Genomic DNA, 57671 nt, shown 5'->3' with positions numbered 1-57671 from the left:
TTTCTTTCTGTGATTGATACAGATGATACATAAACTGAAACGGGAAACAGTACTCTATCTGATTATCGCGATTTTTATCGGGGCGATTGCTGGTGTGGGGACATTCACTTTCGGCTATGCCAAAGGCGCCTCTTATCTCAGATCCGATTCTCAGTCCTGCGCCAATTGTCATGTGATGCAGGGGCACTTCGATGCGTGGGTGAAATCATCGCATGGAAAGTTTGCTGCCTGTAACGACTGTCACTCCCCTCACGACAGTGCTGCTTCTGCCTACTACTGTAAAGCCAGGAATGGTTTCTTTCACTCACTGGCTTTCACCACGGGTTCTTTTGAAGAGAACCTGCGGATTACTGATTACAACCGGCGTGTTACCGAACAGGCCTGCCGGAACTGTCACGCGGATCTGGTTCACCAGATCGATATCCGGGCTGTTGGTGAATTAAAGCAGTCAGGAGCGGAAAACCTGGAGTCCAACTCCTGTATTCGCTGTCACTCAACAGTCGGCCATGATACCTGAGACTCAACGTTCTCAAGTCTGCTCACACAATCTGGAATGAAGAATGAATCAGAAAAAACATTCGATCTCGTTTTCGACACTCTTGCTGGTGGCGATTTTATCAGCAGCGATCTGTTTTGGAGTGGTATTCCTGCTGACGAATATATTTGAACGTCAGCAGGAGGCCCGGACCACTGTTTTGAAAGTGGTCGAAATCGATGATAACACGGCAGATCCTGCGGTCTGGGGGCGGAATTTTCCGTTGCAGTACGATGATTATCTGAAAACCGCTGACATGATCCAGACCACCTATGGTGGAAGTGAAGCGATTCCCCGGACCCCTACTGATGAAGATCCACGGGATCTGGTTTCCCGTAGCAAACTGGAAAGTATTCCGCAACTGAAGCGTTTATGGGCAGGCTATGCCTTTTCCAAAGACTACCGGGAAAAACGGGGGCACGCTTTTATGCTGGACGACCAGATCTACACGGAACGCCAGAAAGTCGGGCAGCCGGGAACCTGTATTCACTGTCATGCATCCACTTATGTTCCCATGAAAGAGTTGGGTGAAGGAGACATTCATGCCGGCTTTGAAAAGTTAAATTCGATGCCTTATATGGAAGCCAAAGAGCATGTGAAGCATCCGGTGGCCTGTATTGATTGTCATGAGCCGGAAACAATGGCGCTGCGGATAACACGTCCCGCATTCATGGAAGGAATCGCTGCCTTTAAGGAATCCCAGGGGGTCGCCGACTATGATGTGAATCGTGATGCAACGCGTCAGGAAATGCGGTCATTCGTATGTGGGCAGTGCCATGTTGAATATTATTTCCAGGGTGATAAGAAACGCCTGACGTATCCCTGGACGGAAGGCCTGACCGTCGATGCAGCGTATGCTCATTTTGAAAAAACAGGTTTCAAGGACTGGACGCATGCGGAAACCGGTGCTCCGATGCTGAAGGCGCAACACCCGGAGTTTGAACTCTGGTCGCAGGGGATTCACTCCCGGGCCGGTGTCGCGTGTGCTGACTGTCATATGGCCTATAAACGAGTGGGAGCGATGAAGATCAGCGATCATCACATCCGCAGCCCTTTATTAAATGTGAATGCAGCCTGTGGAACCTGCCATAAAACCGGGGATCAGGAGTTGATTGCCCGCACGGAAAATATACAGTCTCGGCATCAGAAACTGGTGAAAATTGCCCTCGATGCGGTAATCGATCTTATCGATGATATTAAAGTTGCAAAAACGAATGGTGTCACGGAAGAAAAAATTAATGCCGCTCAACAATGGCAGCGGAAAGCGACGTTTTATGTAGACTATGTCGAAGCCGAAAATTCGTCAGGTTTTCATGCCGGTCAGGAAGCAGCGCGTATTCTTGCCGAGTCAATTGATTGCTCTCGTCAAGGGCAGAACGCGCTGCGCGAATAATGTGAGATTTGCAGTAAGAGGACAGATGCTCCTCTCCGATTTCACTTATTTTCTTGATCCGCAAGTACGGGCAGGTTAGGATCAAAAACATGCTTCATTCCGCGTCCGAGCCATCTTGGATTGCATCACGACTCACCTGAAAATCGGAAAGCCCTCAGCATGCATCGTTTTTTACTCAGTCTGACCTTTGTTTTCAGTCACTGTTTCATCTCACTGGCGGCGGAACCTGCGAAGCCGGAACCGACCGAATGGAAGGCGGGGGCTGCGTCTGCCAAAATCACGCCGGAAAAACCATTACGAATGGCTGGTTATGCAGGGCGTAAGGAACCGGCGGAAGGGACCGAGCAGGATTTGTATGCCAAAGCCCTGGCGGTAGAAGATGCAGCAGGAAATCGAGCTGTCTTTCTGACCCTTGATCTGATCGGAGTGATAGAACAGCTGCGGGCGGATGTGACCAGTCAGGTTCAGGAACAATATGACTTGCCGCCGCAGGCATTGTTGATGAACGCTTCTCATACGCATTGTGGCCCCGCCTATGGTCGAGAGGATGCGAAAGAATATTACGACGTTCTCGTTCCTACCCTCGTTAAAACAATCGGCGCAGCGTTGGAGAAAATGCAACCGGCTCAATTGAGCTGGTCAGCAGCCCGGTGTTCCGTCGCAATGAACCGTCGCACACCAACGGCAACCGGATATCGGAATCATCCGAATCCTGACGGACGTGTGGATCACCAGGTTCCCGTATTAAGAGTGGATGATGCCAACGGCGAATTGAAAGCGGTGATGTTCGGTTATGCCTGTCATAATACGACGATGGGTTTTCGCAAGTGGCTGGGGGATTACGCCGGATTTGCGCAGGAATATTTTGAAAAGGATCACCCGGGAGTGACGGCGCTGTTTATGATGGGCTGTGGCGGAGATCAGAATCCGTATCCCCGTAGCGAATTGCATTATGCCCACAAGCATGGTCGTTCGCTGGCAACTTCGATTGAAGCGGCTCTGGAAGTGAATCAGCGGACTCGACTGCATCAGCGCGTGTTACATGGCCCGTTGAAAACCGCTTATGACACGGTCGAACTGGAATATCTCCCTGAGAAGAAACGCGATCCCTGGGACTACCCGGTTCAGGTGATTCAATTTGGAAATGACCTGACGCTGATAGCATTGGGGACTGAAGTGGTCGTCGATTATGCATTGCGGATCAAGCAGGAACTGTTTGAATCAGAGGGTCCTGCTATCTGGGTCGCCGGTTATTCAAACGTGTACTCGGGATACATTCCCAGTAAACGGGTTCTGCTGGAAGGAGGCTATGAAGCGAGCCGTCCCTATAAGCCTGATGTCGAAGAGAGGATTATTGGCAAGGTACTGGAACTGGACCAGGGGCTGAAAACTCAGGAGGGGAAATAGAGCGTTCTCACCCCAAAGACAGCTCTCTAGTTGAGTTTCCTCCAGCTGTTTCATAAGATGGCAACTAATAAACGTACTTTGATGTGATTTTGCTGGGTTTCTATTTCAGATAAACAGCCAGTCAATATTTTCTTCCGGAGAGATCAGATGCTTCGGGCTTGTCGATGTGATCTGCTGTGTCTCGTTGCCGCTTGCATGGCGTCGCTGATGTTCTTTCCAGGGGAAGGTGCAGCCGCAGAAAAACCGATTCCTGGTCTGGAGCTGTTCGAGACGAAAATTCGACCGGTGCTGATTGAGCATTGTTACGAATGTCATTCAGCAGCGACCTCGGTTCTCAAAGGGGGATTACGTGTTGATAGTCGCGATGCAATTCGTTCTGGTGGAGAATCTGGTGCCGCGGTCGTACCTCACAAAGTAAATGAGAGTCTACTGCTGGGAGCACTCAAACATGAATCCTTTGAGATGCCACCTGGTAAACGGTTGGCAGATGAAGTCATTGCGGATTTTGTCAAGTGGGTGGAACTGGGAGCGCCTGACTCGCGTGATCGGGCACCTACAGTGGAAGAGGCGGCATCTCTCTCCTGGAACACGATTTTCGAAAAGCGTCGTATGTGGTGGAGTCTGCAACCTCTGCAAGCGGTGAAACCTCCCAATTTGAAAGATAACAGCTGGTCATCTCAACCCGTCGATCGGTTTTTGCTGGACAAGTTGCGTGATGAAAAGTTGCAACCCGCGCCTGCTGCAGAGTCAGATGTTCTTGTTCGTCGTCTGTCATTCGTATTGACGGGATTACCTCCCACCCCGCAACTGGTAAAGCAGTTTGCAGCGGATTCAATACAGAATCCTGATACTGCGTATGAGAGGCTCGTTGATCATCTGTTGGCTTCACCTCATTTTGGCGAGAGGTTTGCCCGTCACTGGATGGACGTGGTGCGGTATACCGATACCTATGGCTATGAATGGGATAATCCTGCGAAAGGCTCATGGGAGTATCGTGATTATCTGATTCGGGCGTTTAATCAGGATGTCGGTTTTGATCAACTGGTACGAGAGCAGATTGCAGGTGACCTGCTACAGCAGCCTCGCATTGACGAAAACAGCGGTTTTCAGGAAAGTTTGATCGGGCCCATGTTTTATCATATGGGAGAACATCGGCACGGCGACAGTATGGATTTTAATGGCATTCATCAGGAGATGATCAATAACAAGATTGATACCTTCTCCAAAGCTTTTTTGGCCAGCACTGTTGCTTGTGCACGATGTCACGACCACAAACTGGATGCGATTTCACAGCGTGATTACTATGCGCTTGCAGCAGTCTTCATGACACCCCGCTGGACGTCCCGCGTGATTGATGCACCGGGTAAGCATGACAAAATAATAGAAAAACTCAAACAGTTGCGAAATAAGATTCATCATGAACTGAAATCTCACTGGAATGTGCAGGCCAAACAGTTTAGTTCTGAGCTTCGTCAGCTTGTCTCTGAGAAATTGGACAAACCGCGGGCTACTGTCTGGCGCGAAGCATTCAAACTGAATACAGATCAGGCGAAAAAGAAAGAGAAAGGGAAGCCCGGTGATATTGCCTACCCTGCACAACGGCTGCTGAGGAACTCGCAGCCCGCGGAACTGAAGAAGTTATGGCATGTCTTGTCGGAGGAGTGGCAAACCGCCAGTGAGACACATCGGCGGGAAAATCAGAAACGCTTTCAATATGTTACTCGCTTTGAGAACCCCGGTTTTCCAGAAGGGTGGCAGACGGAAGGCGACGGAATAAGACATGGATATGTCGCTGATGGCGTCCCTTTGATTTCTCTGGATGGACCCCAGGTTGTGCAGCGTCTTTTGACTCGTGGTTATCATACACATGCCCTGTCATCAAAATTACCGGGCGCGATCAGGCCTCCCACAGAACGGGATATTCCAGGGAAAATAATCAGTCTGAATCTGGCAGGGGGAGAATGGAGCGGCTTTCTTCGTGTTCCTGATAATGCATTCCAAACCGAGAATGTGATCTTTTTTGATCGGGACCAGCCTCAGTGGCAGGCTTTTGCAGATCGTCCGCTGGTGAATGGAATACAGCGACTGATGTTCGAGATTTCTACCAGCGATCTGAATCCGGATTTCCCGCCTCGTACTGGAAAAACCCGCGCGGGAGGCAATCTGTTGCCTGCAGACGATTATGGTTTTGAGAAGCGCAGCTGGTTCAGCGTGACGGGCATTGTCTCGCATGACTCAACGGGAACACCAGCGGATGAACTGGCCCGCTTTGCACCTCTATATGGCATGACTGTTCCCGGGGATCGAAAGGAAGCCTGTGATCGAATCGGAGACTGGTTATCTTCCGCTGTCCGGCGATGGGTTGACGATCAGGCGACTGCGGCTGACGTGGAACTCATCAACTGGTTACTGGAAAAGAAGCTGTTAAGAAATACACCAGAATCAGCCGTACGTCTGGCAGAGCTGCTTTCAGAATATCGCAAAGTGGAAGATCAGATCACGTTTGCTCATACCGCAAACAGTATGGATGAACGTGGAATGATCTCTGCAAGATACCCACTCAATATCCGCGGGAATGTTGATGAACTCGGATCGCTGATCGAGCCCGACTTTCTGGAAGTGTTTGCAGGGAGGCATGCAGTTCAGCAGAGTACGGGAAGTGGCAGACTAGAGCTGGCCGAATTTCTGGTCAGCCCGGATCATCCATTGACAGCGCGGGTCTATGTGAATCGGGTCTGGCAGTGGGTTTATGGGGCCGGGCTGGTGAGAACGCCGAACGATTTTGGACATCTGGGAGTAAAGCCCAGCCATCCCCAACTTCTGGATTACCTGGCGCGAGAATTTATGAACGATGGCTGGTCGACAAAACGCCTGATTCGCAGACTGGTGATGACACGGGCCTTTCGTCAGTCCGGAAAGGTGACTGAAGCAGCGCGTAACCGGGATCCGGATAATCGATTGTGGCAGCACTATCCCACCCGGCGGTTGGAGGCAGAAGCGATTCGCGATTCGATACTCGCAGTCTCAGGGCGTCTGGATCGTCGGATGTATGGTCGTCCGATTGATGTGCCCCGTTCAAAAGAAGATGCATCCAAGCGGCTGTTTAGCGGTCCACTGGATGGACAAGGGCGACGTTCCATATATTTAAGAATGTCGATCATGGATCCGCCCCGGTTTCTGGTGGGCTTCAATTTACCTGACTTAAAACTGCCAACCGGGAAACGGGATGTCACGAATGTGCCCAATCAGGCATTGATTCTGATGAATGATCCCTTCGTAATGTCGCAGGCGGAGGAGTGGTCAACACGCTTGCGCAAACATCCTGCTGATTCCGTCGAAGCGCGTATCCGTCAGATGTTCAGAAAAGCATATGGACGAGAACCGGATCAACAGGAATTACATCGCTGGTCTGAATTTGTAGAAGAGCTGGGGGGAAGCGAAGACGAACAGTACCTGTTGGTAGCTCCACGTGTCTGGCAACAGATTGCGCATACCTTGTTTAATTCAAAAGAATTCATTTATTACAGGTAAAACCATGGGACGACAAAACAAATCGAATTGCTGTCCAGGCCATCTGCCCATGATAAACCGGCGTGGTTTTTTACATAATAGCAGTGCGGGTTTTGGCTGGCTGGCATTCGCAGGGTTACTGGGAGAACAAGCTCAGGCAGCGACAAAAAAGCCTCTCCCACAGTTTGTTGCACCTGTGAAGAATGTGATCTTCTGTTTTATGGATGGTGGGCCGAGTCATGTTGATACGTTCGATCCCAAGCCGGCACTAAAGACTCATGAAGGGAAAGCAATCGGAAAAGAGGCTGTTTCAAAACGGTCACAGTCGAATGCCAGCCGCGTCTGGCTGGGAAGTCCCTGGGAATTTCGAAAGCGGGGAGAGAGCGGATTGTGGGTCAGTGATCTGTTTCCCCATCTGGCTTCGATTGCGGATGAGTTATGTGTCGTACGATCAATGGTGGGGGAACTGCCTCTGCATGGTCAGCAGAATCTGTTATTACACACGGGACGAATCATCGGGCAGGCTCCAAGTATGGGGGCCTGGGTTTCGTATGGACTGGGAACCGAAAATAAAAACCTGCCGGCTTATGTCGTTTTGAATAACGACTGGGTCCCCAATGGGGGGCTGGAAAATTTTGGGAGTTCGTTTCTACCAGCAACGCACCAGGCGACTCAAGTGCGGGCCAAAGGAAGTCCCGTTGATAATATTCAACCGGCAGACACATTATCGTTGCAGCAACGCAAACTGGCGTTACTGGCTAAACAGGATCTTGCTTTTGCGACCCGGGCTTCAGAGGCGTCACCGATTGAGAGTGCCATTGCAAATTATGAAACCGCGTTTCGGATGCAGACCCTGATTCCGGAAGTCGCAGATATCTCGCAGGAATCCCTTCATGTGCAACGGGAATATGGCATTGATTCGAAGGATAAGCATCAGCATTATTATGCAACCCAGGCATTGCGGGCAAGGCGACTGGTAGAAGCGGGGGTGCGCTTTGTCGAAATTACCTGCCCCAGTTTTGACAGTAATAATTCGCCTTGGGACCAGCATGGTTTACTAAAACAGAACCATGAAAAAAATGCGAGGATTACAGAACAGTCAGTCGCAGCGTTAATCACAGATTTAAAACGCCGGGGTTTACTGAATGAGACATTGGTGGTCTGGGCGGGAGAAATGGGCCGGACACCACATACTCCCAAAGTGAGCCCGACTTGTGGCCGTGATCATCATGTAAATGGTTACAGCCTGTTTATGGCCGGTGGCGGATTGAAGGGGGGCATGACCTTCGGAGAGACTGACGAGTTCGGCAACAGCGTGGTTGAACATCCGCTGTCGATTCATGACATCCATGCGACGATTCTGCATCAACTGGGAATCAATCATGAGGATCTCACATTCCGACATGGAGGGAGAGATCATCGACTGACTGATGTGCACGGGCATGTGATTCAAGAGATTATAAGCTGATTAGATGGGATCGTTAAGTTCACGTTAATAGCTTGCGAAGCTCTTGTTTTTGTCTGGTATAACAGTTGTCTGCGGTCTGGGGCGTTTTTAGAATTCATTGAGCAGTGAAGTATCATCCCGCCATTTCAGATCGTTTACAAACCGTTAGAGATTTCATTCCTCGCTATTCCTTCCCCGCACTTTTGCTCAACACAGGTAGTTTCAAATATGTTCGATTACAAACGTCTCCAGGAAGCAGTCAGATCTGAAAATGGCGTCAGTCGACGTTTATTTCTCTCTTATGGGGCAGCACTTTCTACCCTTCCTCTCATGGGGCGTGCGAGCTGGGCAGATCCTTCTCCCGTGTTTCAGAAAGACCCTTTCAGTCTGGGAGTTGCTTCTGGAGATCCCGATTCCAGCAGTGTGATATTATGGACGCGTCTGGCGCCAGAACCCTTGGCCCCCCATGCAGGCATGGGACCACAGGCGGTTGCAGTTCGCTGGGAAGTTGCAAATGACGAAGGGTTTACACAACGAGTTGCATCTGGAACAACTCAGGCGACTCCTCAACTGGGGCATACAGTGCATGTGGAAGTTAAGGGACTGCAACCAGATCGCTGGTACTGGTATCGCTTTCAAGCCGGGGATGCAAAAAGCCCTGCCGGTCGAACACGAACGATGCCTCTCGAAACTGAATTACCAGATCAGTTGAAGTTCGCGTTCGCATCGTGCCAGAATTATGAGTCGGGACTGTTCACCGCTTATGAACAGATGGCTCAGGACGATGTGGATCTGGTATTTCATCTGGGAGACTATATTTACGAAAGAGAGAACCGGAAAAAAAATACGGTACGTGCCCATTTCGGCCCCGAGATCGAAACTCTGGAGCACTACCGTACCCGACATTCCCAGTATCGTTCTGATCCACTTTTGCATGGTATGCATGCGAAATGCCCATGGATTGTGACATGGGATGATCATGAATTTGATAATAACTGTGCTGGAGATATTTCCGAAGAATCACAGGTCGATCCTGTGGAATTTTTGTTGCGACGGGCCAATGCCTATCAGGCCTATTATGAAATGATGCCGCTCAGGGCTGGTTCTCTCCCGCAGGGACCTCATATGCAGCTCTACCGTCAGGCTTCGTTTGGGCGTCTGGCCGATTTCTTTGTGTTGGATACACGGCAATATCGTTCAGATCAGCCGAACGGAGACAAGAAGTCACCGATCAATGATGCGGCGCTGATGCGGAAAAATACGTTACTGGGAAGTCGTCAGCGGCACTGGCTGCAGTCTGGTCTGATTTCATCAGATGGGATCTGGAATGTGCTGGCACAGCAAGTGATGATGGGAATGGTCGGATTTCCACAGAAAGCAGGTGCGCTGGCCTATTCGATGGATCAATGGCCCGGTTGTTCTTATGAACGGATGGGGCTGATGCAGTTCCTGGCAGATCGTCAGGTTCCGAACCCGGTCGTCCTGACAGGAGATATTCATTCTAACTGGGTGAACAATTTACGCGTTGATGACCGTCAGTCAGAGACTCCGGTGATTGCGACGGAATTTGTGGGTACATCCATCAGCAGTGGTGGTAACGGCGTTGAGAAGCGAAAAGGTCATGCGGAACTATTATCGAACAATCCTTGTATCCAGTTCCAGAATTCTGAGCGCGGATATGTGCGTTGTACTGTAACACCTGAGAAATGGACGAGCGAGTATATGGTTGTAGATAATGTCACCCGACCTGGGGGAAAAGTCAGCCCACGCGCAGCTTTTGTTGTGGAAGCCGGTCAGCCGGGAGCGCATCCTGCATAATCTGCAACTGATGTGAAGGGCTGGCATTACGAAGGAGAAGGAGGTTCGATTTTTTTCTCTGCCTTGAGTGCCAGCCAGTGCAGGATGGTCTGGCTCAGAGTTTTGCTGTTAATCGGTTTACTGAGGTAATCATCACAGCCTGCATCCAGACATTTCTGACGATCATCTGACATGGCATGTGCAGTTAAGGCTATAATGGGCATGGTCACACCGGACTCTCGGGATTTTCGGGCAAGTGTATAACCATCCATTTCAGGCATTTGCATATCGGTCAGCAGCAGGTCGTAGGGTTCGTTTGCAGTTTCCGCTTCCAGGAGTCTCTGACAAGCGATAATTCCGTTGTCGGCAACATCTACGTCTGCTCCCATTTTTGTCAACAGAAAAGAAATGAGGCGTTGATTATCCGGACCGTCTTCAGCAAGCAGAATGCGTGTATGGGCAGGAAGTTTAACAGTGGAAGCGGGAGCTTTTTTATCTGCATGCTCATGACCATTCTGCAAGCGGCTTGTTGTGTATCGGGTTTCGGGCAGAGCCTGGACAGGTAGGATCACTCGAAAACAGGTTCCTTTTCCCGATTCCGTCCAGGCCAGATTAACGTCGCCTTTCATGAGTCGTGCGAGTTTGCGGGAGATCACCAGCCCCAGCCCGGTTCCGCCATGTTGACGTGTCACCGAAGTGTCTGCCTGGGAAAATGCCCTGAACATTTTGGCGGCCTGTCCGGCTGACATCCCCGGTCCGGAGTCTTCAATATCGAATTGCAGAAGCCTGGAATCGTTCTCTTCCAGAATTTTGACATTGATCTGAATGCGTCCCTCGTTTGTGAACTTGACCGCATTACCGACAAGATTCATCAGGATCTGCCTCAGTCGCGTCGGATCTGTTTCGATTAAATCCGGAAGAGGTGTTTCGATGCGGGTGATCAGTTCTACGCCTTTTTCAATCGCCGGTGGTCTTAGCAGACTTTCAATATGATCCAGGATATTGAAGAGTTGCGTGGGAGTTTGTTCCAGTTCAATTTTCTCTGCTTCAATTTTGGAAAGGTCCAGGATGTCGTTGATGACTGTCAACAAATGGTTACCTGCTTCCTGAATGGTTTTGACGGCCTGTTCTTTTTTACCGACGGAGTTGGCAAACTCAAGATCATTCCTGAGGAGATCTGCATAACCAAGAATCGCAGTCAGAGGTGTCCGAATTTCATGGCTCATGTTAGCGAGAAATTCACTTTTACTATTTGAAGCGGCCAAGGCGGCTTCCTGCGCCAGCCTGAGTTCGGTGATATCATTCCGAATAGCCAGGTACCCGGTGGCTTTTCCATCACCATCCTGCATCGAAGCAATTGTGGTATCCAACCAGTAAAGCTCTCCATTTTTGCGTCTGTTACAGATCTCTCCCTGCCACATGCCGTCAGTCGAAATGGTTTTGAATACGTTTTGCCAGAATTCTTTTGGATGAAATCCAGAATTCACGATTCGATGGGTCTGGCCAATCGTTTCTTCCCGATCAAAGCCACTGACTTTACAGAACATATCATTAACATGACGTATCACACCATTGAGTTCTGTCTCAGCAACAATCGCATGCTGATCGAGAATTTTGAGACATGTTTCCAGGCGAGCCGTCGTTTCTCTTAAGGAATTTTCGAGAGTAATCCGATCTGAAATGTCAACAACCACGTTGACTGCTCCGATCACGTCCCCATCAGAATTCCTGATGGGACTGACGTGTGCCAGCGCCGTTTTACGGTTGCCATCATCGCATTCTATAACGATTTCTTTGCAGTGATAAACTTCACGATTCTGTAATGCAACTGCCATCCAGCGATCTTCATGAGCGACAGGAGTCCCATCGGAATCGAACATCTGGAAAGATTCACAGAAGCGGTCTGCTGGACTGTTGAGTTCTGGTTCCCGTCCCCAGAAATCAGCAGCAGCCTGGTTGTAATAGGTGATTAATCCTGCATTGTCACAGGTATAAGCCGCGGCTGGAAGAGCGTCGATCAGGTGTTTGATTCTTTCATGGCTTTCGAAAAGCTGCTGTTCCTGTATCTTCTTCTGGGTGACATCAATGCCAATTCCCAAGTATCCGTCGATCTGGTTTTGTTTTCCCCGGATGACGGTGACAGTCAGCTCTACGGTCCGTTCCGTACCATCTTTTCGAACATAAGTCCATTCGTGTTTGTCGCAGGTACCACATCTGGCAGGTTTGAAAAAGACCTCAAACCCATCTACTTTTTGTCCGAGGCTCTCAGTTAATTCCTGACTTCGTTGCTTGAGTTCGGAAGCAATGTGGAAGTGCTGAAGCGTGTTAATTCCAATCATTTCATCGGCAGTATATCCCAGTAATCGTTCAGCACCAGGACTGAACAGCGTGATTAACCCCTCGGGATCAGTGGCAATGATAGAGATTTCTGTTGCAGCCCGGATCACGCTTTCTAATTGTGCCCGCGTTGTGAATTGATCATCCTGCAGGAGAGTAAATTCTGCCTCTAGTTGCTTCTCTCTGGTGATATCCTGAAAGGCGCCTACGAGTCGGGCGGGTCTGTTATTCTGGTATTCCAGTTCTCCCTTGGCACGAACCCAGATATGGCGTCCCTTGGCTGTAATAAAGGGGAGTTTCAAATCCCAGGGTTGACCGGTATTGATCGCGAGTTTAATGGCATTCTGGATCTGGGGAAGTGCGTCAGGGGCATAAAATTCAACTGCATTTTCGAGAGTTGGCTTAAAATCAGGTTCGACTTCATGAATAGCGTAGGTTTCTGCAGTCCAGAACAGTTCCTGTGTTTTCAGGTTCAGATGCCAGCCTCCGATTTTGCCAACTTCGCCAACTTTGGACAGCAGTAATTCTCTTTCAGCGCTGGATTCGAGTTCAGCCTGGAGATCAGAAGAAACGGTTCCGCATAGTGCTGGATGCATATTTTGCGTGGTTTTTCGAGTATACCACCAGACGAGCAGAATCAGTGATCCCATGCCGAGCCAGATCAGAATGAGAATCATCGCCTGGCGTTCCTGATCGCGACGAGACAGGAACTCATGCTCCGATTTCAATTCGGACTGATAGTGTTCCAGGGCGGGCATGAGACGTTTTTCCCCTGTAAGAACTAAACTGAGCATCGCAGCAGCGGGCCGTTTTCCTGACAGGACCAGGAAAATATTCTGGGAAATCTGTGAAGTCAAAGGAGAAATTTGAAGTTTAAGAAGTTTCGTTGAATGCTGTTCAGGTAAGGAGGAGTTCAATAGAAACTGCTGTTGTTGAGTGAATCTTTCCAGATCTGCATCAAGTTGAGTATAGCTTGATTGATAATCAGAGTCTTTTGCCAGCAGAATCACATCTTTGACCATGCGGTGCAGCAGGAGTTGTTGTGCCTCTGCTGTCTGGATCTGGTCAAATCGGGAATTTTCCAGATGCTTCATGTTCGTTGTGGAAAAGTAGCAGAGTCCTGCTCCCACCAACAGCAGAATAATACTGAAGACAGCAGCCTGAGCAATTCGCACCGAAAGAGCTTGTCTGATCCGGGAAACAATGTACATGGATAAAGTGAAATCTATATGTTTTGAAATTCAGGAAGATTTAATCCATGCAGTGAGTCAAACAACACGGAGATAGAAAAATGTCCTGAGATTGCTGTATCGTTAAATGTAATGATGAATCAGACATAAGTGCCTGTATTGAGCATTTCGACAACAGACACAACAGATAAACAGGAAATCCCTCAACAGTAAACGAATACCGGTTTTTTCAATTGTTCGGAAAAGGAGTCGTTTAAGAACCGTGAGTGTTCATAAGAAACGGACCTGGGGGATCTCCCTGCATCGGGGATTCATCACAAAAAATGGTTCAAGAAGTGAAGCCAGACTGTGTCCCGTTTTACTGTAATGTCTCCAAGGCTGTTTGGCCCGAGTCTATTAGATTGAGAGACGCGATTCTTAAATGTGATGCGCTCTAGAGGGGATCGTACCAGGTCTGATGACGGAGTGAGTAGGCATATGGCATGCCATTGGTCATCCAGTTCGCCGGAGCGCGTCAAAAAAACCGCTGGAAACTCAGATATGAAGAGTCTCCAGCGGCTGAAATTTGAAAACGGAGAGAACGGGATTCGAACCCGTGGAACCGTTTGCACGGCTCACCGGTTTAGCAAACCGGCGCATTCGGCCTCTCTGCCATCTCTCCTGAATGCTTTAATTGCCACGTAATGGTGGCAAGCAGCACTCTTTATGCTGTTTTTCGTGGTGAAAGTCAACGATTGAAGACTTGAATATGCAGAGACTTCGGTAAATTGACTACACAACGGACAGGGAGTGTATCAAACCAAAAACCCAGCTGCAATAGTTTCAGCTTACTGAAGTCTGAAAGCAGGGAACATGCAGCGCCCCGTGCTGCGATCACAGTGAAAATCGATAGATTCCTTACTCTTTCATTTCTGTTGTGAAACGTCTAAGCCATTTTGATCATTTCACTTAGAGCAGATTTCTTCCTGGGATTCCAGATAGAATCTGAGCGACGTTTTCCAGTCGGGCATCGAATCCCCGATTGTAGCAGTAAGTCGGGAACAGTCCAGGACACTGAAGCGGGGGCGGTCAGCTGGTGCTTTATACTGCTCGGTTGTGATGGGGTGTGTTTTTACAGAGATGCCTGTCATTTCGAAGATAGAACAGGCAAATTCATACCAGGTGGTCTGGCCTTGGCAGGTGGCATGATACAGGCCAAACTGATCCGTATCAATCAGTCGGGTCAAAGCGGCAGCCAGATCCCGCGTGGCTGTCGGTGTGCAGTGCTGATCGTTGATGATGGAGAGCTCGTCTCGTTCTTTTCCCAGGCGGAGCATGGTTTCCACAAAGTTACCATTTCCCGTTTTTCCGGCAACTCCGTACAGACCACAGGTGCGAATTACGTAATGCTGCGGGCAGAGAGCGCGGACGAAATATTCACCAGCCAGTTTACTGAGCCCATACGCGCTGACAGGCCCGGGGGCTTCATGTTCTTGAAAAGGAATCCGTCTCGATGTCTCCAGGCCATAGACAAAGTCAGAACTGATATGCATTAAGCTGATATTCTTTTCAGAACAATAGAGTGCGAGATTACGTGGCCCTAATGCATTGACCGCGTACGCGAGTTCCGGTTCTTTTTCCGCCAGATCAACTTTATTATAGGCCGCGGTATTGATAATCAGGTCAGGCGGCGCTGGAGCGAATGCACTGGAAATACTATCAGGGTCTTCAATGGAAATCTGTTGATGTGTCAATCCGGTTACCTGGTGACCGGCTTTAGACAGACTTTCAGTAAAATCGTGTCCCAGTTGTCCTCGAGTCCCGATAACAGAGATATGCCGCATGAATAACACCTTTAGTTAAATTACAAAGGGATACTTACTTGTCAAACCGCAGCCGCAGTCTGGTAACGTCATTTTACGTATTGTTTAAGGTTGACTTCAGTGGGGCAACGAAATGAACCTGTTTTACGATCTCCCGGAACCCGAGTGAAGTATAAAGGTGGTTGCCGACGTCATTCTGTTCGAGCGTCTCGATTTTTGCCAGAGGCAGATTGAGATCCCGGAAATGCTGTAGCGCATGTTCAAGCAGTTTTCGCCCCATTCCCAGACCACGGTACTCAGGGGCAAATGCCATATTGGGAATATAACCGATGCCCGCTTCCGGATCATGCCAGGTCGAAATATAACCTGCAATTATCCCGTCTACTTCTGCGATGAAGATGCCCTCGGGTTCTCGACGGGCATCCGCATCCACATGTCCCGCTTTTCGCCATTTCCAGTCGTGTCCATTGATCAGGCCGTATTCTCGCTCAATTCCTTCATCAATAGAAACACCCTGAAAGGCTTCTACTGTGATTGATTTAAGGGTTTCCAGGTCTGCAGGTTGATAAGAACGTATTTTCATGACTGTGATTCAAACAGGATTACGAAATGGAACTTCTGAAAAGAGTGACGGGAGCGACTGATGTATGCTATGATGTTGCTATCAAAAATTAAAGGAGCCCGAGGGAATCCTTTAATAGAGTTTTTACTCTTAACATCGATATCATTTGATGGGACCAGGGGATGGATGATTCAGCAACATATACGGCAGACGAGTTTCTGGACATCCGGGCGGAATTGCCTGATGCCGGACGCTGGACGGAATTGAACCAGGGAAAAATCATTAATCTGGATCCACCCGATCTTGAGCACGGAACGATCGTGCTTAACATATCCAAAGTGCTTTCAGTCTATCTGCACAAAGTCAACCAGGGTTATGCCTGCTTTGAATTAGGTCTGCTGGTCAGGCGGAATCCGGACACGGTCCGGTTTCCCGCGGTCAGTCTGTTTAACAGTGGCAAACGCTTTGAAGAGACCGACAAAACCATTTCAGAACGGAAACCTGACGCAGTGATCGAGATTGCCTCTACCAATCCTCGACGAAAATCCATGACGGGGCACGTCGAGGATTATGTCAGCTGGGGAATTGATCTGATCTGGGTGATTGATCCCGATTCCCGGGAAGTCCTGGAGTATCAGCCGGGATCGGGGAGTGAAGTCATTGATGTGCAGGGCAAACTGACAGGTAAAAATATACTGCCGGGATTCGTGATGCCAGTCAAAGGCTTGTTTGCAGAGCCGGATTGGTGGTAAGGTAATCGTATTCGTTCTCAATCGGAGAAAAGCAGATCTAAGAACACTACTGCAGGCAGGTCGCTCGTTTCAGTAGTATCAACGCGTAAAGATGCAAGGAATATTTTGGGATGCCAGATGCACACTATGATGTGGCAATAATCGGTACCGGACCCGGGGGTGAAGGGGCTGCGATGCAGGCCATCAAACAGGGCAAGTCTGTGATTTCGATTGAGAAATTTTACGAAATCGGCGGTAACTGTACGCATAAGGGAACGATTCCCAGTAAGGCTCTGCGTTATTCGATTCTGCAGATGTCAGAGATTAATAACTACATGCGGCAGATGGGCCGGTTGGGAATGGTGTTGGATCTGGAGTTTCCTGATCTGCGGAAGACGGCGGCATCGGTGATCCAGAAGCAGGTGGGTATGCGACGCACGTTTTATGAACGGAACGGTGTTGATTTGGTCGAAGGCCACGCACGCTTTCTGGATCCACATCGCATACATATTGATACTCCCAGCGGGCTGACCGAGGAGATCACTTTTGATTATGCGATTATCGCGACCGGTTCCCGGCCGTATCGACCAAGTGACGTTGACTTCAGCCATCCGCGAATTTTCTGCAGTGATACGATTCTCGATTTGAATTTCACACCGCGTTCGATCAGTGTGTATGGTGCCGGTGTGATTGGTTGTGAATATGCCTCCATGCTGCGCACGATGGGAATGAAGGTCAATCTGGTCAATACCCGCAATTCTCTGCTGGACTTTCTAGATGATGAAATCAGTGATGCACTCAGTTATCACATGCGTGAGAGTGGTGTTCTGTTAAGGCATTGTGAGCATTACGAATCAATCCAGGGAACCGATGATGGTGTCATACTCTCACTGCAGTCGGGCAAGAAGCTCAAAACGGATATTTTTCTGTTCGCTGCCGGTCGGGCGGGAAATTCAGAAAATCTGGGGCTGGAAACGGTGGAGATTACTCCTGATTCACGCGGTCAGATTGAAGTCAATGATGATTTCCAGACATCACAACCGCATATTTATGCTGTAGGTGATATCATCGGATACCCTTCACTGGCGAGTGCCGCCTATGTGCAGGGGCGCTATGCTGCCAGCCACCTGGATAATGGAGAATGCGAACGGGCGTTGATTCGAGATATTCCGACGGGAATTTATACCAGTCCGGAAATCAGTTCGCTGGGAAAAACCGAGAGGGAACTGACTGAAGCGAAAATCCCATACGAAGTCGGTCATTCAATGTTTAAACATCTGGCACGTGCCCAGATCATGAACCGTCCGATCGGGATGTTGAAACTGCTCTTTCACCGGGATACTCTGGAAATTCTGGGGATCCACTGTTTTGGTCCAAACGCTTCGGAAATTATCCACATTGGACAGGCCATCATGTCGCAGCCTGGAGAAGCGAATACGCTTCTGTATTTCATTAACACGACCTTCAACTATCCTACGATGGCCGAGGCCTATCGTGTGGCTGCTTTGAACGGATATAATCGTTTGTTCTGATTAATCAAAGTTCAACATGTTGACAGGGGAATGAAATGAGACGCTCGATTTTTGGAACACTTTTTCTGATAAGTATGGCGTTTTCCTGGGGACATGATATAGATGCAGCGGAAGCGAAGCAGCCGAATGTGCTGTTTATTGCCGTTGATGACCTGAATGACTGGATCAGCTGTCTGGGAGGGCATCCGGACTGTAAAACGCCGAATATTGATCGCCTGGCATCACGAGGGGTGCTGTTTACTAACGCTCACTGTGCGGCTCCGGCTTGCAACCCATCCCGGGCTGCGTTAATGACGGGGGTTCGGCCTTCCAGTTCGGGCGTATATCTGAACTCTCAGCCCTGGCGTCCGGTCATGCCTGATGCCGTCACACTGCCTCAACATTTTCGAAATAATGGTTATGAGGCGATTGGTTCCGGTAAAATCTTTCATGGCGGTTATAACGATCTGGGTTCGTGGGATGATTATTTAAAGCAGACGGGAGATCCTAAACCGGTTCCCGCAGTATTAAATGATCCGCACAGCCGTGCCGGAACGATTATCTGGGGCGTGCTGGATGTCGAAGACAGGGAGATGAGTGACTACAAGATGGCGAATTATGCCATCAATTATCTGGGCAAAAAGCATGATAAACCGTTCTTTCTTGCCTGTGGTATTTATCGTCCTCATATGCCCTGGCAGGTGCCTCGCAAATATTATGAGATGTATCCCCTTGATAAAATTCAACTTCCTGAAGTGCCTGATGACGATCTGGATGATGTCCCTGCCGCCGCAGTCAAGATGGCGAGGCCGACCGGTGATCATGCCAAAATGTTGAAAACGAATAACTGGCGTTATTCGGTCCAGGCATACCTGGCCAGCATTGCTTTTGCGGATGTCCAGGTCGGTCGCGTGCTGGATGCCCTCGACGCCAGTTCGTATGCAGAGAATACGATCGTAGTATTATGGGGCGACCATGGCTGGCATCTGGGTGAGAAACACCACTGGCGAAAGTTTTCGCTCTGGGAAGAGGCGACAAGGGCACCATTGATGATGGTGGTGCCTGGTGTGACAAAGCCGGATTTAAAATGCGCGCAAGCAGTGGACTTTATGAATATTTATCCGACGCTCTGTGATTTGTGTGAGCTGCCGATTGGCGGCTATCTGGACGGTGTCAGCATGGTCTCCCTTTTAAAAGACCCCGACATCATCTGGGATCGACCGGCATTAACAACACACGGCCGGATGAATCATGCGTTGCGCGATAACCAATATCGACTCATTCGCTATCGGGATGGAAGTGAAGAACTCTATGATCACAAAACGGATCCCATGGAATGGAAAAACCTGGCTGATAATCCCCAGTATGTAGAAGTTAAACAGCGCCTGGCAAAATCCTTTCCCAGCAAGAATGCATTAGATGCCCCGCATGATTCTAAAAGAAGCAGGAAGCAGAACAAGAAAAAGCAGGGGCAGGGAAAAAAGAAAAAACAGCCTGTGAAAAAGTAGAGATGTTGCTCGGTCAATTTTTATATCGATCAACATCTCTTTTGTGTTCAGTGACTCAGCAGATGAGAATCACTCTTTTTTCTGGCCCCGTGTTTTTTCGATCATTGCCGCCAGTTCGTCGACGGTCACAATTGAGTCTTTGTCCTGGTCTGCCTGGAAGAACAGGGGGAGTTCACGTAGCGGCACTTCGTCACGTTCAAGCTTGCCGTTGGAATTTTTATCGCGCCGCCGTACCAGTTTAAATGCAATGGTTTTGAACTGGTTTTCAGCTTCTGCTGTCTCTTTGGGAATGGCCACGTTGAAATAACCAATCATCATTTCATTCCATGTCTGATCCCCCCAGGATACGTTTTTGTTCGGATCCGGATTAGATAAATTAGTGTCGGAATTGTTATAGTGCGCGACACAGTGAATGTATTCCCCGGTCTTGATGGGAATCGGTTTTTCAACACTGTAAGCAGTCTGCCAGTTGAAATCGAAAGCGGGAACATCAATTAGCGTTTCGCCTGGTTGATCGGGAGTTTTGCGAAGTTCATAGCGGAACGCTTTTCCTCGGAGATGCATGTGTGGCATAAAGCTCAGGATCACTGCATCACGATCACTGGGGGGAGAAGTCGCTTCAATTTTGAAATTATCATCATTGGCATCAATTGAGAAGCGACGACGAACGAAATCTTCGTTGATCACTTGAGCGGTTACCACCTGGTGTGTCACCTTGGATTCGTCAGTAAATACCAGTCCGACTTTGCTGCGGTCCTGTTGTTCGATACCGATGGGTGTGTAATGCATCTGAAATACCAGCTTGGAACCCGCGGGTACTTTTTTAGCCATGCCTTCCGGCAGCATGACTTCGCGTGAACCGGGAACATAGCCGACCAGGAACTGATCTCCTTCGCCGAATACACGAACCCGTTTTCCCTGCGGGGGACGGGCAAAGACCAGAATATGATGCACGACAGCCCGATTGCCTGGCAGAGCTTCGGCTCCTCTCAGCCATTTATCTTCTGTAAAACCAGGATCGACAGTGAAATACTGATATTTAACACCCCGTTTCCCAGCCTGCGCTGGAACATTGAATGCTTTATCATCCATGTAAAATACAGCATCCGGTTTTTGAGGCAACTTCCAGCCCGTGACGAAAGTCTGTTGTTTCGGTAGATCTTCAGGATCGCCTTGGGGCGCCCCATTTTCGACCCAGGTATAGATAAGTTCTTTTTCTTCTTTACTTAAGCTGCGATCATTGGCGAATTTTCCATGTTTCGGATCTGCGTGCCAGGGTGGCATACGCTGATCGCGAACCACTTCCGCTATGGTTTCTGCCCAGCCGGCCACTTCTTCATATTCATTTAATGCAAAGGGGGCGATTTCTCCTACACGATGACATTCCACACAATGTTTCTGAAACAGGCGAGATATCTGGTTGGAGTAGGTCACTTTGCTGTCGAGATCTGGCTCCCGGATGCGGCCGATAAAACAGCCCACCGGTTTTGTTGAGGGCTGACTGACCGGTTTTCCGGCGATTAATTCTGTCAGGGCCACTTTCAGATCTTCCCGCTGGGGTTCATCACGGAGATAGCCCACCCCATACTGATCATCAACGCGACCGTGATAGCGGATCTTTCGCTCCTGATCGAGGACAATGATTTCCGGAGTGCGCTGGGCACCGATCTGATCGGCGACATGGTTGCCGACATCTTTCAGTACGGGAAAATTGATTTCATGTTTCCGTGCATAAGCAGCGATTTCAGTCAGGGAATCCTGCTGATTGGACATGATAGCAAAAAATGCGACTCCCTGGCTGGAGAACTCATCGGCCAGTTTCTGTAGACGCCCCCCATACAGCTTAGCCAGGGGACATTCCGTTCCCAGAAAAGCGATCACAACCAGTTTTGGCTCTCGTTGATCGTCCAGTTGAATGGATTTGCCACGAAAATCCTGAAGTGTGAAGTTCTTAACCTGTTTACCAAGCAGAACATCTTTTGATTCAGCCGAGGCTGTTGCTGCAAACAGGCAGCAGGCCAGCATTCCTGTGATTAGATAATAGAAGCTTCGCATTCGACCTTGAACTCCCCTCTCAACTCATATTTAATGATGGGCGCAACTTGAGTTTCGAAAACTGTGACTATCATCTAACCCAAACGGGAATTGATAGTAACGTGAATTAACGCTGTTTCATCCAATTTTCATAGAGCCGATGAGCAATCTGTTTTTGAATGGCTCTGTTGGTAATTACCCTGCCTGAGGTGAATCTGTTTCAGAATTCAGGGAAAGATTTGATTTTAATTATTATACAAGTGACCAGAAGCAAGGTAAATATCAGTGATCGTAGGATTGGGAACAGACATTGTCGAGATCTCGCGAATTGGTCAGATGATCGAACGTCATGGCGAAACGTTTCTCAATCGTGTTTATACGGAGAACGAAAACACGTATTGTGGCTCAAAAAAAAATAAAGAGCAGCATTATGCGGGTCGCTGGGCCGCCAAAGAAGCTGTTATGAAGACATTGGGAACCGGCTTCATCAAAGGGATCGGCTGGAAAGAAATTGAAGTCGTTAATTTACAGAGCGGTAAGCCGACAATCGTCATTTCCGGGGGAGTGGAGCGCCACGCTGGCGAAATGGGCATCAGTGAGATTCTGATTACGATCTCCCACAGCCGGGAATTTGCCACAGCCACTGCAATTGCGTTAGGTCAGTCAAAGTAATTCGCAACTTGCTGGGCTCTGCGAATCAGGTCTCTTTCAGGTCCAGAATCTTTTCAATGACGGGCAGTTGGTGATGAGTCAAATGATCTACCAGTGTGGTCGGCGTGGGATCGGCAATGATCAGATCGCGGTATTTTGGTTTGATAAATTCTGTTTCAATACAGTGGTCGACCAAATTCAGCAGGGGATCATAAAAACCGGACGTATTCAGCAGTCCTACCGGTTTTCTATAAATTCCAAGTTGTAACCAGGAGACAACTTCGAAAAGTTCTTCAAGCGTGCCGAACCCGCCAGGCATCGCAATGAATGCATCACACAGTTCTGACATCATCGCTTTACGCGTATGCATATTATCTACAATGTGCATACGCTCAACGCGGGGATGGATCAGTTCTTTCATTGCCAGTTGTTGTGGTATGACACCGATCACCTCGCCACCAGCATCCAGAACAGCGTCCGCGATGATCCCCATCAAGCCAACGCTGCCACCGCCATAAACCAGTGAAATTTTGCGTTCGGCCATCAGGCGTCCGAGTTCAATTGCAGATTGCTGGTACTGCGTATCATTTCCCGATTTGGAACCACAGAAGACGCAGATACTTTTGAGTGTGCTCATGCTCCCGTTCCGTCGGCTGCCTGATCATTCTCTGAAGTATTTTCATCTGATTCCTGATCGTCGGTTTTTCCTTCCGGTGCATACCCTTTATAGGTACCCGGTTTGATCTGTGGGCCACGCTGATGCTCTTTGAGAATGGCCTGTAACTGTTCCATATCCATGACTTCTACTTCCAGCAGGTCTCTCGTCAGGTGCTCCAGCAGTTCGCGTCTTTCGTCGAGGACCTCATAGGCAATCTTAGAGCATTGATCGATAATTCTCCTGATTTCCAAGTCAATTTCACGCAGAGTATTTTCACTGTGCACGCTTTCCACGCCTGCCTGAGAATCGCCAAGGAACGGAGACCGCCTGGTTTCGCTGTAATGGACACGGCCCAGTTTGGGGCTCATCCCGAACTCGGTGACCATGCGACGGGCCAGGTCGGTAGCACGCTGCAGGTCATTCTGGGCGCCGGTAGAGGTTTCCTGATATATGATTTCTTCAGCGGCGATCCCTCCGAGCAGGACGCAGATACGGTTTTCCAGTTCACTTTGCGTGACCAGTTGTTTTTCTTCTTCCGGACGCTGCAGCGTGTAACCAAGTGCACCAAGTCCGCGGGGAACGATGGAAATTTTATGAACCGGGTCGACATTCGGGAGTGAGCACGCCACCAGTGCGTGACCACATTCGTGATATGCGACGCGGCTTTTTTCGTCTTCATGGATCAGTCGCGTTGATTTTTCCAGTCCAGCCACGACGCGTTCGACGCCTTCTTCGCATTCGTGCATGGTGACCGCATTTTTGTTATTTCGCGCTGCGAGCAGGGCGGCTTCGTTGATCAGATTGGCCAGGTCGGCACCGACGAAACCGGGAGTAATTTTCGCAATGTGCTGCAAATTGACAGAGTCATCCATTTTGATTTTTGCGCTGTGAACTTTGAGAATCGCTTCCCGTCCCCGTACATCGGGGCGGTCCACGAGCACATGCCTGTCAAACCGGCCGGGACGCATCAGCGCGGGGTCGAGCGTTTCCGGGCGGTTGGTGGCACCCATGACGATGACGCTCTGATCAGAGCCAAAACCATCCATTTCAACCAGCAATGCGTTCAGGGTCTGTTCGCGCTCATCGTGTCCACCAGGCATCCCGCTGCCACGTGTTTTTCCAAGTGCATCCAACTCATCAATGAAAATGATTGCCGGTGACCGTTGTGCTGCCTGTTGGAACATATCCCTGACACGCGCGGCTCCCACGCCGACAAACATTTCGACGAAATCAGATCCTGAGAGTCCATAAAAGGGTACTCCCGCTTCGCCGGCGACCGCTTTGGCAAGCATCGTTTTCCCTGTACCGGGAGGGCCGACTAGTAGAACACCTTTGGGGATGCGTCCGCCCAATGCCTGGTATTTTGCCGGTGTTCTGAGGAATTCGACGACTTCGCGGAGTTCTTCGACGGCTTCATCAATCCCGGCGACATCATTGAATGTGACCTCAATATCTTCCTGGGCATACATGCGACCGCGACTGCGACCGAATGACATCGGGGAACCGGCGCCACCCATACGACGGAAGAGGTAGATCACAAAAATCAACAAGACAATGGGAAAGAACAGGACGGCAATTAACGATTCCCATTCGGAAGGGCGGCTTTCAGAATCGACGACGATATCTTTGCTTTCCAGCTTGGATTGCAATTGGGCTCGTTTTTCCGACGCAATACCCCAGACCGGGATGTAATAATTCTTGGTGGTGTCGGCCAGAGTCCCTTTTTCAGATCCTTCCTGTTTGGGCTGATCCTGGAATACGATGTAATCTGTGCCGAACTTAAGTTCGTGGACGTTGGTTTTGGTGTATTTACCATCATCCAGTCCTTTGACAAATTCACCAAATTTGAGTTTCTCTCCCCGTTTATTGTTCGAGACAATTGAGAGTGTGATGACCAGGATCAATCCACCGACGACGAGATACCAGAGTGCATTACTTTTGGGGCCTTTGGGGTCGGGACGTTTGCCATCCCCTTTGGGAGAACGTTCAGGAGGGGAGGGAAGATCTTTGCGGTTTGGATCCGGGTTAGCCATGGAGATTTATCTTTTTTACAAGCGTGCGTATTACTGAAGTCCGGTCATTGAAACGCACGGAACATAAGGTCAGTTGGTTAAGCCCTCAGTGAGAGATCATTTCAGAGCAGAAGGGATCTTAACACAGAATGCATCTTATCTTTAAGGCTAATGTATGCCGTTTCAGCAGAGGGGTCAATCAAACGTATTCCGAGAAATACGGGTTCTTGGTTGAAACGCTGGTGAAAAGGCTCTTTTGCGGAGTGAATGCCCCTTGCCATGTTTAATTATTACGCCTAAAATGCGGATTCGTTGGTGGTTAGGACAAAAAAACAGTACTAGGGAATGTCTTTTTTCCGCTCTCCTCAAGAATCAATACAACAGTCAATTATACCGACTGCGGATGAAAAAACAGGGTCGAATGAAGCGAATAGCCGTTCTCGGGTCTACGGGTTCGATTGGTACCAGTACTCTCGATGTGATCGCCGCCCATCCACAGGAAATGGAGTTGACTGCGATTACAGCACATAACAGCTGGAAACAGCTGGCTGAACAGACACAGCAGTTTCAACCTCGCTGGGCTGTGTTGAGCAATTCACAGCTGGAGTCAACCGTTTCTCGCAGCAGCTTTGCTGCGGATACTGAAGTTCTGTTTGGCCACGATCAAATTGAACGTGTGGCTTCATCTGTGGACGTCGATATCGTCATTTGTGGGATTGTGGGAGCAGCGGGCCTGAAAGGGGCCTGGGCGGCGGTTGAAGCAGGAAAAACCGTTGGAATTGCCAATAAAGAGACATTGGTCGTAGCCGGGCCACTAATTATGGATCTCGCTGCGCAAAATAACGCGACACTGCTCCCGGTGGACAGTGAACATAATGCAATTTTCCAGGCATTGCAGGCGGGAAGAGATCAGGAAGTCAAAAAGATTATTCTCACTGCGAGTGGCGGTCCTTTTCGTGGTTTCAGTCAGTCTGAGCTGAAAAACGTGACACCAGAAAAGGCATTGGCTCACCCTACCTGGGATATGGGGCCCAAAATCACGATCGATTCAGCGACGATGATGAATAAGGCTTTGGAGATTATCGAAGCAAAATGGTTATTCAACCTGACTTCCGATCAGATCTCTGTCGTCGTACACCCCCAGTCCATTGTGCATTCGATGGTGGAATTTGTGGATGGTTCGGTCATCGCGCAGCTCTCGCCACCCGATATGAGGCTTCCCATTCAGTACGCACTTACGTATCCTGATAGGAAAACGGGCCTGAATACTCCGATGGACTGGAGCCGGTCATTTGAGCTAACCTTTGAACCACCCGATCTGGAAGCGTTCCCCGCGTTAAGACTTGGATACGAAGTCGCAGAGCAGGGGGGGACATGCGGAGCGGTATTAAACGCAGCCAATGAAGCTGCTGTAGAACGATTTTTGTCGGGTGAATTGCGTTTCTGCGATATCGCGACTTCCTGTCAACAAGTATTAGAATCACATCAATTCGATCCCAATCCGAGTCTGGAAGAACTGTTTCTACTGGATGACTGGGCTCGCAAGGAGATAAAAAAGTGGAAGTAGTGCTGACCAGTTTATTGTTAGGGACTCTTACCGGAAAAATCGCCAATATTGCCATGGTGGCCCTCGGGCTGGGTCTGGTAATTTTTTTCCACGAGCTGGGGCATTTCGCTGTCGCCAAATGGTGTAATGTGAAAGTGGAGCGATTCAGTATCGGCTTTGGCCCGATCATCTACAGTTTCAAATATGGTGAGACGGAGTACGCGCTGTCAATCATTCCGTTCGGTGGTTATGTGAAAATGCTGGGGCAGGACGATGTCGATCCCAGCCAGCTGAGCAGTGAAGAAATTGCCCTCGATCCCCGCTCCTATTCGGCCAAACCCGTTTATCAGAGAATGGGAATTATTTCTGCGGGTGTGATCATGAATATCATTACCGGCATGCTGTTCTTTGCTTTTGCCTTTCGACTGGGAGTTGCATCGACGCCTTGTATTGTTGGGACGGCAGTGCCGGGAATGCCTGCATGGGAGTCGGGTATTCAGCCTGGTGATGTGATTCACAAAATCAATGGTAACGAGACGACATCCTTTATGGACATCATTCGCAGTTCTGCCTTCAGTGATGGAGATATCACGATGGAAGGAACGCATCTGAACGGCGAAAAATTCGAAGTCAAAGTCACACCAGATCAGACAGGTACCCGGCCACAAATTGGCCTGCTGCCGGCACAGAGTCTACAGATTCCCGTTTATCAGGATTCCAATGAGCGGATCACCAGTAAAGGGACTGCAGCAGCCAAAGCTGACCCTCCTTTTTTGCAGGGTGATACGATCAAAACGATCGATGGTGAAACAATTGAGAATTACGCACAACTGCAGCGGACCTATGCAGCAAAAAGCAGTGAGACTTTAAAAACAGGCGTTGTCCGCGAAGGGACACCCGACACTGAGATTGTAGAAATCGAAGTGCTGAACAATCCATTTCGAACTTTGGGACTCTGGATGGAGATTGGTCCGATTGAATCCATTCAGAAAGGGTCTCCTGCAGATCGAGCAGGATTAAAAGTTGGTGATAAGATTACTCATATTGATGGTCAGGATGTAGGAAAGGCTTTGAATCCTCTGCGACTGCCCAACTATTTTTCAGGTCGTGCCGGCGAAACCATTCCGATTGTCGTTAACCGCGAGCAGGATGGTGCACAGCCGACTGAGGTCAATCTGAATGTTGTTCCACTCGACAATCCTGCCTGGCTGGAACATCCCGTTTTTTCCAATACTCCACTGGCAGTTGGTTCATTGGGAGTTGCCTTTCATCTGATTCCGACGGTACTCAAGGTGGAAGAAGGGAGCCCGGCAGAAAAAGCAGGGATTAAACCGAACGCTTTGGTCAAGAAGATTAAAATTCTCTATCCGGAAAATGAGACTGCGGCCGACTGGGCTCCGATTCCAGAGGTCACCTATGAATTCGATGATAAAAACAAGAACTGGGCAAATGCGTTCTGGGAGATGCAGGTTCGCCCCGGCTGGCCTGTGGAGCTGACATTCAGTCAGAATGGTAAAATTGTCGAGAAAAAAATCAATCCCTGGGTCAACCCGAAACAGAAACCAGGCGAGCAATGGTCTCTGCCAGTTCGCGGCATCCGCTTGCAGTCACTGCGGGAGATTCAGAAGGCTGACAGTATGGGCCAGGCTTTGGAAATGGGAGTGCAGTACACAACGAATTCTGCGAAAGACATCTATCTGACTCTGAGGAGTCTGGTTACCGGTCGTGTCTCCCCTATGGAATTGAGCGGACCCGTCACGATTGCCAAAGTTGCCTACGAAGTGGCCCATGATGGATATGCCCAACTGCTGTTGTTTCTGGGGTTTCTGAGTGTGAACCTCGCTGTTTTGAACTTCCTGCCGATTCCCGTTCTGGATGGTGGGCATATGGTGTTCCTCTGCTGGGAAGGCATCACCCGCAAGCGACCCAACGAAAAAGTTCTGACAGCTGCTACTTATGTCGGGATGATCTTTGTACTGGGGCTGATGATCTTTGTGCTGTATCTGGATATTTTCCTGCGGGCACTATCTTAATTTCATTTCCTGAGTGACTTCCAAAAATGATTGGGATCGTACTATAGATCTGTTAAACTGAGGACAGCTCCTGATGTTAACGAGATGTCTGGAGTTAAAGATCCCTGTCGCATTTTGGGAGCACATCGGAGAACCATTATATGACTGCAGGTCAATCCCCTCGTGGTTCAGGAGATCAGGCAGCGGCCTGGCTGGCGACGGTATTTACGCTCACCGGCGGATTATTTGCGTGCATCTTCGTCGTCGTTACCAGTGGCGAACCACCGGGCAGGCCCATGATGGTCGCCATTGGTGTCATAACTGTATTGCTGTTAACTCTCTGGCTGCTGCGTGATAAACCCCCGGAATTCCAGCAGGAGAAACTCAAGCTATGGCACTTCTGGAAGAAGCAGGAAGCAGATCCCTACGAGTATAAGCCCCGTCCCCGAAAAAAATCGAGCAACACCAATTATGGTACAAATCAGCCACCTACTCTGGAATCAATCCGGGATGCGACTGATGAGCAACGGACCTGGGTTCCCTCGATTCGGAATATCAAAGAAAATTCAGAGGGATCCCAGTCTGATCGTACTGAATAATCAATCGACAATTGAGGAGAGCCTATCGATACCGGGAGAACAGGCCACGACGACGTGCCTGCCGCGATGGATCTGCATTTGAGCTGTTGTTCTGCTTGTACTGTGGCTGCTGATTGTACTGTGCCGCATTTTGCTGCTGCAGAAATCGCTTTGAATATCCGATGATCTGATCCGATGGTTCTGGCTTCTCAAAATCTTTATGCTTAGCCAGCTCTTCCAGATATTTCGCGTAGTCAGGTCGAGTCCGTTCACGGTAAATGACCAGTGAGTCAATTGCATGATACATGCCACCCGGTTCCAATGGTTGACTTTTATATTCAATAAGGTCGGTCGCGATGCGATACACAGCACTGCGAACCCACTGCTCATCCAGGCGATTCTGAGGCAAGGCTTCCATGATGAATTCCAGTGTATGGCCGGTCGTTGAGACACGCTTATTCACATCACTGGCATACTCAGGGCCTTCAAAATATTTTGAAGAAAACGAGCCATCCCGGTTCTGCATCGAACGAGCGTATTCAGCGTATTGACGAACCCGCATGCTGGCTTCCAGCCAGGTTCCCCGCAGTTGTTTCTGGTCTTTGAGATAGCAGTTGACGGCACTGGCTGTCGCGAACAGACCGTGAGTTCCCCCACAGGCAGATTTGGTCGGTTCAGACTGCATTTGCGCCCGTACCAGTTTCTCGATACTCCACTCTTCCTGTCGGTCACTCACCCATTCTGTATCCCAGGGGAGATAGCGGGAAAATGCCCACAGTGTCCAGGTGATCTCTTCATTTGTATTTACTTCCGCCTTGGCATTGCTGATCATGTCAGCGATCGAGATCGTTTTTTCGCCTGTTTTGAATTGATGGTCGATTGGAATTCCAGCCATGGCATAGAAGGCAAGGAACTGATTCGGGTGACCTTCAAACGCATAAGGTTCTGTAAAAGGGTGTCCCTTGCCACCATGGGGAGTGGTAATGAACCAGGGGCGTCCACGGAAACTGGGGCCAGTTGAAATCCAGTCGATGGCACGAATGCGTTTGTTATTTTGGTAAAGTGTATATTCCCAGCGTAGCGCGAGAATCCCGTGTGCAATCTGCCAGGGAGTATGCACATTGGTGGAAAGCATTCTGCGGTGTGAGACTTCAATTGCTTCATCTACCAGTTTGTCCAGCGGGTCAATAATTTCTGGAACAGGTGGGGCTTTGGGAGCCTCTGGTTTTTTCATGTCTGGTGAAGACTTGCCGGCGATACCCGGAAATGGTTTGGGTTCCGGGGCAGAGCCTGCTTTTTTTTCCGCGGCATCATCTGCCAGAAGCTCCGGTTTCTGGGCTTCAATGCTGAAGTCAGGTTTGCGGGCGACCAGCGGGGCTTCCATGTCTTCAGGAGTCGTTGTGACCTGTCTGATTCCATTCGAAGTAGCTTTGAGGTCGGGGACCAGTAACTGAGGTCCAGAGGCACCCTGAAGATCACAGGCGATCTGAGTAATCGTGGTGAATACAATTAAAGTTGAACATTTAATCCAAAGGTGGGGTTTCATCCTTGAATTCATTGCTGTGTGCTTTCCAAATCTACAATTTGTATTCTAAACAGGGCTGGAACTATCCGTGAGGCTGGGAAATTCCATGCATACTTCCGGGTGGTATCTCAGTTTGATGTAGGGGAACAATTTCTCTTAACAGCGCTGCTGAAAGTAATACTTTCAACAACCGTTTTAAGTCTGAGGTCAGTGAGAGACTCAGAAATTGTTATCAGTGAGCGTCTTCGGATTTTGATAATAGATTCTATTTGAGAGAGTAAATTCGTATCCGAAGGAGCTATGGTTCGTTTATATTTATATTTGGAGATACATGAATTATCGGTAGATGTAATTCGATCTGTTGACCGGGGATTTAGAGAAAGCGGAATCTCATCCGACTTTGTTAAATTTGGAGTACCAGTTACGTAAGATGGTATATGTATTTTTGTTTTGGATCTAATTATGATGTTTTGAGTTGAATTACTCATTCTCCGATTCCGGTGACTTCGCACGAATTGAACTAGGGGAATTCTGCAAAATTTGGAATTGAATTCTTTTTGAGTAAAGTTAATGGCATCTGCATCTGCCGGTTACAGAACTCGAAAGTGATTCTGTAATAGACGGTATGGTACGTACAGCTGGCAGCGATTCTTAGATCATGAAACAAATGGAACCATAGATAGACCCTGAACCATGCAACTGATGTTAGAGTTTTCCTCAAGTTCGCACTTGTGGGTTCTGGAGGTGTTTACTGCCCTCTGGTGTTTCGTGATGGGTTCTGTGATTGGCAGCTTTTTAAACGTAGTCATTTACCGGATGCCGCTGGGATTAAATATTTCTAAACCCAAGTCCCGCTGTCCAGTCTGCGAGACTCCGATCCAGACACGAGATAATCTTCCGATTCTGGGCTGGCTTCTGTTGCGAGGTAAATGCCGAACCTGTCAAACGCCGATTTCGGTACGATACCCGATCGTCGAGGCGCTGACGGGTTTATTCTTTCTTCTGCTGTATATAATGCTGGTCCATTCTGGAGGACAGTTTTTACCGTACCGGACCCCTAATCGTTTTTCGGGCAGCTATCAGATCCTGGAAGGTCGGACCTGGGATCTGGTCGCCTTGGATGTCTATTACAGTTATCTGTTTATTGTTCTGCTGGCATCAACTTATATCCAATATGACGGCCAGCTTATTCCCCGTCGGCTGTTGATCTGGTGTCTTGTCATCGGTCTCGGGGCAGGTGCATTCATTCCCGCACTACATCCGGTGCCTGCTTTGATTTCTACTCAGCCTGATGTTTCAACTTCGGAAGGACTTCTTAATGAACTTAACTATTACGGAACGCTGCATGCGGGATTCGAATTAGAGACCCTCACGACGCTTGTCTGGGGCCTGTTATATGGGGTCATTGCTGGGGTCCTGTTCTGCTGGCCGGTTCTATTCAAGCCACAGTCAGAAAGTCTGTTTCCGCCACGAACTTCCTGGCTGTTGATTCTGGTGGGAGTCTACCTGGGCTGGCAGCAGGTGGTGACTCTGGGTTTTCTGTCGGCACTCAGTCTGGTTTGTTTTGAGTTGTCTTCACGTGGAAACAGGCAGTTTCTATTGCGATTACCGGCCTCAGCTTTTATCGTATCTATACTTACGTTACTGTTATTATTTGGTAAGTATCTGACAATTCTTCCCTTTCATATGAGTTACCTGAGTTATCTGCTGGTAACAGGTTCCCAGATTGTAGCAATCCCTGTTCTGACGGGAGTGTCACAGTCGATCTATCTTAAACGGATACCTCATACCAAAGCACAGGACCAGATTTCAATTGATGAATCCAGATCTCTCCCATTCTGAACTCGCTTTGCCTGAGATTGTCATGCAGTCGCTGGAAAGTGGGGACTGTATTCAACTGCTGTTATGTAAACCGGTGGAAAAGCAGGTTTCGACGTTAAAAAAAGTGACTTTGAGACCCCTGGTTATCAAAGGGAAACCCCATTATCAGTTTGCCCTCCTGCGAGGCAGACAGGAAGTCCATGAGAATCTACTGCGGGAGGAGAGCTTCCTGCGTATCATGGAACTCTGGTCGGAGCATTTTCTCGAGGGGTATCTTTTTACGCAGCAGGCTGACTATCATTTTCGCAAATCTAAACAGGGCAATATTTCCATGAAGAAACATGCCCCGACAAAAGCACAACAACCGGAAACAGAAGCACATAACCGTCCGAAGCAATATCTGATTCCTGAAGGTGTTCCCTGCAGTTTTCTGGAAGCGATTGGTGTGATGACTCACGCCGGAAAGGTGAAGTCAGCACAATATCGTAAGTTTCGACAGATAAACCGGTATATGGAATTCATTAATGATATTGTGCCGTCACTGTCGGGAAGTGGAGAACTCAATATCGTAGATTTTGGTTGCGGTAAAAGTTATCTCACTTTTGCAACTCATTACTTATTCACTGAAATCCTGAAACGCAGAGTCAACATCACTGGGCTCGATCTAAAGCAGTCTGTTGTAACTCACTGTCAGCAGATCGCTGATGATTTGAAATGTGATGGTCTGGCTTTTAATACAGGCGATATTTCTCGCTTTCAATTTGGGTCTAGAAAATGTGATCTCTCTATTTCATTGCATGCCTGTGATACTGCCACTGATGCAGCGATTGCGGCAGCTGTACTTGCTGAGACGGATGTCATCATGGCTGTTCCCTGTTGTCAGCATGAAATTTTTCAACAGATCAGCAGTATGCCACAGGCCGGTTTACTGAGACATGGAATTCTGAAAGAGAAAACTGCCTCACTGGTGACGGATGCCTTACGGGCGCTGGTACTGGAAATATGCGGTTATCGCACTCAGGTTATCGAATTCATTGAGACGGAGCATACTCCCAAAAACCTGCTGATTCGAGCTGTCAAACGACAGACTCGACTGCCTATGAGAGAATTTCGTGAGTTGATACACCAGTTTCGATCATTAAAGGATCTGTATAGTATCAATACATTTTCTCTGGAGCAGGGATTGGGAGAAGGGTTTCAAAATTTATGCCGGAAGTCTGGACATGCAATGACAGGGATTGATGGATAGGTTCAATGATGCCTGAGGAATCAGTAACAAATCCAAAACGAATTCGAATCCAGTCTGGTGTGCTGCTGCTTGTCTGTATTACACTGGTTTCTGCATTTCTGATTTTCTGGATTCAGAGTCGTCAGGTGGAGCCGTCAGTTTCTAAAACTGGAAAACTGAATGCAGTGCCTGCCGTTGCTGATGTACCATTACAATCAGCGGTTGTGGCAGAAACTGCAGATTTAGAGCCAGGTCCCATTTCAGCTGCCTCTTCAGCGGATCTGGTTCTGACTCAGACTACCAGTCAAAAACCTTTGTTGCCTGACTTGAATACGGTAATGGAAGGTGAGCTGGAATCGACCAGTTGGCAAAACCCGTTTTACAAACTGTTCTGGAAAAGTCAGGGCTGGAAGTTCACAGACGAGGGCATGGAGTCTGCTTCGGATCGAGTTTCGGTGGCGACTTTTAACAGACCTTACCAGAAAATCAGTGTCAGTTTTCGAGTGCAGGTTGAGAAGGAGTTTCCAGACTTCGATCTGCAATTACTGACCAGGAACCCTGAACACCCAGATCAAATTCTTGTTTCCAGTGTGATCCATTTTCAAAATGATGGCGTCAGCATTTCGGAAACCGTTGCGGATACCAGTCAGGAACTGAAGCAGGTCAAGTTAGATCTGACCCGTACAAAATCGGAAGCGGTGCCTGTACGGCTGGTGGGGACCGGGAATCGGTTCGTGGTCAGTATCGGCAGACGACGGGTGCTGACCTGTGCCCAACCTGCACTCCAGTCGGGAAAAGAATGTTTTCTCTGCTTTGTCACAAATCGTGAATGTATCAATCTGACATCACTGCGAATTGAAGGTGAGTGAATCTATGGCAATTCCTGCGGATAAGGGGAAATATGCCGAGTGAAATTAGAGCTGTACATTCAACAAAAACTTGCAATCTGCCGACGCCACTGGTAATCTGAATGAGAGCCTGAAACCGGGTTTAGAATGTGTTCAGTTTAACTGTAGCGTCTCAAGGGCTGTGTGGCCCGAGTGTATTAGATTGGGAGACGCTATCTTAAATGTGATGCACTCTAGAGTCTCTTCTCTTCCAGACGAACGAAATCTACTCGTTTTGAAGATGTTGCAGCAACACTCTGTAACAGACTCAAATAATTAGCGACCTGCCTGCTTCTCCAGCAACCCCGCATTCTGTTTCGTATTCCTGACCAGGAACGAATTTGATTCAGTATCACAGAGACGCGGTTCACCTTAATACTTCGGGTTTTTCCATGCGGAATTTGTTAAGAGATGTGACAGCCGCTGTTTTGATCACCTTAGCCATGGTGCATTCAGGATTGGCAGCGGACAGTGTGGACAAGAAAGTCGACATTGATTTCGAAAAACAGATTCGACCTCTCTTAAAGCAGTATTGTTACGACTGTCATTCCCAGGATGCTGAAGAATCTGGACTGCGTCTGGACTATGGAGCCAACATACTCAAGGGGGGAGACCGCGGACCGTCTGTCGTTCCCGGGAAAAAAGACGAAAGCCCTCTGTTTCAAAGCCTCTCAGGACAACGAAACATTCCTCGGATGCCGCATGACCTGCCTCCTTTGAAACCAGAGGAGATCAATCTGATTGGTGAGTGGATTGAACAGGGAGGCCACATACCAGAGTCTGAATCTGTGCTGAAGCAGACACGTGTCTCATCGGAGCACTGGGCCTTTCAACCTATCCAGCGTACCACCGTTCCCGCTGGCTTGCAGCAGGACTGGATTAAAAACCCGATTGATGTATTTATTCTCAAACAGCTGACACAAAACAAACTGACTCCTTCAGTGGAAGCTGATCGAAGTACATTGATTCGCAGGTTAAGTCTTGACCTAACAGGTCTGCCTCCCACCGTCGAACAACTGCAGGAGTTTTTGTCTGATTCCGAACCGGGGGCTTATGAACGGCTCGTTGATCGATTACTGGCGTCCCCTCATTATGGAGAACGCTGGGCCAGGCACTGGCTGGATGTAGCCCGTTATGCCGATTCAAATGGTTTTACAATCGATGGACCACGTTCGATCTGGAAGTATCGGGACTGGGTGATTAATGCCATCAATGATAACATGCCCTTTGATCAGTTTGTTACAGAACAGTTAGCTGGAGATTTGCTACCCCAGCCTACCACCGAGCAGTTAATCGCGACCGGCTTTCATCGAAATACCCTGATCAACCAGGAAGGAGGCACGAACCCCGAGCAGTTCCGTGTGGAAGCCGTTGTGGACAGGGTGAATACAACAGGAGCCGCCTTTCTGGGGCTGACCGTTGGTTGTGCTCAATGTCATAAACATAAGTACGATCCCTTGACGCAGCGTGATTTTTATCAACTGTATGCCATTTTCAATAGTACGGCTGATATTAACAGTGCACCTCCCACCTTATCACTGCCGACCACTGAGCAAAAAACAAGGCAGACTGAACTCCAACAGCAAATAGCTGCGGTTGCGAAGCAATTGACGGAGCAGGAAAAGAAGCTTGCTCCTGAATTCGAATCATGGAAAGCGTCGATTCAACAGATTTTAAAAGATTCAGAAAAACAATGGACTGTACTTAAAGCTCAAAACGTGATTTCAGAAAATGGAGCGACCATTTCAATTCTGGACGACCAGTCTTTATTGGTCGGTGGGAAAATTCCCAACAATGATGTCTACCATGTCGAAGCCGAAAGTATTCCGCCAGGGACGAAAGGGCTGAGGCTGGAAGTCCTCACACATGAGAGCCTTCCCAAAAGGGGACCCGGCTGGGCCGGCAATGGAAACTTTGTGCTGGATGAAGTCATCGTTGAAGTGGCGAACAAAATCGGGGATCGCTGGACAGATTTTAAACCAGTGAAACTGGTTGAGGCGATTGCAGATCATTCACAGAATAAATTTCCGGCGCAAAATCTCATAGACAGTGATCTGAAAACCGGATGGGCCATCAATGTGACTAAGGGCAATATGAATGTGAATCGCCGGGTCCTGTTTACATTGAAAACACCTTTACGGCACGCTGACCCGATGAAGTTGCGGGTGAGCTTATCACAGACGCGCAATGCGAAATACAATGTAGGGCGTTTTCGACTCTCAACGACAATAAATGATCCCAGCCTATTTAATGTCGATCCTGCCGTGCTTGCCATTTTGAAGTTACCTGAAGAAAAATGGGATGCAAAACAGAAGACTACAATTAAACAGGCCTTTCATAAGTCAGACTCTCAGTGGACTGAATTGAATCAGCGGCTGACGAAACAAAAAACAGAGCAGGCCAGACTCAATAAAGCCATCGTCACAACAATGGTCATGAAGGAACTGCCGAAGCCACGCGAAACATTTATCCTGCTACGTGGAAATTTTCTGGCACCCGGGGCACCGGTCAGCCCGAATGTTCCTGCGGTATTGCCGTCTTTACCTGAAGAGGTAGAAAATCCGACACGCCTGGATTTTGCCCGCTGGCTCACCAGTCCGGAACAGCCTCTGACTGCACGTGTCACAGTGAACCGCTACTGGCAACGTTTTTTCGGCAGGGGCATTGTGGAGACCGAGAATGATTTTGGTACCCAGGGTACACCGCCAACTCATCCGCAACTGTTAGACTGGCTGGCGTCAGAATTCATGCGTCTGAACTGGGATGTAAAGCAACTGCATAAGCTGATCGTCACTTCCGCTACGTATCGACAGGCCTCCAACTTCAGGCTGGAATACCAGGAGCAGGATCCCCGCAATCTGCTTCTCTCACGGCAGAATCGCTATCGTATTGAAGCCGAGTCTATTCGCGATCTGTTTCTGGCCAGTAGTGGATTACTGACGCGAACCATCGGTGGTCCGAGTGTTTATCCTCCTCAACCAGAGGGGATCTATGTTTTGACTCAGAATAAGAAAAGCTGGCCTGAAGAGCAGGGGGCGAATCGTTTTCGCCGAGGCATGTATACTTATTTCTGGCGTTCGAGTCCTTATCCGATGCTGCCGACCTTCGATGCACCTAACAGTAATACTACGTGTACCCGCCGCGTTCGTTCAAATACACCGTTGCAGGCTTTAACGCTGGCGAATGACCAATCCCTGTTTGAACTGATTCAGGGTTTCGCACTCCGGATTCTGCAGGAAGGCCCTGATTATGATGAGGGTCGATTGAGTCAGGCTTTTCAAATCTGTCTGTCCCGGACACCGGCAGATCACGAATTGGAAGTATTGACACAGTATCTGAATGAACAGAGGAAGTGGTTTAAAAAATCACCACAACAGGCAAAGCAGGTTGCTGCCAGCGATTTGCCCCAAGAGATCGAAGTATCAGAAGCTGCCAGCTGGACTGCTGTCGCACGTGTGTTGATGAACCTGGATGAATTCATCACACGGGAATGACATCTTCTTCCCAATGAATGTCATATACTTCAAACGAAAGCGACATTTAAGGAGAGACAAATGAGTTTAAATGATTTGGGTTTACAAGAGCTGACACGACGCCATTTTTTTGAAAACTGTGCCGTGGGAGCAGGGGCGATCGGCCTGGCTGCCTTGATGCAGTCGGAGCAACAGTCGCAGGCTGCGACTTCTGCTCTGGGTAAAACACATCATCCTCCCAAAGCCAAAAATGTAATTTACATGTTCATGGCAGGGGGACCCAGTCAGTTGGAAATGTTCGACTATAAGCCGAAGCTACAGGAGCTGGAAGGCCAGGTAATTCCGGAATCTTATGTCGAAGGAAAACAATTTGCATTTCTGAAAAAAGATGCGAAGTTGTTGGGGACACGACGAAAATTCAAAAAATATGGCGAAGCAGGTACGGAACTGTCCGATGTGGTACCGCACCTGGCAAGCATTGCGGATGACATCACCGTTCTGAAGAGTATGAAAACGGATGTGTTCAATCATGGTCCCGCCAAACTATTTATGAATACCGGTACTCAACAGTTTGGTCGTCCCAGTATGGGGGCCTGGGTCACCTATGGGATCGGCAGTGAATCACAGAACCTGCCAGGCTTTGTCGTATTACAGTCCGGTCCTCGCGGTCCGCGTGGCGGTGCTCCGTTATGGGGCAGTGGTTTTCTGCCAACAACTTACCAGGGGGTTCCATTTTTAAATGGTGCCGACCCGATTCTCAATTTATCGAATCCTTCAGGAATTGACTCAAAACGGCAGTCGGATTTTATTGAGACAGTCAATCGATTGAATACACTGCGCCTGGAGAAAACCAGAGATCCCGAGATTTCGACTCGTATTTCTGCATATGAAATGGCATATCGGATGCAGTCCAGTGCACCAGAGTTAATGGATCTTTCGGGCGAGACAAAGGAAACGCTGGATTTATATGGCGCTGATCCGGCGACTCCCTCTTATGCCCGTAACTGTTTACTGGCGCGCAGATTGATTGAAAAAGGGTGCCGCTTTGTTCAATTGTATCATACTGACTGGGATCATCACGGGAATAAAGGAACCGATCTGGAAGAGTCATTGGATGCCCGTTGCCTGGAAACGGACCGTGCGTCAGCAGCGCTGGTCAAAGATCTGAAACAGCGTGGTCTGTTAGAGGATACTCTGGTGATTTGGGGAGGTGAGTTTGGCAGGACTCCTCAGGGAGAGCCGCGTGATCTCATCGGACGCGATCACCACATTGATGCCTTCACAATGTGGGTCGCCGGAGGTGGTTCCAAACAGGGTGTCACAATAGGAGAAACTGACGAACTGGGATACTATTCAGTGAGCGACACGATTCATGTCCGCGATTTTCATGCGACGGTCTTACATCTTTTGGGAATCGATCATCATGAGCTTTCCTATTTTTACCAGGGTCTCGATTTCCGCTTAACGGGGGTCGAAGAAGCGCATCTGGTGAAGAAAATGCTGGCTTGAAACGAGGGCTTCGGCTCTAGCTGATAAAAACTTGAGTGAATTATGAAGAAATCCTCTGGACAGAATTTGCAGATTCAATTATCACTCGCCTCTCTCTCACACATCTCTAAATCTTAACAAATCACTTCCCTTCATTTCTACCAATTCTACTTCTCTATCCCCATTACCTAGTATAACGGAGGCATGGATGCCACCGGAGTCCAATACCGGTCTATCCGGATCGATCATGCGCAACACCGGGCTGATTTTCCCACTAGTCATAGTGAGTTCAGTCCTGGTAATCATTGCGCCATTGCCTCCGTTCGTAATGGACTTTCTGTTGTCCTGCAATATCACTGTTTCCGTAGTGATTTTGATGACAACGATTTATGTCAAGCGTCCGCTGGAATTCAGTGTGTTTCCTGCGATTCTGCTGGGGACCACATTAGCACGACTGGTGCTTAACGTTGCCTCTACCCGCTTGATTTTAACCCGTGGTGCCGCCGATGGGACGGCTGCTGCCGGGGGTGTTATTGAAGCGTTTGGTCAGTTCGTGGCCGGCGGTCAGCTGGTAGTGGGACTGATCATCTTTGTGATTCTGGTCACGATTCAGTTTATGGTGATTACGAAAGGTGCGACCCGTATCAGTGAAGTCGCTGCCCGTTTTGCTTTAGACAGTATGCCCGGTAAGCAGATGGCCATTGACGCCGATCTGAATGCAGGATTAATCAGTTCAGAAGAAGCCAAGTTCCGCCGCAATGAAATTACAGAGCAGGCCGACTTTTACGGTTCCATGGATGGTGCCAGCAAGTTTGTCCGCGGTGATTCGATTGCCAGTATCATTATCACCCTGATCAATGTTGTAGGGGGATTGTATGTCGGGATGGTCGACCATGGCATGGAGCTCTCAAAAGCTGCCACCGTATTTACAACGCTAACGATCGGCGATGGACTGGTCACACAGGTTCCAGGCTTCCTGATTTCACTGGCTGCTGGTTTGATTGTTACTCGTACCTCAGTTGACAGTAATCTGCCAGGCGATGTCGTCAAGCAGTTCTCGAGCCATCCTGAAGCACTGTTTCTGGCTGCTACTTTTCTGTTTGCCCTGGCATTTACCGGCCTCCCCGCTGGACCGATGCTGGCATTAGCCATCGGCTGTGTCGTGACTGGTATGATGCGGCGAAAAGGACTCCAGGTCGCGGAGGTACACAAACAAAAGGTAGAAACACAACAGCAGACGCAGAGCCAGCCTGAACCAAAACCGGAAGACCATCTGTTTGTCGATCCTCTGGAACTGGAACTGGGAGTCGGACTGCTGAGACTGGCTGATCCCGCGACCGGTGGTGATCTCCTCGACCGCGTGACTCGCATCAGGCACAAGATTGCTCAGGAACTGGGAATCATTCTTCCCAAGGTTCGTATTCGCGATAATATCCGACTGGGACAGCGCGATTATCAGATCAAGATCCGCGATGTGGCCGTCGCCTGGGGCGCGATCTATCCCGATGGCTTACTGGCCATCGATACGGGTGCGACCAATGGTGATATCCCGGGCATTGATACAGTGGAACCCGCATTCGGTCGTCCCGCCAAGTGGATTGAAATGGGACAGAAAGAACGTGCGGAACTGATGGGTTATAACGTGGTAGAACCTTCGGCTGTTGTGATCACCCACCTGACTGAAGTGGTTCGTGAACACAGTAGCGAACTACTGACACGGGAACAGGTACATGCATTAATTGAAAATCTGAAAGAGTCTTCACCGAAAGTGGTTGAAGAGCTGATTCCCGATGTATTGAAAATCTCCCAGGTACAGCATGTCCTTTCCAATCTGCTTCGCGAGCGGGTGCCGATCCGCGATCTGGAAACCATTCTGCAATCTTTAGGTGATTACGCAGATCGGACCAAGGAACCCATGATTCTGACGGAGTATGTTCGCAACGGACTGGCGCGGGCCATCTGTCAGCAGTATCGGGACAGTAAACGACTGTTAAGAGTCGTCACGCTCGATCCGGAGCTGGAAGACGTACTGATGTCAGGGATTGATTACAACGAACATGGTCTGGTCATCAAGCTGGCACCCCAGACTGGAGAAGTTATAACTCAGGCGATCGCAGATCAGATTGAACCTTTGGTCGAAGCAGGCGGACATCCCATTGTATTATGTAATCCCCAGATCAGGGCAGGATTGAAACAGATCACGGCTCCCATGATCCCCCGGTTAATTGTACTAAGTTTAAATGAAATCACCCGTGATACTGATGTGGAAGCGATCGGACAGATCTCAGCCGGTCGGTTGAAAAAAGAGGTTGCGGCAGGAGCAGCATAAAACATTTGCCTGGTCATCTCAAAAAATAATATAAATAAAACGATCTCAACGGAATCAAATAGAGGAAACATCAATCATGTCAGATGTTCGAACATTTAAAGCGGCTTCAATGCAGGAAGCACTGACGCTGGTGCGAGAGGAGATGGGCAGTGAAGCCGTCATCCTGCAGACGCGTCAGATTCCAGGGCGCAAAAGCTTATTACCCTGGTCCAGAACTCAGGAAGAATTTGAGATCACAGCGGGATTGGGAATCGAAACACGGACGCCGGCAGCATTACAGAAAAATAATCGTTCCACCAGTGCTGGTTCAGCATTAAGGCACAGGGCCTCCAACCTGCAACCGGAAAACCGTCAGCGGGAAACAGTATCTCAACCCCTGGCAGCACATCAGGTAACAGCCCCTGCCCGACGCGAAACGACACCTCGTCGTGAATCGGTGTACTCCCAGCCGCCGGAACAACAGCGATTCCGCCAGCGTTTTGAAGAAGCAGCCCCTCGCGAAGTACCTCCGACACAGAAACATTTTGATCCCACAGAAGAATTTACCGAGAAATTGAATGCGATTCAGGAGATGCTTGAGTCATTGGATCGCCGTACCCGCTCTCATCGATCGACCGATGTGCCTTCAGAATTATTTCATATCTATACCGATCTGATTGATTCGGAAGTGGACGAAAACATTGCCCACGATCTGATTGCCCAACTGAAAGAGCATGCAAGTCCTGAGCAACTGAAAGACTCTGCTGCCAGCAAATCTCTTCTTGCGGCGTTGATTGAATCCCAGATGACCTGTTCCGTGCCGATTCGTCCTGTTCCCGGGCAACGGAAAGTGGTGGCACTGGTGGGGCCGACAGGCGTTGGTAAAACAACAACCATCGCAAAACTGGCAGCCAATTTCCGCCTGCGTGACAATATTAAAATGGGACTGGTAACCGTCGACACCTATCGCATTGCTGCCGTCGAACAGCTGAGAACCTATGCAGAAATTATCGATCTCCCCATGAAGGTCGTCAGTACGCCGAAAGAAATGCAACAGGCACTCGATGAGATGGTCGGGTTAGACCTGGTGTTGATTGATACTGCAGGTCGCAGTCCCAGTGATGACCTCAAAATTCAGGAACTCGAAAGTCTGTTCCACGAAGTACCCATCGATGAAGTCTCACTGGTCATGAGTATGACATCCAGTGTAAAAACTCTTGAAGCGATTGCTCAGCGTTTCCAGGTAGCACGTCCGACTTCAATGATTCTGACCAAACTGGATGAAGCTCCTGTGATGGGTAGTCTGTTGACCTTGAGTCAAAATGTAAAACTGCCTGTACGATATCTGACAACCGGTCAGGATGTTCCCGATGATATTGAACCCGCCAATGCCGCACGTATGGCAAGATTGGTTCTGGGTGAGGATCAGCTGCGTTAAAAATTCGTATTACATCATTTATTCTAACTTAACATAATTGCGTTCGTTATTTTCATCACAAACGCGAGTCAGATATAAGGAAGTCGCGATGGCTCCAGCCGTCAATGAATGGAAGCTGAAACAGGTGGAAGCAGTTCCTCCTGTCAATCCACCCGAATCACAGTCGCTGGCGACTGCACGGGGGGATCAGGCCAAGGTTCTGCGCGGGATGATGGAACAGAGACGACCCGGAATCATTGAGAAGAACAAAACCTCTCATTGCAGGACGCTGGCAGTCTGCAGTGGAAAAGGAGGGGTCGGCAAGTCAGTGTTGTCACTGAATCTGGCTTTGGCGCTGGCACAGTCCGGGGCTTCAGTCTGCCTGATTGATGTGAATCTGGCGTTAGGAAATATCGATCTGTTATGTCGTCTGAATGGGTACTGGAATTTATCACATGTCGTCAGTGGTGCCCGTTCGTTAAAAGAAATTCAACTGGAAGGTCCCCTGGGGGTCAGCGTTGTCACGGGAGCCAGCGGACTGACGGATCTGGCGGACTGCTCGGAAGCGGTTCGGAAAGATGTGCTCGGACAGATGCAGGAACTCGAAGCCACTCACGATTTTTTGATTCTGGATAATGGCACTGGGATCCATCGCAGTATTCGGCAGTTCGTCACAACGGCCGACGATGTCCTGGTCGTAACTACTCCTGAACCCACTGCTATTGCTGATGCCTATGCGACAATCAAGTCTCTTTCGACGATTCAATCACTGGAAATTCAGGCCCTGATTAATCAATGTACGTCAGATAATCAGGCTGACAAGGTCTTCCAGCAACTTAAGAAAACAACGGAATTATTTTTACACACCGGTTTAAACCAAGCCGGGCAGATCCCCCATGACATGCATGTCGTCCAATCAGTTTATGATCGGGAGCCTTTTGTATTAAGCCACCCGCATTGTCCTGCTGCGGAATCCGTTTTTCGCCTGGCCCATGACCTGCTGGAACGACACCAGACGACCGAACAACAAAACAAACAAGAGTCTTACTTTCCGCGACTTTGGCAGCGTTTGCTGGGCGAAGCCGCATAAACCCTCAGGGAAAAGGATTGAAATCACGGGAAATATTCTCTCATCTCTCTCGTTTCCTGTTCACTCCCTCACCTGAGTCACATCACTACTAAATCCCTTAACAATTAATATTAACGATGTTTCTGCAGATGCAGATCTGTGGTCGCGTTCTTCAACCACTGGTATTTCCCTGACTTATGGTTTTACCTCGAGGTTCGCGTTACGCATCAGGGAAAATACAAATGTCAGTTTTTAACGGTTAATTAAATTGTAGGAGAAAGGTTAAATATTCTGAAGCAGGACGCCGATATTTAAAGGATAGACGAGCGAAGGTCTCTTCGGAGTGAAGTGAAATTGCTCTCGCAAGTTTTTCCAACTCGATCCGGGAATAATCTGTGGCCCTGCATTATGCATTTCGATTATCGCTAATCGCTTTTGCGACTGAATCAGTGAGAGGGATCCTCTCTCATGCTGATTTCATTGGCGCGACTCAATCCGCACTCATCGCTGCAGTCATATTTTTTGGCCTTGGTCTGGTGTTTGGGGAAGTTGCCGCTCGCGTGGTTGAAGAATCAGCGCGGGCAAATTTTGAAAAATGGAAAAATAATCTTGCTTAAATATAAAACGTTTTAGCAGTCATCGTCATCATCATTTTATCCAAATGAAACGACTGTAAGTTGATCACGGAGGAGTAAATGGCCATCAAAGCCAGTGAAGAAATCGCAGAAATCTGGAAGGTATTCAAGCAGGATCAATCCAACCAGGCTTTGCGTAATACGCTCATAGAACAATACGTTGCCCTGGTCCGTTACAATGCAGAACGAGTCTGGGCCAAGCTACCCGAAGGGGTAGATTTGAACGACCTGATTTCGGCTGGTGTCTTTGGGCTGATGGATGCCATTAATGCATTCGACCTGGAACGGGGTGTCAAATTCGAGACATACTGTGTGCCCCGTATTCGTGGAGCCATGCTGGATGAATTGCGCACCATGGACTGGGTACCTCGCCTGGTTCGCAGTAAAGCCAGTAAACTGGAGGCTGCCCGAAAATCAGTCGAAGCAGAACATGGTCGCCCCCCGGCGGACGAAGAAATTGCCCGGAAAATGCAATTGTCTCGTAAAGAATTTGAAAAGCTTAAAAATGAGGCCAATGCAGTAGGCCTGGTGAGCTTGAATAAAAAATGGTACGAAACCGACAGCTATAAAGACGTACGGGAAGTGGATATCCTCGAAGACGCTAAAGGTGAAGATCCAACCAAAAGCATTCAGAAACGGGATCTGATGCGTCTGGTAACCAAGGGTTTGAATCGGAATGAGCGTCTGATTATTATCCTGTACTATTATGAAGAACTGACTATGAAAGAGATCGGCAGTACGCTGGGTCTGTCAGAATCTCGTGTCAGTCAGATGCACTCGAGCATCGTCAACCGCTTGAAAGAACAGCTTGGACGACGTCGCCCGGAATTCGCTTAATCCTGCAATTCGTGATCATACTATTAAAAAGGCCTCCATTATTGATGGGGGCCTTTTTTTATGATCTGCTGCTGATTCCAGACAGACAATTTGAAAAAACATGTCAGTTCTCGACCCGGATGCTCGATATATGAACCGGATTCGCTTTAGAATAAACATAACAGGGAACATCAGTTCTCGAAGAGTGATTCCAGATCACATTTGAGTTTACTTACTTCAGTCAGACAATCGGGGTTTCGGTTCATTCATGGATGTTTCACAAATTGAAGATTACTACCAACGGTCAACGGCTGAAGTGGGTAAAGTGCTCATGGGGCAGGAAGATCTGGTGGAAGGGGTACTGATCGCATTGTTTTGTGAAGGGAATGTCTTGATTGAAGGCGTTCCGGGCCTGGGTAAGACGTTGCTGGTTAACGCGCTCAGTCATGTACTTTCCAGTGAGTTTCGACGGATTCAGTTTACTCCTGACCTGATGCCTTCTGATATTACCGGTCACTCCGTGTATGACATGCACGAGCAGAAGTTTACTTTCAACCAGGGGCCGTTGTTTACGAACCTGTTACTGGCAGATGAAGTGAACCGGGCGCCTGCTAAAACGCAGTCTGCGCTATTGGAAGCAATGCAGGAACGACAGGTATCTGTCGATGGGAAGACCTACCCGCTGCAGAGACCTTTTCTCACGATTGCGACTCAAAACCCTCTCGAACAGGAAGGGACCTATCCGCTTCCGGAAGCACAGCTGGATCGCTTCATGTTCAAGTTACTCGTTGATTATCCCACACAGGATCAGGAGAACGCAATTCTTGATCTGTATGCTACCGGGAAGGACAACCGGAATCTGGACAGTTTTGGAATTCAGCCGGTGTTGAACACGGAAACCATTCTGGCGATCCAGCAGCGTGCGACAGAAATTATCGTCGAGCCATCTATCATTCAGTACATTACGTCGATTGTCTCGCGGACCCGGAGTTGGCATACCATTGAAGTCGGGGCAAGTCCTCGCGCCAGTGTGAATCTACTGATCGGAACACGTGTCATGGCTGCGTGTCAGGGGCGTGATTTTGTTGTCCCCGATGATGTGAAAGAACTCTCACTGCCAATTCTTCGTCATCGGATTCGATTACACCCGGAAGCGGAAATTGAAGGCATGAAAGTCGACGAAGTCATTCGGGATATCCTGGAAAGCGTTGAGGCTCCCCGCCAATGATGCCCCGTCTATTGCTGTTGTATCTGTTCGCAGCCGCCATGCTTCCCTTTGCGCTGGGAACGATCTGGCCAGAACTGGGCCAGGCTGGTGTTTTGATCTGTCTGCTGGTCTTTCTGTTCGCTCTGGTCGACCTGATGCTGACACCCTCGCTGCTTACAATCGATGTACATCGTGAAGTGAACGAGGTCTTGAGCGTCGGAGCTTCGAACAGTGTAAAACTCTGGTTTAATAATCGAGGCGCGGTGCCGCTCAAGATTCATGTGCATGATGAACCACCCATGCCGTGTCAGTACACAGATCTTCCGTTTGATATCGAACTCCTGCCCAATAAGCATCAATTCAGTATCTATCATGTTGAACCGCACCATCGCGGCAAAAACCGATTTCGCCGTGTGTTTTTACAGATGAAAAGTCGTTTCGGGCTCTGGACCGTATACGATGAACGTGACATTCGCCAGGAAATCCGGATCTACCCCGACATTCAATCGGTGCGGGGAGTGGAACTGCTGGCGCGTCGCAATCGTCTGGCCGAAGCCGGAATCAAAATGTCTCGTTTGCGGGGGCGGGGAACCGATTTCGATCGGCTGCGTGAGTATCGACGCGGGGATGAATTTCGCAGCATTGACTGGAAAGCCACGTCACGTCACCAGGAAATAATCAGTCGTGAATATGTGGTTGAGAAAAATCAGAACATAATTTTTCTTCTCGACTGTGGTCGTTCGATGTGTAACGCCGACGAAGGTGTCACGCATTTTGACCGTGCACTGAACGCTGCCATTCTGTTGAGCTATGTCGCCCTCAGGCAGGGGGATACTGTTTCACTGATGGCCTGTTCCAACAAGGTGGAATGCTGGGTTCCCCCCATACGTGGCGCCAGTTCGATTCAGAAACTGATCCGTCAGGTTTATGACCTGGAACCGATTTATGAGGCTTCCGATTATCAGCTGATGTCCGAACAACTGCAATTGCGTTATCGTAAACGTTCGCTGGTTGTCGTACTGACCCACGCGCTGGATGAAGTTCATCTGGAATACCTGGGAAACGCATTGCGTATGATGCGCTGGCCGCATCTGGTATTGTCTGCGTTTTTGCGAAATGTTCCCCTTGAGAACCGCATGAATTCAATCCCAGATTCAGACCGCGAAGCATTTCAAATTGCCGCAGCGGCTGAGATCGTTTCTTCTCAAGCAACTCAAATCGCCGCATTGCAGAAATCTGGGTTACTCGTACTCGACACGCTGCCGGAAAACCTGTCGGTCAATCTCATCAGCCGCTACCTGGATATCAAAGCACGGCAGTTGCTCTGATATCAATAAATAATACCGCGACTGACTCATCCATTTGCTTCTGACTGCGCACAGGGTTATAGTTATGCCCATACCCATACGTACACATTTCGCTTAAGCCTGGATATTCACAACAGGGATTCTCCTGATGCGGTTTTCAATTCTTTTCGTTGCCACCTGTTTATTGCTTAACTCCGCGATTCTGATTCAGACAGGATCCGCGGCTGAACCATCAGAAATAACAGAAACACAGGCAATACAAATTATCCGGTCCCTGGGTGGCAGAATCGGATATGCCAATTCAGGATCAAAAAAGAAAATAGACTCAGTTTCTTTTGCCAATAACAAGATTACTGACACTCAGATCAAGTTCATCAATCATCTGAAAGACATACGCAAACTCGGATTTTATAATGTCAAGATCTCAGGAAGCGGGTTGCAGTCATTGACTAATTTGAAGCACTTGCAAAACTTGGAATTCCAAAATTGCCCATTAGAAGACGACGCCTTTCAACATTTGAAGCAATTTCCGGCGTTAACCCACCTGTTTGTCCGACATGTACCTTTAACTGATCAATGCCTGGTACACTTAAAAGATTTAACCCAACTGAAAGTTCTGTGGTTGTTTGCGACTCAGATTTCAGATTCAGGTCTGGAGTATCTCAATAACCTGAAAGAGTTAAATTCTCTGAACCTGTATCAGACAAAAATCAGCAATGCCGGCCTTACCCATTTGTCTGAATTAAAAAAACTGAAGCAACTCGAAGTTAATGAAACAAAAGTAACCAGCGCGGGGGTCGCCAAACTTCAGGAAGCGATCCCTGAATGCAAAATTCTGTTTGACAGACCCGTCTTGCCTGCTCATCTCAAAGTTGCCCAACAAGTCAAATCACTAGGAGGGTTCGTCCGGTATCAAGATTTGGATCAGCATCGAGTGCTGTCGTCTATCAGTCTTTCCAGACCACACGTTGACGATAAAAGTCTAGCCTGTCTGAAAGGCTTGTCGGGGTTGAAATCTTTGACGCTGAATAATACCAGTGTCAGTGACCAGGGAGTGCAGAGGCTCAATGAGCTGAAGGGACTGACCTCACTAACGATAATGCAGTCACCCATCACGGATGCAGCCCTGCCTCATCTGACAGGGTTTTCCCGTTTAACCTCGTTGAACCTCGCCAGGACAGCCGTCACCGACGCCGGCATGGAACACATCATCATACTGAAGCAGCTGAAAAAGCTGAACCTGATCTCTACCGGCGTCACCTCAGCGGGAACTGCCCGAGTCCACGCCGCACTGCCCAAATGTAAAATTGAGACGGGTAAAGCAATTGCTCCTGGCGACCCTACTCAGGCGCAGGCAGCGATAGCTGCCCTCAAAGCACAGGGAGTACACATCCAGAATCAAAGAGTGTTTAAGAATGGAAAACTCACTTCAACGTATTTTACTTCAATTCGATTCTTTGGGAATCGAATCATCGATGCGCAGGTTAAGCACTTAAAACATGTCCCCCGCTTGAAATCGGTCTCCTTCATCAGCACCAGCATCACCGATGGCTGTACACGACATCTATCCGGTTTATCTGAACTGGAAACCCTGCAATTACCAGGTACGGCAATCACAGACAAAGGACTGGCGACTCTGAATGACCTGAAAAGCCTGGAAAATCTGGACCTGAGCCGATCGGGAATTACCGACGCCGGACTGGCCTCGCTGAAAAAATTCCCGCAACTTAAAACTTTGAATTTAGGAAGCACCCGGGTCACTGACGCCGGACTGACACATTTAAAAGCGCTGCCAAAACTGGAATCACTGAAACTTTACAACACGTCCGTTTCAGGCACAGGCCTGAGCGAACTGGTAGCACTACCAAAACTGAAAACGCTGGATTTATCACTCACTCCCCTCAACGAGACCGGCTTGCAAACGGTAAACAAATTAATCCACTTGCAAAGCTTGTCTCTCACAAAGACAAAGATCAGCAGTGCAGCAGTCAAACATCTAATACCACTGACAGAACTGACCACATTGAAACTCGATTACACTCAAATTAATGATACAGCGCTGGCTTCGATTACAAAGCTGACGAAGCTTCGCTCATTGAATCTCAGAAAAACTGAGATCACCGATACAGGTATGGTTCATTTAGAGAACCTGAAACAGTTAAAGGTCCTGTCCCTGGATGAAACCAGGGTTTCAAATGCCGGTTTAAAATCACTTCAGTCACTGAAGCAACTTTACATGCTGGGCTTACGAGAGACAGACATTGATGACGCAGGCCTGAAAACTCTCAGTTCGATTTTCAATCTGAAAAGCCTGGACTTATACGGTGCCAAAGTAACGGATACAGGAATGGCTTATTTCCATGACAAGTTGATCAAACCAACGGATCTCAATTTACATGGCACCGGCGTCACAGAAGCAGGCGTCGCGATGCTGAATCAACAGTGCCCCAACTGCCGAATTCAGGCTTCGCCTCCGCTAGACTCCGGGATTCAGAGCATTCTCGCAAAACTGAAAAAATCAGGTGGCTTTTACACGCGACGTCGGCTGCCGGAGAATGCTGAACAGCTCGTCGTCCGATTCTATCCCCTCCCAGGCAGAGAAAAGGAACTCCCCCCCCTTGACGAACGGCTCAGCCTGCTGAAGGGTTTAAAAACACTGTACGAGTTGGAAATTACCGGCGATGAGTTAACAGACACCGGACTCAAGCATCTGGAGCATGTTCCCGAGTTAAGAGTACTCAAGCTGAATGGTGGAAAGCTCACTGAAGAAGGACTTAAACATCTGACTCAACTGAAAAAGCTGGAATTACTGCAGATTGAAAATGCAGGAATCACTAACGATCAGTTGATCCAACTCAAGGAGATGACGCAGCTGAATATGCTCATACTCCCCCGAAATCAGATCACAGAGCATGGGCTCAAACATCTGTCTGGCCTCACGAATCTCAAAGTTCTCAATCTGAGCCAGAACCGCATTTACAGCGACGGAATGGTCCATCTGGCATCACTGGAAAATCTGCGAGGTCTGATTCTGAAACACACCCGTGTGGCTGATCAGGGACTGGAAGATTTATTACGTCTGCCACGATTAAACACATTGATTCTCGACGGCACCACGATTACTGACGGTGGAACACCCCTTCTGAGAAAGATGACTTCACTGGGGATGTTATCTCTGAATTCTACTTATATCACAGACCGAGGGTTGAAAGATCTGGAAACGCTAAGGGGGTTGTACCGCTTAGATTTGAACGACACCAAGGTAAGCGAGGATGGGGTAAAAAATTTCCAGCGTTCCCAGCCAAAATGCAATATTGAATACGCGGCGCCGTTAGCCTCCTCCTTGCAATACGTGATAAAGGAACTGAAAGAAGCAGGTGCAAATGTTAATGTAATCAATCAGGGACATCACTACGTAATCGAATCAGTTGAATTTCCGAACCACCTCCAGGGTATTTTTGCGATCCATAATCGCGCTGAGAAAGCAAAAGTATTCGACTCCTGCCTGAAACGAATTTCGGAGATGAAAGACTTAAAGCAACTGAGTATGCACTGGGCGGAATTCGACAATACGAAGCTTGAATACATAAAAAAATTAACGTATCTCAGTGAACTCGATTTATCGGGAAGCCGCATTACGGACCAGGGGATCAAAGACTTGAAAGACCTGGTTAACCTGCAAAAGCTGAAACTGGAACATACACAAGTCACCGATGCCGGAGTTGCCCAACTGGCCCAGCTCCATTTGAATCGACTCTACTCACTGGATCTGGACCACAGCAAAACAACGGTAGCCTGCCTCGAATCACTGAAAGACATGCAGCGCCTGCGCTTTCTCTCCCTGCAACACCTCGAATTGTCCGCGGCAGATCTTGAAAAGTTCAAGCAGGCATTGCCGTCCTGTCAGATCAAGAGCAAAGATCTCAAAACACAACAGCCCGTCCCTTAAGCGATCCATCGCAACCGCGCCATAGAATGAGAGACCATTCGTCAGCAGATTAGTTCAAGAGAAAGGGAAGCAGGTCCGTGTGGTGGCCGATCATTTTCCACATTCCATTTTCTTTGCGAAAGAGACTCGTTGCACGAATTTTTACTTTTTCTACTTTACCGTCTGGCCCGACGTTATGCCCGATTTCAAAATTACTGACGATGGCAAGTTTCGGTCCGACTGTGATGTGCATCTCTGCGGCTTCGACTTTACCGCCTAGTTTCATAGATCCCGTTTTTTCCCATTCAGCAGCAATCGGTTTCCAGCCACGCAGATAGCTGCCATCTGGACCCATGAAAGTGATGTCATCCTGGTGTGACCAGACTTTTTTCATGGGATCCACTTCACCGGTAAACAGCTCATTGAGAGCAGAATAAAACTGTTTTGCCGCAGTGCGCACCGCTTTTGTGTCTTCGTCACTGGCACTCGCCGAATTTTCACAATTCAAACAAACGGCAGAAAATATCATCATCGCGATAGAAATCAGTCGTGTCTTCATTTCGGAGTTTTCCATTTCAAGCTAAATTTCAGCGATAGATTGAGTTTTAAGATGAGTTCTCGAACCGTTCCTGTAATTTGAGAAGGTCTTATTCTGAGAACGATAGTGGCTGCAGATGATTCAGTCCATGTGGAAATATATCAGTCAAATTCCCGATAGAACGCTGTTGAACCTGGCTGTTTCATCGCTTTACGCTTCGTTAAAAATCAGCCCGGGAGGAAGGATAACTTGTTTAGATCCTGTACGCCAGTGGGGTTATGCGGGTTGTGCTAATTGCAAAAAAGAGTGTCCAGGTCGATCTGGGACGATTTTAAGTTTGAAGCAATGCGTTGAATGACTCAAATGTGTGAGAAACCGCAGGTCTTGATTGAGTGTATATCTAGAAATAGTCGATATTTATCAAGAATTAACATTTTAAGTATTCGCGTAAGTTATATGGATTAGTGGGAGGAATTCACCGTCTCCTGTTCGGCTTGAGCCTTTTTTCTTTTACTTGGATCTGGATGACTCGTATAATCAATATTCATTAAGTTTGCTAACGTTTCTGACTGGAGTCTTCTATGGCAGTCTGCTTAGTCCCCGTGAATCAAGGTCGCCCGATCGTGCTTGATAAGGCGATCATTCTCGTCGGACGCCATCCCGACTGTGATATCGTGATCAATGACAGCCCTAAGATCTCGCGTAAGCATTGTTGTCTTGCGATTGTCAATGACCGTCCAGTCGTTCGTGATCTGGGCAGCATGAACGGCGTTTATGTGAACGGCAAGAAGATTGACCAGCAGGCCTGGCTGAAACTGAATGATGAGCTGAAGATTGGAAACGTTGCCTATCATCTGGAAAATATTGGCGCTGACTACAATCAGAAAAAAGAACAGGCAGACAGTCAGTCTGAAACTGATAGTACGCCTACCAAAGCACCATCGGTCCAGCACTTCAAGAAGCCGACCAAAGATGTGGATATCTCCCAGCAGTTCCCGGTTGCGATTTCAGACAGTGGCCACAATGTGAGCGCCAATGAAATGATACCCAGCGACGAGCTGGAAAGTGCTGACGATGAAGAAGATGAAGAAAATTATTCCGACAGTCACCGCTTCGAAGGGACTGGATCAAACGTGGAATTCATTTCTTCCTCTTCGTAATCTCGCCCACCGGGACATCAGGCTGCACTTCCATAGTACGCTGTTTCATCTGAAACAGAATGGGATGCCAGAACCGGAAATGTGCAATCGTCAATAAAGTCAACAGTGTGACGCAGCTGACAAGTGCCCCAATCAAAAACCAGCCGGATTGATACGCCCAGATTATTTCATGTTTACCCGCTGATAGTTTCACGCCGCGGTACATGCCTTCGATCAGTTCTGCTTCAGCAGGTTGACCATCAACGTAGACCTTCCAGCCTGGATACATCAGATCGGTTAAGATCAGCGTATCATCTGCTGGTGTCTCTGCTTCTATTATAATTTCATTTGCCCGATAACCTGTGATCGTGGCACTTTGATTTGCTTCCGGATGAACCCAGGCCAGGCGTCCGCGCGAATCCTGCAGTTCATAAAAATAGACCGGTTCGTCGAAGCGTCCCCAGGCGGGATTGATTACTGCATCAAAGTCACTTGAGATCGGCTCTACGGGCCAATGATTCAAATCGAGTGGATGCTGGCTGAGGATGTGGGTCACGCCGGCATTGCGGAGCCATGCAATCTGCTCGGGTGTGGCGGGTTCCTTGAAAGGCAGTGGTTGAGGCATGGTCAGTTTTGGATCGAAATACTGTTCGGGACCAATTCCCAGGTAAACGGGCGTGGAAGAGACGCCCAGCAGGGTCGGTAAATTTGCTCCCGGTGCAAACAGGCGGACCGGTTTTCCATATTCCGTCACAATCTTCTTGAGCGCACTCTGGTTTACATTATTGATCGGCGGATTGGGAATGATGGCAGCATAAGTCACATAGCGGCTGACGACCCAGAAGTCAGCTGTGGTAAACAGACAGACGAGAGCGACTAACAGTAGTTGCAGATTACGGTTCCAGTTCGCTGTCAGTTTTTCCAGACAGACGCCAGCAATGACTGCGACGGCGAATGTGGTCAGGATACCGTACCGACCAGGACCGGTGAAAAAGCTGAAGCCAGGCAGATGTTTGGTGATCGGAAGAAGCCAGCCCGGCGTATACAAGAGTGCCAGAAATCCGATAATCGCCAGCAGGATCAGCCTGCGGTCACGCGTCCAGGCACCACTCCAGGTTCCGTAAATCAGCAGGAGAACTGCTGCGATGCCGAAGTACAGATGCGCTTCGACCTGATTGGTGGCATCACCTCCCGGTGCCAGACCAGCATCCAGATTCACCTCATAGGGATACCAGGCCCACGGAGCGACCACTTGAGAGAGATACCAGACCGGGATGTGACCATAGCCGGGTTGATGTGAGCGTTCGCCTACTTCTGCCCGCTGGCTAAGCTGTTTTAATTCCCAGGTCGGTGCCAGTTGCACTGCAGAGAGTGTATAGGTGGAAATAAAGGCAAACAGCAGTAGTATGATGGTTCGTCTGCGATAGGGTTTGAGTGCCTCTGTTGTTTCATCGCGGCTGAACCAGATCCGAGCCGGGATGTAGACGACCAGCATTAGTTGAGTGATGAAGGCCAGATTGAAGTGGCCAGGCAGAATCTGCATTGTCAAAGCGAAACAGAGCAGCATCGCGTACCGCCAGTAGCGGGTCTGGAAAAATGATTCGACGCACCACAGAGTCAACGGCAGCCACGCGCCCCCAATGATGGCCCATTCCAGACAGATGCGTGAAGGAAACCAGCCATAAGTATAGACGAGGCCTGCAAACAGCGCAGCGACCAGCGAGTAGCCCAGACGTTTCACATACATGCCGGTAAAGACGAACGCCAGAATATAATGCAGTATCTGGACGAAGTTGTAGGCTGTATTAACGGGAAGAAACCGGTAGGCGAAATAGTTGAACGGATAGAAAGCACCAGTCTGGCTTTCTGCAACCAGGGGGACGCCGTGTCCGATATTGGAATTCCAGAGTGGAAATTCACCCGCCTGCAAACGCTCTGCGAAGAACGTTTTTTGGGGAAAGAAGTAAGTGTAAAGATCACCGCCGATCAGTCCCCCTCCCTCCCAGAGACCGTACCAGAAGATCCACGTTAAGCCGATGGCAATGACAAGCATTGTGCCAGCAAATACAGGAGTACTAAGAGGTGTTGCGGTTACCGGCTGGGGTGACCGGGTTTTCTTCTTTGAAGAACGACTCAAACGACTGAACCTTGTGCTGACAATATAAAAGCGGCCTGGAATGACAAGTCTTGTATTCTAAGCCGCTTGAGATGATGTCTCAACTTACAGCAACAGGAGTTATTCACCAAACATACGGTTTAATCGTGCCTGATGGTAAGCCAGCTTCTCTGCAGAGCTCATGGCAGCGAAATCAGGGGTTCCTTTGCCATTCCCTGCCGAATTATTCGCTGTTGTGGTTTGGGAACTGCTGGCAGCAGGTTTGCGATTCGTTTTCTGTGTGGGGAAGCTGAAGGTTTTCCCGTCTTCTCCCCCGTAGCTCATGACAGCGGTCTGATATGTCAGGTCGACGTCCAGTTCACGTGTTGGCTTAATACCCAGCTCCTGGAGTACGCCATGGTAAGCTTTGACCGCTTCGACAGGCTGAATTTTGTCTTCAACCAGATATCGCAAGAATTGAATGAATGCCAGTTGATGCTCGGCCTGATTGATCTTCCGACCAAACAGAGCCACGCGGCCACCATATTTTCTGGCGTCATAGATCAGCTGGAACGCATCCAGAGTGGTTCCCGCTGAACCGCCTAGGATACCCACAATCAGATGTGGATCATAGGCGACCAGTTCTTCCATGGCCCGGGGACCATGATAGACCATTTTCAAGAAGGTGGGACGTCCTGCCGTCGCAACGCCAGCCAGGGTGCGGGCAATCAGGTCATTGATAAATCCCGGTGCAAGGTCGGCAGCGATCGCCGTACTGATATTGGGATCGAAGATTTCCAGAAAGTGGCGGAACTTTTTGCGTTCGGCTTCTTCCCGAAATTCCTTGTAACGTTCGAGGGTCGCCAGATCCTCTTCCAGATTGTTATTAAAGGTTACTGAGTAAAGACCCAGGTCAGCACCATAGGCGCGTTCTTCGGGAGCACAGTCGAGGTGACCACATTGAATGTGATCCAGACTGGCAGACCGAAATGGTTTCGCAGGCGACAGATGGATTTTACCGCCCCGGGGTACGTGGACGTCGGTCGTGTCGTTGGCTCGGGCAGCCGGTGTGATTGGCGAATTGTCGAACAGGCGTTCGTCAATCGTCAGCTTCTCGCTGGTACTGGCGGACATCAGGACGATATCGACCACTTCCTGCTGGATCACTTCCCGGATCTGTTCCCGGTATTCCGCCAGTGTTTTGTATTTGAGTTCCTGATCATGGCGCTCTGGAGACAAGCCAGGGGCACCAATTCCAAACGCCATGTCGGCGTCTTTCGCATCTGCGATAATAAACTCTTTGGAACCGCTGGGGTCCGCGTGAATCGACTGCAGCTTCCTGTCGAGTGATTTTTCCATCAGACAATCATTTCAATACAAAACGCAACTAAACTGAACGCAACAAAACGCAAGGTGCCATTTCTGACTCAATTCCCGCCCAGTACTTTATCAACGGTTTCCCGCAGTACTTTTCCCGACTGAGTGAGTGCCAGCTGTTCTTTCGGCCAGAGTTCGATTTCCAGGTGCTGCATGACACCAGAACGACCCATGACAGTGGGAACGGAAATA

General features: G+C 48.8%; 38 protein-coding genes and 1 tRNA gene (1 of these 39 cut by a window edge). 27 read left to right on the top strand and 12 right to left on the bottom strand.

What is annotated here, in order from left to right; translation table 11 throughout:
• The first annotated feature begins 22 nt into the window (after positions 1-22).
• From nrfH to ACN0YH_RS18125, 6 genes are all read left to right on the top strand, one after another.
• The gene (nrfH, locus tag ACN0YH_RS18150; protein WP_417380996.1) at positions 23-517 is read left to right on the top strand and encodes a cytochrome c nitrite reductase small subunit; all 495 of its coding nucleotides are present in this window, start codon (positions 23-25) and stop codon (positions 515-517) included.
• A 43-nt stretch (positions 518-560) separates the two neighbouring features.
• A complete protein-coding gene (locus ACN0YH_RS18145) occupies positions 561-1928 on the top strand; it encodes an ammonia-forming cytochrome c nitrite reductase subunit c552 (protein ID WP_417380995.1) in 1368 nt (455 codons plus the stop codon).
• Positions 1929-2087: 159 nt separating this feature from the next.
• On the top strand, positions 2088-3335 hold the full coding sequence (locus tag ACN0YH_RS18140; RefSeq protein WP_417380994.1) for a neutral/alkaline non-lysosomal ceramidase N-terminal domain-containing protein: 1248 nt from the start codon (positions 2088-2090) through the stop codon (positions 3333-3335).
• 147 nt (positions 3336-3482) lie between these two features.
• On the top strand, positions 3483-6866 hold the full coding sequence (locus ACN0YH_RS18135) for a PSD1 and planctomycete cytochrome C domain-containing protein (protein WP_417380993.1): 3384 nt from the start codon (positions 3483-3485) through the stop codon (positions 6864-6866).
• Between the two features lie 49 nt (positions 6867-6915).
• Entirely contained in the window at positions 6916-8313 is a 1398-nt protein-coding gene (locus ACN0YH_RS18130; RefSeq protein ID WP_417380992.1) for a DUF1501 domain-containing protein, read from the top strand.
• Positions 8314-8520: 207 nt separating this feature from the next.
• Complete coding sequence (locus ACN0YH_RS18125) at positions 8521-10110, top strand: alkaline phosphatase D family protein (RefSeq protein WP_417380991.1); 1590 nt, start codon at positions 8521-8523, stop codon at positions 10108-10110.
• A gap of 26 nt (positions 10111-10136) precedes the next feature.
• Here the strand turns inward: ACN0YH_RS18125 and ACN0YH_RS18120 are convergent, their stop codons facing one another.
• The 4 genes from ACN0YH_RS18120 to ACN0YH_RS18105 all read right to left on the bottom strand — a co-directional run bounded on the left by ACN0YH_RS18120 (position 10137) and on the right by ACN0YH_RS18105 (position 16001).
• A complete protein-coding gene (locus ACN0YH_RS18120; protein WP_417380990.1) occupies positions 10137-13601 on the bottom strand; it encodes a PAS domain S-box protein in 3465 nt (1154 codons plus the stop codon).
• Between the two features lie 587 nt (positions 13602-14188).
• Positions 14189-14277 (bottom strand) — tRNA-Ser (locus ACN0YH_RS18115).
• Positions 14278-14560: 283 nt separating this feature from the next.
• Complete coding sequence (rfbD, locus tag ACN0YH_RS18110; protein WP_417380989.1) at positions 14561-15439, bottom strand: dTDP-4-dehydrorhamnose reductase; 879 nt, start codon at positions 15437-15439, stop codon at positions 14561-14563.
• Positions 15440-15512: 73 nt separating this feature from the next.
• On the bottom strand, positions 15513-16001 hold the full coding sequence (locus ACN0YH_RS18105) for a GNAT family N-acetyltransferase (RefSeq protein ID WP_417380988.1): 489 nt from the start codon (positions 15999-16001) through the stop codon (positions 15513-15515).
• A gap of 161 nt (positions 16002-16162) precedes the next feature.
• Here ACN0YH_RS18105 and ACN0YH_RS18100 point away from each other — a divergent pair, with 161 nt between their 5' ends.
• The 3 genes from ACN0YH_RS18100 (at position 16163) to ACN0YH_RS18090 (ending at position 19730) form a co-directional block, all read left to right on the top strand.
• Positions 16163-16732: a Uma2 family endonuclease gene (locus ACN0YH_RS18100; protein ID WP_417380987.1), complete on the top strand. Its 570-nt coding sequence runs from the start codon at positions 16163-16165 to the stop codon at positions 16730-16732.
• A 110-nt stretch (positions 16733-16842) separates the two neighbouring features.
• Positions 16843-18243, top strand: coding sequence for a Si-specific NAD(P)(+) transhydrogenase (sthA, locus tag ACN0YH_RS18095; RefSeq protein WP_417380986.1), 1401 nt, complete (start codon positions 16843-16845; stop codon positions 18241-18243).
• Between the two features lie 35 nt (positions 18244-18278).
• Positions 18279-19730, top strand: coding sequence for a sulfatase (locus ACN0YH_RS18090; protein ID WP_417380985.1), 1452 nt, complete (start codon positions 18279-18281; stop codon positions 19728-19730).
• Positions 19731-19799: 69 nt separating this feature from the next.
• On the opposite strand, the gene ACN0YH_RS18085 is transcribed toward ACN0YH_RS18090, so the two are convergent.
• On the bottom strand, positions 19800-21785 hold the full coding sequence (locus ACN0YH_RS18085) for a redoxin domain-containing protein (RefSeq protein WP_417380984.1): 1986 nt from the start codon (positions 21783-21785) through the stop codon (positions 19800-19802).
• A gap of 264 nt (positions 21786-22049) precedes the next feature.
• Here ACN0YH_RS18085 and acpS point away from each other — a divergent pair, with 264 nt between their 5' ends.
• Positions 22050-22436, top strand: a complete 387-nt coding sequence (gene acpS, locus ACN0YH_RS18080; RefSeq protein ID WP_417380983.1) for a holo-ACP synthase — start codon at positions 22050-22052, stop codon at positions 22434-22436.
• A 25-nt stretch (positions 22437-22461) separates the two neighbouring features.
• On the opposite strand, the gene ACN0YH_RS18075 is transcribed toward acpS, so the two are convergent.
• Together ACN0YH_RS18075 and ftsH are read right to left on the bottom strand one after the other, a co-directional pair.
• The gene (locus ACN0YH_RS18075) at positions 22462-23052 is read right to left on the bottom strand and encodes a TIGR00730 family Rossman fold protein (protein WP_417380982.1); all 591 of its coding nucleotides are present in this window, start codon (positions 23050-23052) and stop codon (positions 22462-22464) included.
• A complete protein-coding gene (ftsH, locus tag ACN0YH_RS18070; protein WP_417380981.1) occupies positions 23049-25106 on the bottom strand; it encodes an ATP-dependent zinc metalloprotease FtsH in 2058 nt (685 codons plus the stop codon). Before ftsH ends, ACN0YH_RS18075 begins: the two co-directional genes overlap by 4 nt.
• 400 nt (positions 25107-25506) lie before the next feature.
• On the opposite strand from ftsH, the gene ACN0YH_RS18065 reads away from it, so the two are divergent.
• The 3 genes from ACN0YH_RS18065 to ACN0YH_RS18055 all read left to right on the top strand — a co-directional run bounded on the left by ACN0YH_RS18065 (position 25507) and on the right by ACN0YH_RS18055 (position 29242).
• On the top strand, positions 25507-26652 hold the full coding sequence (locus ACN0YH_RS18065; RefSeq protein WP_417380980.1) for a 1-deoxy-D-xylulose-5-phosphate reductoisomerase: 1146 nt from the start codon (positions 25507-25509) through the stop codon (positions 26650-26652).
• A complete protein-coding gene (locus ACN0YH_RS18060; RefSeq protein WP_417380979.1) occupies positions 26643-28664 on the top strand; it encodes a site-2 protease family protein in 2022 nt (673 codons plus the stop codon). The genes ACN0YH_RS18065 and ACN0YH_RS18060 overlap by 10 nt, the downstream gene beginning before the upstream one ends.
• Before the next feature lie 140 nt (positions 28665-28804).
• Positions 28805-29242 carry a hypothetical protein gene (locus ACN0YH_RS18055; RefSeq protein ID WP_417380978.1) on the top strand — a complete coding sequence of 146 codons (438 nt, stop codon included), beginning with the start codon at positions 28805-28807 and terminating at the stop codon, positions 29240-29242.
• A gap of 22 nt (positions 29243-29264) precedes the next feature.
• Here ACN0YH_RS18055 and ACN0YH_RS18050 read toward each other — a convergent pair whose 3' ends face one another.
• Positions 29265-30767: a hypothetical protein gene (locus ACN0YH_RS18050; protein ID WP_417380977.1), complete on the bottom strand. Its 1503-nt coding sequence runs from the start codon at positions 30765-30767 to the stop codon at positions 29265-29267.
• Between the two features lie 750 nt (positions 30768-31517).
• On the opposite strand from ACN0YH_RS18050, the gene ACN0YH_RS18045 reads away from it, so the two are divergent.
• The 13 genes from ACN0YH_RS18045 (at position 31518) to ACN0YH_RS17985 (ending at position 52351) form a co-directional block, all read left to right on the top strand.
• Entirely contained in the window at positions 31518-32588 is a 1071-nt protein-coding gene (locus ACN0YH_RS18045; RefSeq protein ID WP_417380976.1) for a prepilin peptidase, read from the top strand.
• Positions 32563-33816 (top strand): class I SAM-dependent methyltransferase, encoded by a 1254-nt coding sequence (locus ACN0YH_RS18040; RefSeq protein ID WP_417380975.1) that lies wholly within the window; start codon positions 32563-32565, stop codon positions 33814-33816. The genes ACN0YH_RS18045 and ACN0YH_RS18040 overlap by 26 nt, the downstream gene beginning before the upstream one ends.
• Before the next feature lie 5 nt (positions 33817-33821).
• On the top strand, positions 33822-34664 hold the full coding sequence (locus ACN0YH_RS18035; protein ID WP_417380974.1) for a hypothetical protein: 843 nt from the start codon (positions 33822-33824) through the stop codon (positions 34662-34664).
• A 410-nt stretch (positions 34665-35074) separates the two neighbouring features.
• Complete coding sequence (locus ACN0YH_RS18030; protein ID WP_417380973.1) at positions 35075-38176, top strand: PSD1 and planctomycete cytochrome C domain-containing protein; 3102 nt, start codon at positions 35075-35077, stop codon at positions 38174-38176.
• A gap of 60 nt (positions 38177-38236) precedes the next feature.
• Positions 38237-39664 (top strand): DUF1501 domain-containing protein, encoded by a 1428-nt coding sequence (locus ACN0YH_RS18025; RefSeq protein ID WP_417380972.1) that lies wholly within the window; start codon positions 38237-38239, stop codon positions 39662-39664.
• A gap of 187 nt (positions 39665-39851) precedes the next feature.
• The gene (gene flhA, locus ACN0YH_RS18020; protein WP_417380971.1) at positions 39852-41972 is read left to right on the top strand and encodes a flagellar biosynthesis protein FlhA; all 2121 of its coding nucleotides are present in this window, start codon (positions 39852-39854) and stop codon (positions 41970-41972) included.
• Positions 41973-42048: 76 nt separating this feature from the next.
• Positions 42049-43389 carry a flagellar biosynthesis protein FlhF gene (gene flhF / locus ACN0YH_RS18015; RefSeq protein WP_417380970.1) on the top strand — a complete coding sequence of 447 codons (1341 nt, stop codon included), beginning with the start codon at positions 42049-42051 and terminating at the stop codon, positions 43387-43389.
• Positions 43390-43477: 88 nt separating this feature from the next.
• Entirely contained in the window at positions 43478-44458 is a 981-nt protein-coding gene (locus ACN0YH_RS18010; RefSeq protein ID WP_417380969.1) for a P-loop NTPase, read from the top strand.
• A gap of 374 nt (positions 44459-44832) precedes the next feature.
• Complete coding sequence (locus tag ACN0YH_RS18005; RefSeq protein ID WP_417380968.1) at positions 44833-45054, top strand: hypothetical protein; 222 nt, start codon at positions 44833-44835, stop codon at positions 45052-45054.
• Between the two features lie 78 nt (positions 45055-45132).
• Entirely contained in the window at positions 45133-45909 is a 777-nt protein-coding gene (locus tag ACN0YH_RS18000; protein WP_417380967.1) for a FliA/WhiG family RNA polymerase sigma factor, read from the top strand.
• A gap of 247 nt (positions 45910-46156) precedes the next feature.
• Entirely contained in the window at positions 46157-47116 is a 960-nt protein-coding gene (locus ACN0YH_RS17995; RefSeq protein WP_417380966.1) for an AAA family ATPase, read from the top strand.
• Complete coding sequence (locus tag ACN0YH_RS17990) at positions 47113-48423, top strand: DUF58 domain-containing protein (protein ID WP_417380965.1); 1311 nt, start codon at positions 47113-47115, stop codon at positions 48421-48423. The genes ACN0YH_RS17995 and ACN0YH_RS17990 overlap by 4 nt, the downstream gene beginning before the upstream one ends.
• A 601-nt stretch (positions 48424-49024) precedes the next feature.
• Entirely contained in the window at positions 49025-52351 is a 3327-nt protein-coding gene (locus ACN0YH_RS17985; protein ID WP_417380964.1) for a hypothetical protein, read from the top strand.
• A gap of 49 nt (positions 52352-52400) precedes the next feature.
• Here the strand turns inward: ACN0YH_RS17985 and ACN0YH_RS17980 are convergent, their stop codons facing one another.
• Positions 52401-52889: a YybH family protein gene (locus tag ACN0YH_RS17980; protein ID WP_417380963.1), complete on the bottom strand. Its 489-nt coding sequence runs from the start codon at positions 52887-52889 to the stop codon at positions 52401-52403.
• A gap of 560 nt (positions 52890-53449) precedes the next feature.
• Here ACN0YH_RS17980 and ACN0YH_RS17975 point away from each other — a divergent pair.
• Positions 53450-54028, top strand: coding sequence for an FHA domain-containing protein (locus tag ACN0YH_RS17975; RefSeq protein ID WP_417380962.1), 579 nt, complete (start codon positions 53450-53452; stop codon positions 54026-54028).
• On the opposite strand, the gene ACN0YH_RS17970 is transcribed toward ACN0YH_RS17975, so the two are convergent.
• The 3 genes from ACN0YH_RS17970 to ACN0YH_RS17960 all read right to left on the bottom strand — a co-directional run.
• Positions 54009-56144 (bottom strand): YfhO family protein, encoded by a 2136-nt coding sequence (locus ACN0YH_RS17970; RefSeq protein WP_417380961.1) that lies wholly within the window; start codon positions 56142-56144, stop codon positions 54009-54011. The genes ACN0YH_RS17975 and ACN0YH_RS17970 overlap by 20 nt on opposite strands.
• Before the next feature lie 99 nt (positions 56145-56243).
• Entirely contained in the window at positions 56244-57461 is a 1218-nt protein-coding gene (locus ACN0YH_RS17965) for a hypothetical protein (RefSeq protein ID WP_417380960.1), read from the bottom strand.
• Positions 57462-57529: 68 nt separating this feature from the next.
• A protein-coding gene (locus tag ACN0YH_RS17960; RefSeq protein ID WP_002647069.1) for a malate dehydrogenase crosses the window boundary here: on the bottom strand, positions 57530-57671 show its final stretch. It continues 791 nt past the right edge of the window; the window shows 142 of its 933 coding nt (coding positions 792-933); its start codon lies off the right edge, out of view — the gene reads right to left on this strand; it ends in the stop codon at positions 57530-57532.

Origin of the sequence: Gimesia sp. (assembly GCF_048262075.1) — a bacterium.
GTDB lineage: Bacteria > Planctomycetota > Planctomycetia > Planctomycetales > Planctomycetaceae > Gimesia.
This window is presented reverse-complemented; position numbering and strand designations above follow the sequence as displayed.

Excerpts from the sequence above, each read along its gene's own strand:
- flhF (WP_417380970.1), top strand. The coding sequence starts at position 42,049 with ATGTCAGATGTTCGAACATTTAAAGCGGCTTCAATGCAGGAAGCACTG.
- sthA (WP_417380986.1), top strand. The coding sequence starts at position 16,843 with ATGCCAGATGCACACTATGATGTGGCAATAATCGGTACCGGACCCGGG.
- ACN0YH_RS18010 (WP_417380969.1), top strand. The coding sequence starts at position 43,478 with ATGGCTCCAGCCGTCAATGAATGGAAGCTGAAACAGGTGGAAGCAGTT.
- ACN0YH_RS18130 (WP_417380992.1), top strand. The coding sequence starts at position 6,916 with ATGATAAACCGGCGTGGTTTTTTACATAATAGCAGTGCGGGTTTTGGC.
- ACN0YH_RS18145 (WP_417380995.1), top strand. The coding sequence starts at position 561 with ATGAATCAGAAAAAACATTCGATCTCGTTTTCGACACTCTTGCTGGTG.
- ACN0YH_RS18075 (WP_417380982.1), bottom strand. The coding sequence starts at position 23,052 with ATGAGCACACTCAAAAGTATCTGCGTCTTCTGTGGTTCCAAATCGGGA.
- ACN0YH_RS17980 (WP_417380963.1), bottom strand. The coding sequence starts at position 52,889 with ATGAAGACACGACTGATTTCTATCGCGATGATGATATTTTCTGCCGTT.
- ACN0YH_RS18045 (WP_417380976.1), top strand. The coding sequence starts at position 31,518 with ATGGGTTCTGTGATTGGCAGCTTTTTAAACGTAGTCATTTACCGGATG.
- flhA (WP_417380971.1), top strand. The coding sequence starts at position 39,852 with ATGCCACCGGAGTCCAATACCGGTCTATCCGGATCGATCATGCGCAAC.
- ACN0YH_RS17965 (WP_417380960.1), bottom strand. The coding sequence starts at position 57,461 with ATGGAAAAATCACTCGACAGGAAGCTGCAGTCGATTCACGCGGACCCC.
- ACN0YH_RS18055 (WP_417380978.1), top strand. The coding sequence starts at position 28,805 with ATGACTGCAGGTCAATCCCCTCGTGGTTCAGGAGATCAGGCAGCGGCC.
- ACN0YH_RS18040 (WP_417380975.1), top strand. The coding sequence starts at position 32,563 with ATGAATCCAGATCTCTCCCATTCTGAACTCGCTTTGCCTGAGATTGTC.
- ACN0YH_RS18090 (WP_417380985.1), top strand. The coding sequence starts at position 18,279 with ATGAGACGCTCGATTTTTGGAACACTTTTTCTGATAAGTATGGCGTTT.
- nrfH (WP_417380996.1), top strand. The coding sequence starts at position 23 with ATGATACATAAACTGAAACGGGAAACAGTACTCTATCTGATTATCGCG.
- ACN0YH_RS18140 (WP_417380994.1), top strand. The coding sequence starts at position 2,088 with ATGCATCGTTTTTTACTCAGTCTGACCTTTGTTTTCAGTCACTGTTTC.
- ACN0YH_RS17975 (WP_417380962.1), top strand. The coding sequence starts at position 53,450 with ATGGCAGTCTGCTTAGTCCCCGTGAATCAAGGTCGCCCGATCGTGCTT.
- ACN0YH_RS17990 (WP_417380965.1), top strand. The coding sequence starts at position 47,113 with ATGATGCCCCGTCTATTGCTGTTGTATCTGTTCGCAGCCGCCATGCTT.
- ACN0YH_RS18025 (WP_417380972.1), top strand. The coding sequence starts at position 38,237 with ATGAGTTTAAATGATTTGGGTTTACAAGAGCTGACACGACGCCATTTT.
- ACN0YH_RS18125 (WP_417380991.1), top strand. The coding sequence starts at position 8,521 with ATGTTCGATTACAAACGTCTCCAGGAAGCAGTCAGATCTGAAAATGGC.
- ACN0YH_RS18135 (WP_417380993.1), top strand. The coding sequence starts at position 3,483 with ATGCTTCGGGCTTGTCGATGTGATCTGCTGTGTCTCGTTGCCGCTTGC.
- ACN0YH_RS18065 (WP_417380980.1), top strand. The coding sequence starts at position 25,507 with ATGAAGCGAATAGCCGTTCTCGGGTCTACGGGTTCGATTGGTACCAGT.
- ACN0YH_RS18030 (WP_417380973.1), top strand. The coding sequence starts at position 35,075 with ATGCGGAATTTGTTAAGAGATGTGACAGCCGCTGTTTTGATCACCTTA.
- ACN0YH_RS17995 (WP_417380966.1), top strand. The coding sequence starts at position 46,157 with ATGGATGTTTCACAAATTGAAGATTACTACCAACGGTCAACGGCTGAA.
- ACN0YH_RS18085 (WP_417380984.1), bottom strand. The coding sequence starts at position 21,785 with ATGCGAAGCTTCTATTATCTAATCACAGGAATGCTGGCCTGCTGCCTG.
- ACN0YH_RS18100 (WP_417380987.1), top strand. The coding sequence starts at position 16,163 with ATGGATGATTCAGCAACATATACGGCAGACGAGTTTCTGGACATCCGG.
- ftsH (WP_417380981.1), bottom strand. The coding sequence starts at position 25,106 with ATGGCTAACCCGGATCCAAACCGCAAAGATCTTCCCTCCCCTCCTGAA.
- ACN0YH_RS18000 (WP_417380967.1), top strand. The coding sequence starts at position 45,133 with ATGGCCATCAAAGCCAGTGAAGAAATCGCAGAAATCTGGAAGGTATTC.
- rfbD (WP_417380989.1), bottom strand. The coding sequence starts at position 15,439 with ATGCGGCATATCTCTGTTATCGGGACTCGAGGACAACTGGGACACGAT.
- ACN0YH_RS18105 (WP_417380988.1), bottom strand. The coding sequence starts at position 16,001 with ATGAAAATACGTTCTTATCAACCTGCAGACCTGGAAACCCTTAAATCA.
- ACN0YH_RS18035 (WP_417380974.1), top strand. The coding sequence starts at position 33,822 with ATGATGCCTGAGGAATCAGTAACAAATCCAAAACGAATTCGAATCCAG.
- ACN0YH_RS18050 (WP_417380977.1), bottom strand. The coding sequence starts at position 30,767 with ATGAAACCCCACCTTTGGATTAAATGTTCAACTTTAATTGTATTCACC.